The sequence below is a fragment of the Streptomyces sp. NPDC048416 genome (assembly GCF_043200435.1).
Taxonomy (GTDB): domain Bacteria; phylum Actinomycetota; class Actinomycetes; order Streptomycetales; family Streptomycetaceae; genus Streptomyces.
In genome coordinates, this window is the sequence record NZ_JBICXU010000016.1 from 115,343 (window position 1) to 156,650 (window position 41,308).

General features: G+C 71.6%; 34 protein-coding genes (1 of these 34 only partly in view). 10 read left to right on the forward strand and 24 right to left on the reverse strand.

Annotated features, from left to right (window positions below):
- The 13 genes from ACGFW5_RS21095 to ACGFW5_RS21155 form a co-directional block, all read right to left on the reverse strand.
- Positions 1–1,418, reverse strand: partial view of an NHLP bacteriocin export ABC transporter permease/ATPase subunit gene (locus ACGFW5_RS21095; protein ID WP_393835791.1) — the start only. The gene continues 1,525 nt to the left of window position 1, outside the view; only the first 1,418 of its 2,943 coding nucleotides appear in the window; the start codon lies at positions 1,416–1,418; its stop codon lies off the left edge, out of view.
- A 40-nt stretch (positions 1,419–1,458) separates the two neighbouring features.
- Entirely contained in the window at positions 1,459–3,711 is a 2,253-nt protein-coding gene (locus ACGFW5_RS21100; protein WP_393835792.1) for an NHLP family bacteriocin export ABC transporter peptidase/permease/ATPase subunit, read from the reverse strand.
- 9 nt (positions 3,712–3,720) lie between these two features.
- On the reverse strand, positions 3,721–4,533 hold the full coding sequence (locus tag ACGFW5_RS21105) for an HlyD family efflux transporter periplasmic adaptor subunit (protein WP_393835793.1): 813 nt from the start codon (positions 4,531–4,533) through the stop codon (positions 3,721–3,723).
- Positions 4,530–6,104, reverse strand: a complete 1,575-nt coding sequence (locus tag ACGFW5_RS21110; protein ID WP_393835794.1) for a SagB family peptide dehydrogenase — start codon at positions 6,102–6,104, stop codon at positions 4,530–4,532. The genes ACGFW5_RS21105 and ACGFW5_RS21110 overlap by 4 nt, the downstream gene beginning before the upstream one ends.
- The gene (locus tag ACGFW5_RS21115; RefSeq protein WP_393835795.1) at positions 6,086–8,296 is read right to left on the reverse strand and encodes a TOMM precursor leader peptide-binding protein; all 2,211 of its coding nucleotides are present in this window, start codon (positions 8,294–8,296) and stop codon (positions 6,086–6,088) included. Before ACGFW5_RS21115 ends, ACGFW5_RS21110 begins: the two co-directional genes overlap by 19 nt.
- A 121-nt stretch (positions 8,297–8,417) precedes the next feature.
- Positions 8,418–9,167 (reverse strand): VOC family protein, encoded by a 750-nt coding sequence (locus tag ACGFW5_RS21120; protein ID WP_393835796.1) that lies wholly within the window; start codon positions 9,165–9,167, stop codon positions 8,418–8,420.
- Positions 9,168–9,291: 124 nt separating this feature from the next.
- Entirely contained in the window at positions 9,292–10,680 is a 1,389-nt protein-coding gene (locus ACGFW5_RS21125; RefSeq protein ID WP_393835797.1) for an NAD(P)/FAD-dependent oxidoreductase, read from the reverse strand.
- A 171-nt stretch (positions 10,681–10,851) separates the two neighbouring features.
- Complete coding sequence (locus tag ACGFW5_RS21130) at positions 10,852–12,264, reverse strand: alpha/beta fold hydrolase (RefSeq protein WP_393835798.1); 1,413 nt, start codon at positions 12,262–12,264, stop codon at positions 10,852–10,854.
- Positions 12,261–13,325, reverse strand: a complete 1,065-nt coding sequence (locus tag ACGFW5_RS21135) for a Rieske 2Fe-2S domain-containing protein (RefSeq protein ID WP_393835799.1) — start codon at positions 13,323–13,325, stop codon at positions 12,261–12,263. The genes ACGFW5_RS21130 and ACGFW5_RS21135 overlap by 4 nt, the downstream gene beginning before the upstream one ends.
- Complete coding sequence (locus ACGFW5_RS21140) at positions 13,322–14,590, reverse strand: flavin monoamine oxidase family protein (protein ID WP_393835800.1); 1,269 nt, start codon at positions 14,588–14,590, stop codon at positions 13,322–13,324. The genes ACGFW5_RS21135 and ACGFW5_RS21140 overlap by 4 nt, the downstream gene beginning before the upstream one ends.
- Complete coding sequence (locus ACGFW5_RS21145; RefSeq protein WP_393835801.1) at positions 14,580–15,779, reverse strand: cytochrome P450; 1,200 nt, start codon at positions 15,777–15,779, stop codon at positions 14,580–14,582. Before ACGFW5_RS21145 ends, ACGFW5_RS21140 begins: the two co-directional genes overlap by 11 nt.
- A gap of 1 nt (position 15,780) precedes the next feature.
- Positions 15,781–16,650 carry an ABC transporter permease gene (locus ACGFW5_RS21150; protein ID WP_393835802.1) on the reverse strand — a complete coding sequence of 290 codons (870 nt, stop codon included), beginning with the start codon at positions 16,648–16,650 and terminating at the stop codon, positions 15,781–15,783.
- Positions 16,647–17,588 (reverse strand): ABC transporter ATP-binding protein, encoded by a 942-nt coding sequence (locus ACGFW5_RS21155; protein ID WP_393835803.1) that lies wholly within the window; start codon positions 17,586–17,588, stop codon positions 16,647–16,649. The genes ACGFW5_RS21150 and ACGFW5_RS21155 overlap by 4 nt, the downstream gene beginning before the upstream one ends.
- Before the next feature lie 365 nt (positions 17,589–17,953).
- On the opposite strand from ACGFW5_RS21155, the gene ACGFW5_RS21160 reads away from it, so the two are divergent.
- Together ACGFW5_RS21160 and ACGFW5_RS21165 are read left to right on the forward strand one after the other, a co-directional pair.
- A complete protein-coding gene (locus ACGFW5_RS21160; RefSeq protein WP_393835804.1) occupies positions 17,954–19,279 on the forward strand; it encodes a cytochrome P450 in 1,326 nt (441 codons plus the stop codon).
- Positions 19,276–20,145: a class I SAM-dependent methyltransferase gene (locus ACGFW5_RS21165; protein WP_393835805.1), complete on the forward strand. Its 870-nt coding sequence runs from the start codon at positions 19,276–19,278 to the stop codon at positions 20,143–20,145. The genes ACGFW5_RS21160 and ACGFW5_RS21165 overlap by 4 nt, the downstream gene beginning before the upstream one ends.
- An 82-nt stretch (positions 20,146–20,227) precedes the next feature.
- Here ACGFW5_RS21165 and ACGFW5_RS21170 read toward each other — a convergent pair whose 3' ends face one another.
- Positions 20,228–20,413: a hypothetical protein gene (locus ACGFW5_RS21170; protein WP_350231087.1), complete on the reverse strand. Its 186-nt coding sequence runs from the start codon at positions 20,411–20,413 to the stop codon at positions 20,228–20,230.
- Positions 20,414–20,930: 517 nt separating this feature from the next.
- Between ACGFW5_RS21170 and ACGFW5_RS21175 the strand changes: the two genes are divergently transcribed.
- Complete coding sequence (locus tag ACGFW5_RS21175) at positions 20,931–21,299, forward strand: hypothetical protein (protein WP_358994576.1); 369 nt, start codon at positions 20,931–20,933, stop codon at positions 21,297–21,299.
- A gap of 79 nt (positions 21,300–21,378) precedes the next feature.
- Here ACGFW5_RS21175 and ACGFW5_RS21180 read toward each other — a convergent pair whose 3' ends face one another.
- Entirely contained in the window at positions 21,379–22,788 is a 1,410-nt protein-coding gene (locus ACGFW5_RS21180; protein ID WP_393835806.1) for a GH1 family beta-glucosidase, read from the reverse strand.
- 293 nt (positions 22,789–23,081) lie between these two features.
- Between ACGFW5_RS21180 and ACGFW5_RS21185 the strand changes: the two genes are divergently transcribed.
- Together ACGFW5_RS21185 and ACGFW5_RS21190 are read left to right on the forward strand one after the other, a co-directional pair.
- On the forward strand, positions 23,082–23,591 hold the full coding sequence (locus tag ACGFW5_RS21185) for a SigE family RNA polymerase sigma factor (protein ID WP_393835827.1): 510 nt from the start codon (positions 23,082–23,084) through the stop codon (positions 23,589–23,591).
- A 204-nt stretch (positions 23,592–23,795) separates the two neighbouring features.
- Positions 23,796–25,028, forward strand: a complete 1,233-nt coding sequence (locus ACGFW5_RS21190; RefSeq protein ID WP_393835807.1) for a hypothetical protein — start codon at positions 23,796–23,798, stop codon at positions 25,026–25,028.
- An 8-nt stretch (positions 25,029–25,036) separates the two neighbouring features.
- On the opposite strand, the gene ACGFW5_RS21195 is transcribed toward ACGFW5_RS21190, so the two are convergent.
- Together ACGFW5_RS21195 and ACGFW5_RS21200 are read right to left on the reverse strand one after the other, a co-directional pair.
- Positions 25,037–26,764 carry a bifunctional 3'-5' exonuclease/DNA polymerase gene (locus tag ACGFW5_RS21195; RefSeq protein WP_393835808.1) on the reverse strand — a complete coding sequence of 576 codons (1,728 nt, stop codon included), beginning with the start codon at positions 26,762–26,764 and terminating at the stop codon, positions 25,037–25,039.
- A 157-nt stretch (positions 26,765–26,921) separates the two neighbouring features.
- The gene (locus ACGFW5_RS21200; RefSeq protein ID WP_393835809.1) at positions 26,922–28,238 is read right to left on the reverse strand and encodes a LuxR C-terminal-related transcriptional regulator; all 1,317 of its coding nucleotides are present in this window, start codon (positions 28,236–28,238) and stop codon (positions 26,922–26,924) included.
- Positions 28,239–28,388: 150 nt separating this feature from the next.
- Here ACGFW5_RS21200 and ACGFW5_RS21205 point away from each other — a divergent pair, with 150 nt between their 5' ends.
- Positions 28,389–29,297: an NADP-dependent oxidoreductase gene (locus ACGFW5_RS21205; RefSeq protein WP_393835810.1), complete on the forward strand. Its 909-nt coding sequence runs from the start codon at positions 28,389–28,391 to the stop codon at positions 29,295–29,297.
- Here the strand turns inward: ACGFW5_RS21205 and ACGFW5_RS21210 are convergent.
- Positions 29,287–30,201: an AraC family transcriptional regulator gene (locus ACGFW5_RS21210; RefSeq protein WP_393835811.1), complete on the reverse strand. Its 915-nt coding sequence runs from the start codon at positions 30,199–30,201 to the stop codon at positions 29,287–29,289. The two genes, ACGFW5_RS21205 and ACGFW5_RS21210, sit on opposite strands and share 11 nt — an antisense overlap.
- Before the next feature lie 172 nt (positions 30,202–30,373).
- On the opposite strand from ACGFW5_RS21210, the gene ACGFW5_RS21215 reads away from it, so the two are divergent.
- The gene (locus tag ACGFW5_RS21215; RefSeq protein WP_393835828.1) at positions 30,374–31,225 is read left to right on the forward strand and encodes an MBL fold metallo-hydrolase; all 852 of its coding nucleotides are present in this window, start codon (positions 30,374–30,376) and stop codon (positions 31,223–31,225) included.
- Here ACGFW5_RS21215 and ACGFW5_RS21220 read toward each other — a convergent pair.
- Positions 31,213–31,893: a GDSL-type esterase/lipase family protein gene (locus ACGFW5_RS21220; protein ID WP_393835812.1), complete on the reverse strand. Its 681-nt coding sequence runs from the start codon at positions 31,891–31,893 to the stop codon at positions 31,213–31,215. The two genes, ACGFW5_RS21215 and ACGFW5_RS21220, sit on opposite strands and share 13 nt — an antisense overlap.
- Before the next feature lie 524 nt (positions 31,894–32,417).
- Between ACGFW5_RS21220 and ACGFW5_RS21225 the strand changes: the two genes are divergently transcribed.
- Positions 32,418–33,086 carry a pentapeptide repeat-containing protein gene (locus ACGFW5_RS21225; protein ID WP_393835813.1) on the forward strand — a complete coding sequence of 223 codons (669 nt, stop codon included), beginning with the start codon at positions 32,418–32,420 and terminating at the stop codon, positions 33,084–33,086.
- A gap of 3 nt (positions 33,087–33,089) precedes the next feature.
- Here ACGFW5_RS21225 and ACGFW5_RS21230 read toward each other — a convergent pair whose 3' ends face one another.
- Both ACGFW5_RS21230 and ACGFW5_RS21235 read right to left on the reverse strand, forming a co-directional pair.
- Positions 33,090–33,962 (reverse strand): aKG-HExxH-type peptide beta-hydroxylase, encoded by an 873-nt coding sequence (locus ACGFW5_RS21230; RefSeq protein ID WP_393835814.1) that lies wholly within the window; start codon positions 33,960–33,962, stop codon positions 33,090–33,092.
- Between the two features lie 87 nt (positions 33,963–34,049).
- Positions 34,050–34,205 carry a hypothetical protein gene (locus tag ACGFW5_RS21235; protein ID WP_393835815.1) on the reverse strand — a complete coding sequence of 52 codons (156 nt, stop codon included), beginning with the start codon at positions 34,203–34,205 and terminating at the stop codon, positions 34,050–34,052.
- 777 nt (positions 34,206–34,982) lie between these two features.
- Between ACGFW5_RS21235 and ACGFW5_RS21240 the strand changes: the two genes are divergently transcribed.
- Positions 34,983–36,332: a hypothetical protein gene (locus ACGFW5_RS21240; RefSeq protein WP_393835816.1), complete on the forward strand. Its 1,350-nt coding sequence runs from the start codon at positions 34,983–34,985 to the stop codon at positions 36,330–36,332.
- On the opposite strand, the gene ACGFW5_RS21245 is transcribed toward ACGFW5_RS21240, so the two are convergent.
- The gene (locus ACGFW5_RS21245; protein ID WP_393835817.1) at positions 36,329–37,342 is read right to left on the reverse strand and encodes an NAD-dependent epimerase/dehydratase family protein; all 1,014 of its coding nucleotides are present in this window, start codon (positions 37,340–37,342) and stop codon (positions 36,329–36,331) included. The genes ACGFW5_RS21240 and ACGFW5_RS21245 overlap by 4 nt on opposite strands.
- Positions 37,343–37,685: 343 nt before the next feature.
- Here ACGFW5_RS21245 and ACGFW5_RS21250 point away from each other — a divergent pair, with 343 nt between their 5' ends.
- Positions 37,686–38,693: a WD40 repeat domain-containing protein gene (locus ACGFW5_RS21250; protein WP_393835818.1), complete on the forward strand. Its 1,008-nt coding sequence runs from the start codon at positions 37,686–37,688 to the stop codon at positions 38,691–38,693.
- Positions 38,694–38,906: 213 nt separating this feature from the next.
- Here ACGFW5_RS21250 and ACGFW5_RS21255 read toward each other — a convergent pair whose 3' ends face one another.
- Together ACGFW5_RS21255 and serC are read right to left on the reverse strand one after the other, a co-directional pair.
- Positions 38,907–39,566: a DUF4360 domain-containing protein gene (locus ACGFW5_RS21255; RefSeq protein ID WP_393835819.1), complete on the reverse strand. Its 660-nt coding sequence runs from the start codon at positions 39,564–39,566 to the stop codon at positions 38,907–38,909.
- 256 nt (positions 39,567–39,822) lie between these two features.
- Complete coding sequence (serC, locus tag ACGFW5_RS21260; protein ID WP_393835820.1) at positions 39,823–40,941, reverse strand: phosphoserine transaminase; 1,119 nt, start codon at positions 40,939–40,941, stop codon at positions 39,823–39,825.
- Between the last annotated feature and the right edge of the window lie 367 nt (positions 40,942–41,308).

The window sequence follows — 41,308 nt, forward strand, 5'->3', positions numbered from 1 at the left end:
CAGGCGCCCTGGACGATCAGGTCGCGCCGGGCCTCGGCGACGAAGGTGCCGAGCACCGCGCCCGTCATGATCGGCACGAGCAGGCCGATCACGGAGACGGCGACGCCCATCACGGCGAAGGTCCACAGGTCACGGCGGTTGTTGCGGAAGCCGAAGCGCAGCAGGCCGCCGATCGACTTCACCGTCGCCGGCAGCGGCCGGTACAGCACGGTGCCCTGGTTGGTGAGTTCGTCGGCGAGCTCCCGGGTCAGCGGGGTGACCCGGCCGCCTTCGGCGACGACGTACCCCCGGCCGATCGGGAGCAGCGCCACCGGCACGTTGCCGATCTTGCGGAAGCCGATCATCGGGCCGAGGTCCTGTTTCCACCAGGTCCCGTCGAGGCGGACCGTGCGGGTGCGCACGCCCGAGGCGAGCGCGATGGCCTGGAGCTCGGTGGTGTCCCGGCCGTGGCCGCTGCCCGCGACGGGCGCCCTGACGGTGAACCCCTGGTGCGATGCGACGAGCCGGGCGGCGGCCAACGTGTCGGGGTCGGCGGCCACTTCGACCAGTTTGATACGGGCCTCGGTGTCCCGGATGACGGACTCGAAGCCCCGCGCGGCCGTCGCCATGGTGGCCCGGTCCCGGTCCCGTCGGCGGCCCAGCGCCTCGCGTTCGGCGAGTCGGCGGCGCTCCACCCTGCGGTCGATCACATAGAGCAGCCGGGCCGCGTGGGTCACCCAGCGGCCCCACAGCTCCCCGTTGGACAGCAGCTCCTGCACGGAGCGGGAGCGGAGCCGGGTGGCGCCGTGGGCGATCAGCCAGTCGCGTTCGGTGACGCAGATGTCGGTGCCGGGCCCGATCTGCCCGGCCACTCCCTCCACCATCTCCACATGGCCCTCCTCGATGAGGACCCAGCGCACCCCGTCGACCGACCGGATGGCCTCGCCGTCGGCGGCCTCGGTGGCGCCTTCGGTCGCCATCGGCACGAACTCGCGGGGCGGCAGCACTTTGCGCAGTGCTTCGGCGAGCGCCACGATGCCCTGTTCGACGCCGGTCACGAACTGCTCGACGGTGGCGCGGAACTCGGCTTCGGGCAGTGCCTGCCCGGCCGGTCCCGACAGCGACTCGACGTGCGAGAACGGCAGGTGCGAGAGGCGGGAGCCGAGCACCGGGCGGCCCACGATGCGGTGGTGCGGGCCGTAGGGCGTGCCGATCAGGATGGTGCCGTGCTCGACCCGGTTGAGGAAGGTCCAGCGGCCCTGCGGTACGCCGTCGCGCATCTCGACCGCGAACAGGTCGACGGCGCCGGATTCCACCACCAGCACCCGGCGGATGTCGTCGAACCGCAGGAAGCGGTCGGCGGTGAGCTCGACGGGGGTGGCCTCCTGGGTGAGGAACGGCATGAGCGCGGGGCCGGCCGGCGGCGGGGCGATGGTCATGCTGCCTCCTGGGGGCGGCGGCCGGCCCGGGACGTGCCCCTCATGCGGCGTCCTCCGTCCGGCGGCTGGACTCGATGAGGGCCGCGTACTGGCCGGCGACGGCCAACAGCTCCTCGTGGGTGCCCCGTTCGGCGATGCTGCCGTTGTCGAGCACGATGATCTCGTCGGCGTCGCGGACCGTGGAGAGGCGGTGCGCGATGGTCAGGCAGGCGCAGCCGCGGCGGCGCAGGTTGTCCATGATCAGCCGTTCGGTCTCCGGGTCGAGTGCGCTGGTGGCCTCGTCCAGGATCAAAAGGGTGGGTTGCAGGGCGAGCGCGCGGGCCAGTTCGAGGCGCTGGCGCTGGCCGCCGCTGTAGTTGCGGCCGTCCTCGGCGACGAGGCTGTTGATGCCGCCGGGCCGGGCCGCGACGGTGTCGAAGAGCGCGGCGTCGTGCAGGGCCGCGATCACGTCGTCGTCGGGGATGTCGGTGTTCCACAGCGTCAGGTTGTCCCTGACCGTGCCCTCGAACAGGGCGATGTCCTGGTCGACGTAGGCCAGCGATGAGGCGAGCCGGCTGCGCGAGACCTCCTCGCGCGGTCGCCCGTCGAGCAGGATCTGCCCGGACCAGGGCTGGTGGAGCCCGGTGACCAGACGGCCGAGCGTGGACTTCCCGCTGCCCGAGCTCCCCACGACCGCCACCCGCCGCCCGGGGACCAGGCTGAGGCTGAGGTCCTTGATGACGGGCTCGGCCAGCGGGTTGTAGCCGAACCGCACGTCCTTGAACTCCAGATACCCGTCGAGCCTGCTGACCTCCCCGTCGTCGGGCAGCTCGAACACGGTGGCCACCGGGTAGCGCTCCACGTCGTACAGCCGCTTGATGTCGGCGGTGACTTCCTGAAGTCGGCTGCCCAGATTGGTGAGTTGGGTGACGGGACGGCTGAGCGCGGCGAGCAGGGTCTGGAAGGAGACCAGGATGCCGACGCTGATCACGCCGTCCACCACCCGTTCGCCGCCGACGAGCAGGATGAGCCCGCTGTTGAGGGCCGCGAGCATCGCGGGCACCACGGTCAGTACGGCGGTCGGCGGCCCGAGGCGCTGCTTGGCGGTGATCACCTTGGCGAGGAAGCCCGCCCAGCGGGTGAACGCGTCCGGCTCGGAGCCCGTCGCCTTGACCGTCTCGATCAGGCTGAGTGTGGTGAACGTGGTCGCGGTCAGATTGCCCCGGTCGGCGCGCAGCGCGACCACCGCGTCGGTGCGGGCCCGCGACACCCAGCGCAGCACGGCGATGTTGAGCAGCGCCATGCCGATCCCGATCACGCCGAGCAGCACGTCGTACCGGATGAGGACGGCTGCGTAGAAGATGACGAGGACGAGGTTGATCACGGAAAGCGCGAGGTCGCGGGAGAGGATTTCGGCGACCACGTCGTTGCCGGAGACGCGCTTGGCGACCTCGGCGGGCCTGCGTTGCAGGAAGAAGTCGACGGGCAGCCGCAGCAGGTGCCGGAAGAACCGGGCCGAGCTGGAGAGCCCGAGCCGTATCTCCAGGCGCAGCAGGTAGTGCCGCTGTACGGAGGTGAGGATCAGGATGCCGAGTGCGGTCGCCGTCATGGCGATGACCAGGGGCAGCAGATAGCTCTGCTGGCCGCCGGCGAGCACCCGGTCGATGAAGACCCGGCTGAAGGCGGGCGCCGCGATGCCCGGCAGCACGAGCAGCGTGCTGGCCAGCAGGACCAGGGGGAGCGCCCGGCCGGACGGCAGCCGGCGTTGCAGGAGCGCCGCGCCGACCTTCGCCTCCTTGCCGCCGGGGCGGAAGTCGGGCCCCTTCTCGAAGGACAGGACGATCCCGGTGAACCCGGAGTCGAACTCCTCCCAGTCCATCAACCGGGGCCCTGCGGCCGGGTCGTTGACGGCCACGACGGTCCTGCCGAGGCGGGTCCGTACGCCTTCCACCACCATGAAGTGCTGGAAGGCCCAGAAGATGATGACCGGCGCCGAAAGGTCCTTCAGGGTCTCGGCCTCGGCCTGGTACCCCTTGGCGATCAGCCCGTGGGCGCGGGCCGCGGCGAGCACCGTGGAGGCCTTCGCGCCGTCGCGGGAGACCCCGCACAGGCCGCGCAGCTCCTCCAGGGGCACGAACCGGCCGTGGTGGCCGAGGATCATGGCGAGGCTCGCGGCCCCGCACTCCACCGACTCCATCTGGATGACGGTGGGCACCTTGTGGCGCCAGCGCACCGAGCGCCTGCCGGGGGTGAGCGCGGCGGGCGGTGCGCCGGTGTCGGGTGCGGGACGCGGGGTGTCGACTGTCTGTGTCATCGGGGCACCTCAGCGTCCGAGAATCAGGCTGAACGGTGTCTGGCTGCCCAGGTTGATCGTCGCCTGGACGGAGACCTGGGTGCCCAGCGCGTTCGGCGGCCCGTTCGTGGTCGACCAGGCGTAGCCCGACCGGGTGGCGGTGTCGCGGACCAGGTCCACGATCACCAGGCGGGGCGCGCTGGCCGACGCGTAGGTCTTCGCGGCGAGGTCGCCGCCGACGAGCCCGGTCAGTTCGCCGGAGGTCAGCGGGTAGGGGCTCACCGAGGTGATCCGGCCGCGCAGCAGCCCGAAGGAGCTGGCCGGCGCGGTCGACACCGACAGGTCGACGGGGCGTCCGGGGGTGAGCCCGACCGCGCGGGCGGCGGGCACGAAGACCATGGCCACCATCCGGTCGTCGGGGGCGTCGGTGCGCTCCACGGTGGCCAGGGTCTGACCGGTGGGGATCACCTGCCCCTCGTTCACTCCGAGCCCCACGACATGTCCGGCGAAGGGGCTGGTGATCTGCGCGGACGTGCCGTCGAGGGATTCGACGCGGGCGATCGGCTGGTTGGCCGCGACGCTGTCCGTGGGGCGTACGAGCAGCTGCCGTACGGTGCCGGGCACCGGGCTCTGCACCTGGGCGCTGCCCAGCGGCCGGGTCAGCAGGCCCGGCGCGGAGACGCTGATGGGCAGGCTGCCGCGGAACGCCCAGAGCGACGCCCCGGCCATGATGATCATGACGACGAAGACGGCGATCCAGCCGCGCGGGGCGGCCAGCAGGGTGGGGGAGTCCAACTCGTCGGGCTCCCGCATCCGTTGCAGGGCCTTGAACCGGAAGTTCATGGTCTGTCCTCGGCGGAAGAGGCTCCGGGGCGCGGTGCGCCGGACGGGCGGGCGGCGGGGGCCGGGGCCAGGAGCTCCGGCACCTTGAAGGGGTGGCTCAGCCGCTCGGGCCGGCTGCCGACGACGAGTTCGCCGACGCCGCCCTCGGCCAGCGGGTCGAGTCCGGTGGCCGCCGCGAAGTCCGCCGCGTCGCCGCCGCCGAGCCCGCACACCGCGAGCCCCATGGCGGCGCCGACCAGATACATGGTCTGGTAGAGCACCCCGACGTGCTTGAGCAGCAGGGGGTAGGCGACCGTCTCGTACTTCCACATCACCCGGCCGAACCGCGCCGACACCAGCAGGACGACCTGGGGGTCGGCCTCCATCAGGGCGGATTCGCGGGCGCCCCGGACGAGCGCCGCGGTGGCCGGGCCGGGCTCCGCGACCCGTTCGAGCTCGTGCCGGTCGGTGCGGTAGTGCCACAGGCCGGGCTCGATGCCACAGCAGGCGCTGATGAGCGGATAGATCTCCAGCTCGTGCACCGCGCCGCCGCTGGGATAGGGCCGGTCGGCCAGCTCCTGACCGTCGTGCCCGGCGAACGTCTGCCGGCAGCGGACCGTGCGGTAGAGCAGTTCACCGAGCTGTACGTCCGTGAGCGGCGCGGAGCCGTCGTGCTCGCGGACCGAGCGCCTGCGCTCCAGCACCTCGGTCAGCGAGGGGTCCGTGCGGGCGAGGGCCGCCAGGTCGGGGACGGGGAGCGCGATGCGCCGGGTGCCGCGCGCGGGCGGTACGGCGGGCGGGGGCGCGAACCGGTCGCGGCCCGGGTAGGTGCCGCCGTATCCGGCGACGGTACGGGGGTTGCGGCTGCGCGCGTGCAGCCACAGCTCGGCCGGTGACCACTGGGCGCCCGGCAGCGCCGTGACCTCCAGGTCCTTTTCCGGTGTGCCGGGGGCCAGCAGACCGGCGGCGTCAAGGAGCCGCAGCGCCGCGCCGGCTCCCGGCCGCGCGAGCCGCTGCCCGGCCTCGCGCGGCGTCGTCCAGTCGGCGAGTGCGCCGAGCAGCACGGCCGCTTCGGGGGCGAGTTCGACGCCGAGGTGGCTGCCCGGCTGGGAGAGGGTGAGCCGTCCCTCGCGCGCCTGGGCCAGGGCGAAGCGGGACAGTTTGACGGGCAGGTCCTGGGCGGGTTCGGCGCCGAGCACCGTCCGCCCCCGGCCGACCGGGACCAGCCGTGCCAGCTCCGACTCGCCTACGAACACGGCGTGTTCGAGCAGGCCTTCGTCGTCCAGGCGCCGGACGGCGAGCTGGAGCCGCAGCAGCGCCCGCATGCCGTCGGCGGCGACGACCCGCACCCCGAGGGCGTCCAGGCTGTGCTGTTCGCAGGACAGGGAGACGAGCGCCGACCGTACGCCCAACGGCAGTTGACGCAGCGTCAGGGACGACTGGGGTCCGGTGATCCGTACCGTGTCGTCGTCGGGTGTGGCGACGAGCGCGTCGCGACGCAGCCGCACCAGGGTGGTGGCAGAGTCCGCGGCAGGTGGCGGGGCGGGCGCGGCGGGGGCCGGCGCCGGGGCGGTCAGAAGAACACGTTCCATGGATTCACCTGCTCCTCGCGCGTCGGCTCGTCCAGCAGGCCGAGTCGTACGGGTACGTCGTAGAGGCGTCCGGGGCCGAGCCGCCGCCAGAAGTGGCGCATCCCGGGCGCGATCACCTTGACCACGTTCAGGTCGAGGTCGGGCTGGGTCTGGTCGAGCACGATCACCTCGATGCCCGCCCGGTCCGCGCGGGCCACGCACTCGCGGATGTGCCCGGCGAGGTCATGTCCTGCGAAGCCCTGGTGGTCGGCGAGGGTGGTGGCGGGCCGCGCCGGGTCGGGCAGCAGCCAGGGCTCGTCGGCGAGCTTGGCCGTGCGGCACCACTTCAGGGTCTCGACGTCGTCGGTGCGGTACTCGGTGTTGCCGTCGGCGTCCCGTCGCTCCACGAACGGCAGGAACTGGTTGACCTCGGTCAGCGCGCGCATCGCGGCGATCGCCGGATCGGGGTGGGCGCCGAAGCCGACCATGATGTCCTCGACGGCGTGGCGGCGGTGCGAGAGCGCGGCGAACGTCGGGATGCCGAGGTCGGACGTGATGTCCAGGACCCACAGATCGCGGCCCATGCCCGCGTAGAAGCGGCGCAGCGCGTCGATGTAGGGGTCTTCGAGCGAGTCCAGGTCGAAGGCGGGCCTGCGCAGCCGGTTGTACCACCACACGGCGACCGCGTCGCGCTCGACCACCTCGCAGAAGCCCTGGAGGACCGCCTCTTCGAGGGTGTTGCCGCTGGCCCCGCCGTTGGAGTCGCCCACGCAGTAGAAGTGCTGGGCCAGATCGGGGTGCCCGTAGTAGGCGTAGCCGGTCGGCACCAGACGCTCGGTGTCGTGCGTCAGGGACCAGGCGGTGGACCAGTCGAGGGGCAGCTCGGTGCAGAAACGTTCCGGCACAAGGTGGATGCGGTGTTCGGGATCCGCGTTCCAGGCGTCGCGCCCGGCGAACTGGGCGGGCGAGAAAAGCAGCAGCTGATCCATGTGCAGAGCGACCGAGGGATCGAGGTCCGCATACGCCGCCCGCTGCACCGGCTCGCCGCCGCGCCACACCGCCGAATAACGCTCGATGGCCTCGCAGAGCGCGCTGACTTTCGCCTGTATCTCCGACCTTCCTTTTCCTCCGCTCTGCCCGCGCATATTGCGGCGCAGCAGATCCATGTTGTCGTTGACCATGGCGAAGTTGTGGCCGGCCGTGAAGGCGTAGGTGATTCCGTTTCCGATGTCGTCGTGCGCCCCGAGTTTGGTGATCGCGCCCAGATGCGGACTCACATGGTGCTTCAGCCGCTCGTGGGTCAGCTGCGGGGGCAGCGTGCGGTAACCGCCGTCGGTGGTGTGCCGGGCGGCCCCCGGAGTCAGGACGATCTTGGGGCTGCGCTGCTCGGTGAGCGCCGCGTCCCCGCAGGAGGGGCACTGCGGGCGGCGCACCAGGGTGTGGTCGGCGGTGGCGAGCGCGGCCAGGTCGAGCGTGACCATGCGTCCCGTCAGGGCGGCGGAGGCGCCGGTGGCCAGGAAGCGGGCGGTCTCGGTGGCGAGCAGGCCGGCCAGTGCCCGGTGGCCGCCGGGGAGCGCGGCGATGGTGGTGCTGCGCGGGACCGTGTCCCCGCGCTTGCCGGACAGATAGCGCTCGACCTGGCGGTTCTCCGAAACCCGCTGGGCCAGGCAGGACCAGCAGCCGGTCTGCCCCGGCCGTATGAGGGGGCCGAGCCAGGCCGTCACGCCGGCGGGTCTCGCCAGCAGCCAGGGCCGGCCGTCGGCGAGACGTTCGCCGTTGATCCGCGCGAGCTCCGGGTCCAGATAGTCCTCGACGAGAACGATCTGGAGGCCGCCCTCCCCTTCCTCGACGACCCGTACCCCGCACGAGTCCAGCGCCTCGGTGACCGGCGCCGGGTCCGCGCCGCCGAGCACGGTCAGGCTCACCCCCCGGGCGCCCGCTTCCAGCACGGTGAAGGGGTCGATGCCCTGCGCGTCCCAGAACGCGAGCGCGGCATCGGGGAGTTCGGGCCGGCCCTCGGCGAGGTGGCCCGCGGCCTCGTAGTGCCGCAGCGCGGTCAGGGTCGCCGGTATCGAGAGCTCGCCGTGCAGGGCCTGGACGATCTCGCCGACCGTCCTGCGGCCGTCGAGATGGGGCAGTACCGCCACCGGGCCCCGGCCTTTGAGCATGTAATGCTGATCGTCGGCGACGAGAAATACCCGGTCACCGTTCACGATTTCCGCGCTGAAGTGCGCTTTAAGGCGAGGACGTTCCAATATTCTGCCCCCCTGGAGAATGACCTCGAATTCGAATGCGAGATCAGTCAATCACGCAGGGAATGCTGTCGAACATACTTCAGTTTTTGGCTGGGATGCGTATGTTCGCGGGCGGCCCGGCGTACGTATCCGGCCGGTCCGGACGCGACGCGGCGGCGGTGAGGCCGAACCGGGCGCCGTTCGCGTCACGCAGCAGCACCGAGTCCCCGGCGGCGGGCCCCGCCACCCGGGCCCCGGCCGCCAGCGCCGCGCCGACCGCGCCGAGCAGCGAGTCCACGCCGAAGTACACCAGCCAGTGCGGCGGCGCCGAGCGGTCCTCGACGATCCGCAGCGAGCCGCCGGGGCCGCCCCCGGCCCCCGGGTCCGCACCCAGCCCACGGTAGAAACCGGCCACCGCCGAGGGATCGGGCACCCGCAGCTCGTAACCGCACGCCGCGCCCGGCTCGTCGGCGAGGACCACACCGTCGGCCCTGGCCCCCTGCCAGCAGCCCACCAGCGTGCCCGCCGGGTCGGTGGCCAGCAGCAGCCTGCCGTTGGGCCCGGCGTCCAGCGGCCCGAGGACCAAGCGCCCGCCGAGCTCCACGACACGCGCCGCGGTGGCGTCCAGGTCCTTCGCGGCCAGGTACACCGTCCACGCCTCCAGCGGCCCGGGCGCCGAGCCGAACCCCGCCACCAGGTCCCCGGCCAGCCGGGCCGTGCGGTAGCCGCCCTCCTCGGCGTACGTCCAGCCGAACACGGCCGCGTAGAACGCCTCCGCCGCGTCGGGCCGGGCCGAGATCCGGTCGATCCAGCACGGATCACCGACCCCATAGGTGGTACGCACAGGCATGATGTCCCCCTGTCATGACGTGAGTTGATGTGCCGCCGTGCGCGGCCACGGCCGGGCCCCGGCGGCACGGGTCCCGGCCCACGGGTTCCGGCGCACGGCTTCCGGGTTGCGCCGCGGCGCCGGGTCAGCCGCGGCGGATCCCGAGCCGGCCCTCCGTCATCAGATGGAGCCCGGACGCGGGGTCGTACAGGTCGTTCGGGTCGAACTTCATCGGCGCGGTCGTCACGCCCGATGGCCGCCGCCCTTCGGCGACGCGGCCCCTGGCAAGACCCGCCGCCTCGATCAGCCCGAGCGCGGGGGCCACACCGCCCGTCGTGGTGGCGTCCTCCAGATCGGTGAGCCCGGCCACGATCGCGCCGAACGCGCTGTCCGGCTCCTCCGCCGCGCCCTCGCGCAGCAGGTTCTGGGCCAGCCAGAAGTAGTGCTTGCGGCCCTGGTACTTGCGGTACATCCCGGAGACCAGGGCGAGCATCCGCGCGTAGGAGTCGCGGTACAGCGTCTCGTAGAAGCCGAGCGCTTCCTGTTCGCTCACGTCACCGTGCTCGATCGCGTTGATGGAGGCCGCCGACAGCATGCCGCTGTACATGGCGAGATGGACGCCGGTGGACAGCAGAGGGTCGAGGAAGCAGGCCGCGTCGCCCGCCATGAAGTAGCCGGGGCCGCAGAACCGGTCGGCGACGTAACTGAAGTCCTGCTCGACCCGGACCTGCCCCTCGAAGGTCCCGCCCGCCACCAGCTCGCGCACCGTCGACGACTCGGCGACCAGCGCGTGGAACATCTCCTCCAACGAGGCGAACTTCGGGCGCCGCTGCTGGAACTGGGTCTGGTGGGTGACGAATCCGACGCTGTACTCGTCGTCCTTCAGCGGGATCACCCAGTACCAGCCCTGCGGCGAGGAGATCACGTCGATGCCGCCCGAGGGGGTGTCCGGCAGCAGTTTCGCGCCCCGGTAGTAGCCCCAGACGGCGACGTTGCGGAAGATGTCGTGGCGCTCGCGGTTCTTGAACTGCCGGGCCGCGAGCAGTCCGGCGCGCCCCGACGCGTCCACCACGTGGTCGAACTCCGCACGCCGCGCGCGCCCCTGGTGCTCCCAGTCGGCCGCGACCGCGCGCTCGCCGTCGAAGTGGATCTGTTTGGCGGACGCCTCCTGCACCACCTCGACGCCCTGGTCGGCGGCGTGGTCGAGCAGGACCTGGTCGAAGTCGGCGCGGTCCACCTGCCAGGAGCGGATGTCCTCGCCGAACATGTCGCGCCAGTCGACCGCCCAGTCCTTCTCCGCGCCCCAGCGCAGCAGCACGCCCCGCTTCACGGTGTAGCCGCGCGCCGCGACCTTCTCGGCCACCCCGGAGTACTCCATGATGGCGCGGCAGGACGGGGCGATGGATTCGCCGATGTGGTAGCGCGGGAACCGGTCACGCTCCAGGAGCGTGACGCGGTGCCCGGCCCTGGCGAGCAGGGCCGCGCTGGTCGAGCCGGCCGGCCCGCCTCCGATGACGAGCACCGTGCCTGTCATGTTGTCTCCTCGGGGTCCTTGATGGCTTGAAGTGCCCTTGGCGCTGCGGGTGTTGGGAAACGCTGGGCGTGTGAAGGGGGTGTTGGTGAGCTGATGGATCGGGTCGTACGCGGCGTACGCGGCGTACGCGGCCCGGGGTGGCCCCGGCGGACCGGCCGGGGGCCCGGTGGTTCAGGCCAGGTGGGCGGCGAGGGCGCCGGCGACCGCGTCGGGGCGTTCGAGCAGCGGCAGGTGGCCGGCCGCCGCGACCGTGCGCACGGAGCAGTCCGGGACGGTGGCACCGAGCAGGCGGGCGTTGGCGGTGAACGTCGGCATGTCCTCGTCCCCGACGACGACCAGCGTGCGGGCCCTGATCCGGGCGAGGTCGGCGGGGGAGTGGGTCCGGGTGGTGAGGTGGCTCATGGCGCCGTCGTCGAGTTCCCGCCAGGAGTGGCGGGTGATCACGTCGTGCAGCCGCGCGTGGAGCTCGGGGTGTTTCGCGGCGCCCCGGAAGATGTCGGGGGGCGAGCTCATCCACAGATCGGCCAGCGGCGCGGCAGCCCCGGCGAGCCGTCTGAGCATGACCAGCTCCTGATAGCGCCGCTTGGCGTGCGGCTCGGCGGGCGCACCGCCCAGCGTGGGCGCGGCCAGCACCAGCCGTTCGAGCAGCCCCGGTTCGTCGATGGCCAGCTGCGTGGCGGCGAGCGACCCGAAGGAGAGCGCGACCATCCGTACCGCGTCCTCGCGACGGGCCAACTCGCCCAGCTCGGCGGCGAGTTCGGGCAGCGTGAGCCCGTCGCGTATGGGCCCCGAGCGGCCGTGGCCCGGCAGGTCGACACCGACATGCCGCCAGCCGGGAAGCAGCCGCCACAGCGGGCCCCAGGTGCTGGAGTCCATGGTGTAACCGTGGATCCACATGACGGTGGGGCCACTGCCGTGCACGGTGGTGGCCAGCGCGGGATGCCTGCGGCGCGGCACCGGATCGACGTGGCGCGCGGCGTCGGCGGCGACCAGGCGGGTGCCGGTGCCGGTGCCGGTGCTCGTGCTCGGGCCCGGGCCCAGGCCGGTGTCGGGGTGCGTGCCGAGGCCCGTACTCGTGCCGGTGCTGGTGTTCGTACCGAGGCCGGTGTCGGGGTGCGTGAGGCCCGTACTCGTGCCGGTGTTCGTGCTCGGGCCCGGGCCCGGGCCCAGGCCGGTGTCGGGGTGCGTGCCGAGGCCCGTACTCGTGCCGAGGCCGGTGTCCGTACCCGTGCCGGTGTTCGTGCTCGGGCCGAGGCCCGTACCCGTGCCGGTGTTCGTGCTCGGGCCCAGGCCCGTACCCGTGCCGGTGCCGGTGCCGGTGCCGGTGCCGGTGTTCGGGCCCAGGCCCGTACCCGTACCCGTACCCGTGCCGTTGTTCGGGCCCAGGCCCGTACCCGTGCCGGTGTTCGTACCCGTACCCGTACCCGTACCCGTGCCCGTGCCCGTGCCCGTGCCCGTGCCCGTGCCCGTGCCCGTGCCCGTGCCCGTGCCGGTGTTCGTGCTTGGGCCCAGGCCCGCGTCCAGGCTGGTGTCGGTGCCCTTCTCCATTGCCGCGCTCGCGTCGGCGCCCGGGCGCGCGTTCACGCGAGCCGTCCGAAGCCTGCGCAGAACGCCTTGAACGCGAGTACCGGGCGGTCCCCCGCGTCGTAGTGGGGCTCGGCGGTCAGGTCCAGGTTCTCCCAGATGGAGATGTCCTCGCCGATCGCCTTGTGGCTGCCCGCGATCAGCATCGGCAGCTCCGCCTCGTGGCCCGCCGACACACCGATCGCGACCCGCGCGGTGCAGCCCGTCGCGGTCGGCACGGCGGCGGTGACGATGACATGGGTGCGGCCGGGCGGCCCGAACTCCGTGACCACCACGCCGGGGCTGAAGGCCCGCGCCAGGAACCGGGGCCGGTAGTCCCACCGGACCACCCCGGTGCGGACCGCCTCCCAGCGCACCGCCTCCTTGGCCCGGTCGTCCTGCCAGGGCGAGGTCTGCATGAAGAACTCGCCCTCAATCACCAGCTCGCCCGCCTCGCCGGGCCGCGTCTGCATCCCGCCGACCTTGGGCACCTTGTGCAGCGCGGTGAAGTGGTCGCCGTCGAAGGCGTTCTCGACGATCAGCTCGGCGGGCGCGGCGATGTCCCGGGTGAGCGCGGCCACCAGCGGATGCGTGGCGTCGAAGGCGGCGAGCGCCGCGGGGAGCCCCCGGTCGTCGGCGTCGTCCTGTCCCAGCCGGGTGAACAGCGCCTGACCCCAGCGCAGTACGGGGTGCTCCCGCACCGCCCAGCGTCTGCCCGTGGTGTCGCCCAGCGTGATGCGCTTGCCGTGGAAGGGGCAGATGACGCAGTCCCCGTCCACGGTGCCGCCGATCCCCAAGTGGGCGCCCCGGTGCGGGCAGTTGGCGTCGAAGAGCCGCACCTCGTCGTGCTGACGTACCGCCATCAGCCGGCGCGGGCCGATGGCCAGCGGGGTGAGGTTGCCGGTCAGCTCGGAGAGGAAGGCGAACAGATGCCAGCCGGTGTGCACGGCCGACGACGCCGACCCCGCCGCCGCCGCTGCCAACGGCGTTTCGTTCGCGGGCGCGGTGGCCGTGCGGGCCGGGGACGTCGTGGCCGCGGTGGCCGTGCGGGCCGGGGGTGTCGTGGCCGGTGGTGTCGTCATGGGCGCACCGCCGCGAGGACGTCGTGCGCCGCGCGCAGCCCGCTGTCCAGCGCGCTGTGCATCCAGGGCAGCCGGTGTCCCGCGGCCGTGGCCTCGCCCGCGAAGAAGAGGGTGCCGTCCAGCGGCCGGGCCCAGGCGTCGGCGGCGGAGGCCGCTTCGGGGCCCGCGTGGGTGAACCCGCCGAGGCTCCATGGCGAGGCGCCCCAGTCCGCCACCGTCACCCCGGTGACCCGGGCCCGTGCGGTCCAGGGCAGCGCGGCGACGAGCAGCCGGCCCACGCTCTCGTGGGAGTCGGACGCTGCGGTGCGTACCGCTTCGGCAGCCGCCGCCTTGGCCACCACGAGCACCTGGTGGCGCCCGGCGTGGCTGGTCACGAAGCCCCGTACGCCGTCGGCGTCGAAGACCACGGTGGGCGTGAGGGGTGCGGCGGGCGCGGGCCGGGAGTAGGTGACCACGAGGCAGCAGGCGTCGCCCGCGGGCAGTCGGGCCGCGGCGTCGCTCTTGGCGGCGGGCAGTGCGGCGATCTTCAGTCGGCCGGTGGCCACGACGGCCGGCGGCACCGTCACGACGAGGGCGCGCGCCGTCGGCCCGTCGTCGTCCGTGACCGCGTGCGCACGGCCGGGGCTCCACTCCACGGAGCGCACGGGCACCCCGCACCGCACGTCGAGTCCGGCGGCGAGGCGGTCCGTGAGCGAGTCGAGGCCGCCGGGCACCGCGTACTCACCGTCCCCGACGCCGTCGCCCAGGTGGGCGGCCGCGACCGCGTGCGTGTCGAGCCGGGCCGGGTCAACCGCCCAGTGCTGGGCGAACCATTCGTGGGCGGCGCGTGTCTCGGCGGGGCTCAGATGCTGTGCGGCGAGCCAGTCGGCGACCGAGCCGCCGACGGCGCCGGGCGCCCCGTTGAGCCGGTGTTGCAGCGCCCAGGGGGCCCGCCCGCCGTGGGCCAGTACGGCCAGAGCGGCCGCCTTCCCGTCGACGACGGCGCGGGCGTCGACGGTGCGCGGCACGAGGTCCAGGGGCCCGGCCAGTGCGTGCACCCGGCTCTCGGCGCCGTGCACGACCTGCGCGCCGAGTTCCAGCGGCGGGCCTCCGTCGGCGGGGCGGAACGTCCGGATCCGGCCGCCGATGCGGGTGCGGGCCTCCAGGACAAGCACCCCCACCCCGGCGTCGGCCAGGGTCCTCGCGCACATCAGCCCGGCCGCGCCGGCGCCCACCACGATCACCTCGTGCGGTATCGGCCCGGCCGCGTTCTCCTTACCGGACATCGGTGCTCCTTGTCTGGACCGGACAGCTCAGCAGCCGCCGGGGTATGGGGCGTGGGTCCCAGCCGGGTGCGCCGGGCGGCTGTGCGAACGTGAGGCCGCGGTGGCGGCGCACGAGCCGGGTGAGCAGCAACTCCAGTGATGTACGCACCAGTTGGGCCGCGAGGCAGAAGTGGGTTCCGGCGCCGAAGGCGAGCTGGGGGTTGGGGCCGCGGCCGGGCATCAGGTCGTCGGGGTGCTCGAAGACGGCCGGGTCGCGATTGGCCGCCGCGATGACGATCAGCACCCGCCCGTCGCGCGGTACGGTCCCGCCGGGCAGTGCCACGTCCTCGACGGCGACCCGGGCCGTGAACGGGATCGGCGCCTCAAGGCGCAGCAGTTCCTGGACGAGCAGCCGTGCCTGGTCGGCGTCCCCCTCGCGCAGCAGGGCGACCGCGTCGGGCCGTGGCAGCAGCCAGTACAGGGCGTTGCCGACGGCCTCGGCCAGCGGCTGCCAGCCGCCGACGACGGCCAGGCCGAGTATCCCGGTCCGTTCGCGCTCGGTCAGCCGGGTGTCGGCGGCAAGCCGGGCCAGCGGCCCTTCGGTGACCGTGCGGGCGTGGGCGGTGAGGAAGCGGCTCAGCTCGCCCATCGCCGCCCGCCCCACTGCGGCCACCGCGGGCCCGGCCAGCGGGTCGAGGTTCACCGATGCCGCGCGGGCCAGCGCCTCGAAGGCCGGCCGGTCGGCGCCGGGCAGTCCGAAGAGCCGCGCGAACACGGCGGTGGCGAAGGGTGCCCCCAGGGCGTCGACCCCGTCGGCCTCGCGGGGCAGCGCGTCGACCAGCGCGTCCACGTCCGTGCCCAGCGGGTCCTGGAGCTCGCGGATCGCGGCGGGCCCAAGAAGCAACTGGCCCGGCGCACGCAGGCGTTGGTGCTCGGGCGGGTCGGTGGTCAGCATGGACGGCGGCAGCGCGTCGTCCCTGGCCCGCTCGCGCTGTCCGCGCGCCGCCGACAGCCGGTCCTCGCGCAGTGCGGCCGCGCACGCGGCATGGCTGGTGAGCCACCACATCCGCGAGTACGGGTCGTAGTGCACCGGGTCGTTGGCGCGCAGCCAGCGGTAGGCGGGCCCCGGGTCGGCGCGGCCCGCCGGGGAGAACGGGTGCGGCACGTCGGCGGGCAGCCGCACCCCCGCCGTCGCTCGGCTGGTGGTCATCTCAGTTCACCCGGGGCCCGCGCCACCGGAACGTCAGCGCGGACAGCACCGCGCCACCCAGCGCCCACAGCGCCAGCAGCAGGGCGATGCGGCCGAGTTCCCAGCTGCCCGCGGGTTCCACCGCCGCGAACGAGTCCGGAAGGAACACCGAACGGAAGCCCTGCGCCATCCACTTGACCGGGAACAGCGCCGCGACGCCCTGCATCCAGGACGGCAGCTGGTTGAACGGGAAGAAGACCCCGGAGATGAACTGAAGGACCATGAACACCGGTGTGACGATCGCCGCCGCCGAGCGGCTGTTGGGGATCAGCGCGCTGTACGCCACCGCGATGAGCGAGCACGCGACCGTGCCGAGCCCCAGGTCCCAGCCGAGCGTCGCCCAGCGCGTCGCGGTGCTGGGCAGCGGAAGCCCGAACAGCACGACCGCGATCCCGACGAGCAGCACCGTCTCCAGGACGGCGGTGACCACCGCGCGGACCAACTTGCCGACGAAGTAAGCCGACTTGGGCATGGGCGCGATGCCGAGCCGGCGAATGGTGCCGGTGTCGCGCTCGATCGCGATGCTGATGGCGAGGCCGGAGAACGCCGTGCTCATCACGCCGGCCGCGATGATCCCGGCCATGAACACCTGCTTGACGTCGGTCTGGGTGCCCTTGACGGTGCCGGAGAAGATCGAGCCGAACACCAGGAGCAGCAGGACCGGGAAGAGCAGCGTGAAGATCAGCGACTGCTTGTTGCGGAAGAAGGCCTTCAGCTCGACGCCGGACCTGGCGAGCCCCGCGCGCCACATGCCGGGCATCGAACGGCCCTGTGCCGCGTCCTTGCGGGCTGTCATGGCGGCCCGGCCCGACGGCTGGGTGGTGGTGGTCATGAGGTCCCCAGTTCGCTGTTGCGTCGGATCAGATCGAGATAGATCTCTTCGAGGCTGGGCCGGTGCACGCGCAGGTCGGGCAGTTCCGGCAGGTTCGCGGAGTCGGCCCAGGCGAGCAGGATCCGCAGCACCTGGCTCGGCTGCTCGGTCAGCACGCTCACCGCGCTGCCGTGCTCCTCGGCCCGCGCGCCCGGCGGCAGGCCCGGCAGGGCGAGCCGGTCGAGGGCGGCCGGGCGCTGGAAGGACACGGTGGCCGGTGTCCGCGCGCGGTCACCGAGCTGGTCCAGCGCGCCGACCTCGACGACCCGGCCCTCCACGATGACGGCGGCCCGCTGCGCGAGCGCCTCCGCCTCGTCGAGGTAGTGGGTGGTGAGCACGGTCGTGGTGCCCCGGTCGGCGAAGAACCGCACCAGGTCCCAGGCCTCTCTGCGGGCGACCGGGTCGAGGCCCGTGGTCGGCTCGTCCAGGAAGATCAGCTCGGGGTCGCCGACGATCCCGACGGCCACATCGAGGCGCCGCTGCTGCCCGCCGGAGAGCGCGAGGCTCTGCTTGCGCTGGTGCTTGGCGAGCCCGACCATGTCGATGACCTGGTCCACGGGGAGCGGCGCAGGGTAGAACGCGGCGAAGTGCGCGATGACCTCACGGACCGTCAGGTCGGGGTAGTTGCCGGTGGTCTGCGGCACCACGCCGATCCGGGCCCGCCAGTCGCGCCGGTCGCGGTTCGGGTCCTCACCCAGCACCGTCACCTCGCCCGCGCTGCGGCGGCGAATTCCCTCAAGGATTTCGACCGTGGTGCTTTTTCCCGCGCCATTCGGACCGAGCAGCGAAAAGATCTCACCGGGATACACATCAAGGTCCACGCCGCGCACCGCTTCGTGGTCTCCGTATTGTTTTCGAAGTCCTCGTACGGTGATGGGGTTGCCCTCGTCGACGATCACCAGGCTGCTCCTCTTCCACTGAATCCTGATCCCTCCGGCAGCCTGCCACGGGGCTCGTACCAGGCCAATACTTCACTTCTGGGCGCCAGTACCGAAGTATTGAACCCCGCGGCCCGGGCGCGCTAGATTGCGGCGGTCGGCCCCGCCGGACGCATATGCGCAGTACGTATCCGGGCCCGGGGCCTTACGTATGCGCGGGCCCCCGTACGTATCGGGGAATGTTTGTTCGTACGTATCGCAGGCCCCGCGCACCCCATTGGTCCCGGCCCGCGCACGCGGCCCGGGTGTCCCGGCGCAGGCGATTTCCCCCGCCGTCCGTCCCTACGTACGCACCGACCCCATATCCAGGACAGGTGGTCCGTCCCATGCCCAAGCAACTGACCCTGCCTCCCGGTCCCGCGGACGAGGTCGACCTGGAGCGGATGCGGCAGGCGCCGCTGGAGTTCGTCACCGAACTCGCCCGCACCTACGGCGATGTGACATGCCATCGGGCCGAGGGCGACACGGTGTATCTGCTCAACCGCCCCGACCTGGTCCGGCACGTCCTGAAGGACAACGGCGCCAACTACACCAAGGAGCGCACCCCGGACGACCGCATGCTGCGACCGCTGCTCGGCAACGGCCTTCTGACCAGCGACGGCGCGGAGTGGGCCCGTCAACGCCACCAGTGCGCACCGGCGTTCAGACCCGGCGCGGTGAAGGCCTTCGACACCGTGATCACCGACGCCACCCGGACCCTGCTCGACCAGTGGAAGCCGGCGGTCGCGGCGGGCACCCCGCTCGCCCTCGACCACCATCTGGCCGCGCTGACCCTGACCATCGTGACCCGGGCGATCCTCGGCGCCGACCTCAGCGGCATAGGCGAGGGGTTCGGCGAGGCGGTCGACGCCGTCAACCGGTGCATCGGCCACTACGTACCGCCCGAGGACCCCGACCCCGCCGACACCGCCCTGCGCCAACGCGACTTCGCCCGGGCCCGCGCCTTCCTCGGCCTGGTCACCAGCACCCTCATCGGCGCCCACCGGGCGGCGGGCGGCACCGGCGGCGCCACCCTGCTCGACGCGATGCTCACCGGACCGCACCCGCTGAGCGACCGGGAGCTGCGGGACGAGGTGCTGACCCTGATCATGGCCGGCCACGAAACCACCGCGAAGTCGCTGACCTGGACGCTGTACCTGCTCGACCAGAACCCCGCCGAAGCGGACCTGATCCGCGAGGAGGTCGACCGGGTGCTCGGCGGGCGCACCCCCACCGCCGCCGACCTTCCCCAACTGGCGCACTGCAAGCGGGCCGTGCAGGAAGCCATGCGGCTCTACCCGCCGGTCTGGCTCACCACCCGGCGGGCCCGCGAGGCCGATGTGGTCGACGGGTACGACGTGGCGCCCGGCACCCTGGTCTGCGTCAGCCAGTGGGTGCTGCACCGCGACCCCCGGTACTGGGACAGACCCGAGGAGTACCTGCCGGGACGGTTCGCCGCGACGTCCCGCCCCAGCCACCTCTATCTGCCGTTCGGCGGCGGCGACCGGGTGTGCATCGGGCAGCACTTCGCCCTGGTGGAAGCGGTCCTCGTGCTCGCGATGCTGGCCCAGCGGGTCCGCCTCGAACGCGTCGAAGGATTCCCGGTCGAGCCGGAGGCCCTGGTGACCCTGCGCCCCAAGCACGGCATGCGCATGATCGCGAGGCCGCGATGAGCGCCCCCGCCCGCCCCGACGGACTCGCCGGATCCTACGACCCCGCCCGCACCACCGGCGGCGGCCTCGACGGCGAACTCGCCCGCCTGGAGACCCAGGCCGCCCTCTCCTTCGCCGACGAGCTGCGCGTCCTCGCGGAGCTCGGGCTTCCGCGACGGGGGGTGCTGCTGGAACTGGGCGCGGGACCCGGCGCGGTCACCCGGCGGCTACGGACCGCGCTGCCCGGTCTGACCGTCCTGGCCATGGACATCGACGAGGCGCTGCTCGCACACAACACCGCCGACGGCGCGGCTCGCGTGGTCGGCGACGCGGTGCGCCTGCCCCTGCGGGACGGCTCCGTCGATGCCGTACTGCTGCGGTACGTCCTGCAACACCTGCCCGATGTGAAACCGGCACTCGCCGAGGCCGCACGGGTGCTGCGCCCCGGCGGACGGATCGTCACCATCGAGGTGGACAACGGCTGTTGGGGCATGGCCGAGCCCGTCTATCCCGAACTGGGCCCCATCCACGCCAAGGTGGCCGCCGCCCAGCGCGGCGCGGGCGGCGACCGCACCATCGGCCGGCGGCTGACCAGGATGCTGCGCGCGGCGGGCTTCGACGAGGTGGCCCTGCGCCTCTTCGCCACCAGCAGCGACGACCACCCGATGGCGGACTTCGCCCCGCACCTCGGGCCCCAGCGGCTGGAACCGCTGGTCGCCGCAGGCCGGCTCTCGCTCGCCGAACTCGCCCTGGCCGCCGACCGCTGGCGCCGCTTCAGCAACGACCCCGAGGCGTGGGTGATGCTGGTCGGGTTCGTCGCGTCGGGCGTCGTGAGCCCTGCCGGTGGGCCGGGAGACCGTCACGAGCAGCGGCCCGACACCCCCTGAAACGCCGAGGATCACGGTGCGGGGCAGCGCACCGTGATCCTTCGTACGGCCTCGGGGCCGGGGCGGGCCCCGGAGCCCGGGGTCAGTAGCGGGGCTTGCGGGTGAGGGCCACGCCGCCGAGCAGGAACACCACGCCGATCACGCCCGCCACGATCGCCGTGGTCGATTCCACGGGCTTGTGGATCGCCGCCGTCACCGCGCTGAACAGCCCTGCCACACCGCTGATGTAGCAGAAGATGGTGATGAAGATCTTGAGGTTGGGATTCACCGGAAACTCCTTTGCGGAAATGCGTACACCACCGGATCGACACGTATCCTCGCGCCGCTCGCCCGGCGGCACTACGTATGCAAAATGGCTCCGTTCCGAGAATGTACCGGAACCCCTGATGCCGCTCAATGCTTAACAACCGGGCCCGTAAGATCGCGCGTTGCCCGCCCGGCCCGACGCCGGACGCCCCGCCCGCCCCTGATCCCGTACGCATACGTACGCGTACGTACACCCGCCGCGGGCCACGGCGGGTGACGAGGGAGGGCGGAGACCTACTCACCGCCGATTCGAATACGCAACAAAGCCGCGCAGCACATTAAGTCTTGGCGCCGGGACGAACGCGTGTCAGATTTATGGATGTCGCCAGGAGGAACCCGCTCGACCGGTCGACGGAAATGCTTCGGCAATTGTCGCGACAATTGCCTCGGCCATTGCCTCCATGCGCCGCCGGCACCACGCATCGACAGTAATGGCCGATGCTCGTCAACTCTCTCACTGCTCTGCGAAGGAGAATCCCGTGGCTTTGGATCCCCGTGCACGTGCTGAATTCGTGAACGGTTACACCCGTGCACTGATCACCGCCTGGTCGAGTGAGACGTTCGCGGCGAAGCTGGGCAGCGACCCGCGGTCGGCGCTGGCCGAGGCCGGGCTCACCGTCCCGGAGGGCGCCGAGATCGTCGTCGTCCGTACGGTGCCCGAAGGGCAGGCCGACGGTGACCTGGAGGTTCAGGTCCAGCTGTGGGAGGCAGGCCTTGCCTCGGGCCGCTTCGAGTTCCACATCCCGCAGACGCCGCAGATCGACATGGCGGAGCTCTCCGAGGGCGACCTGGCGGACGTCGCCGCCGGTGGCACCTCCTGCTGCTGCCCCTGCTCCTGCTGCACCTGATCCCCTCGGCGGCAGCGAGGCGGACGCCCCGGACCCCGTGGTCCGGGGCGTCCGCCTGTGTGCGCCCAGGGCCGCGCCGTCAGCGCCCGGGCCCGCCTGCGCCCGACGCGATGCCGCGCACGACGTCCCGGTACCAGGCGTAGGAGTCCTTGGGCGTGCGCGCCAGGGTCTCGTAGTCGACGTGGACGAGACCGAAGCGCTGCCGATAGCCCTCCGCCCACTCGAAGTTGTCCAGGATCGACCAGATGAAGTAGCCGCGGACGTCGACACCGTCCGCGATCGCCCGGTGCAGCGCGCGCAGATGACCGTCGTGGTACGCGATCCGCCGGGCATCGGCCACCCGGCCCCCGGCCGCCGGGTCGGGGCCGTCCCCGTAGGAGCAGCCGTTCTCGGTGATGAACAGCGGCGGCAGCGCGTCGCCGTACCGGGCGCGGAAGGCGACCAGCAGCTCGTGGAGCCCGTCGGGCACCACCGGCCAGCCGAAGTCGGTCCGCTCGTAGCCCTCGATCTCGTGGAGTCCGAAGGGCAGACCGGGCGGGAGCGCGATCCCGGCGAGGCTGGTGGCGGCGTCCGGGGCGGGCGCGCCGACGAGCGCCGGGTTGTAGTAGTTGATCCCGTACCAGTCCAGCGGGGCACGGATCACCGACAGGTCCTCGGCCACCGGACCCGGCATCAGCGCGGCCAGGCCCTCGTCCGGGTAGGCGCCGGTGAGGATCGGATCGGCGAAGAGACGGTTCATGAGGGTGTCGTACAGACCGGCGGCCGCACGGTCCTCGTCGGTGTCGCCGGCCGTCCACACCGGACTGTGCGAGGCGGCGATCCCGATCTCACGTGCCCCGGCGGCCCTCAGCGCCTCAACTGCCCTGCCGTGGCCCAGCAGTTGGTGGTGGGCCGCGGGCAGGGCGTCGAAGACCAGACGCCTGCCGGGGGCGTGCTCGCCGATCCCGTACCCGAGCAGGGTGACCTCGGCGGGTTCGTTGAGGGTGATCCAGCGCGGCACCCGGTCGGCGAGCCGTTCCGCGACGAGCGAGGCGTACGCGGCGAACCGTTCGGCCGTGTCCCGGTTCAGCCAGCCGCCGCGCTCCTCAAGCGCCAGCGGGGTGTCCCAGTGGAACAGGGTGGGGACGGGCGCGATGCCGGCGGCGCACAGTGCGTCGACGAGCCGGTCGTAGAAGTCGAGGCCCCGCTCGTTCACCGGGCCCGCGCCGGTCGGCTGCACCCGGGACCAGGAGACGGAGAACCGGTAGGCGCCGACGCCGAGCCCGGCCATCAGCGCGACGTCCTCGCGGTAGCGGTGGTAGTGGCCGGTGGCCACGTCCGCGTGCGAACCGTCCTTGATCCGGCCGCCCTGCCTGGTGAACGCGTCCCACACCGAGGGCCCCCGCCCCTCGGCGTCCACCGCCCCCTCGATCTGGAACGCGGAGGCGGACACGCCCCACAGGAAGCCGGGCGGGAAAGCGGGCAGCGGCGGGAGCGGCGGCGGCGTCATGGGGGAACTTTTGGGCGCGGGGACGGGTCCTGTCAATGGAAAGTGAACAAGTATCAGGTTCTTTGGGGTGAGGCCGGAGGCCGGCGGCCCTCGGTGGCGGGCGGGCGGCCCCCCGAGGCGCAAGGAATGAGGTGAAACATTGTCGGGGGCCCGGCGCATTAGTGGGGTGTAGGGGCGGGACGAGTACGGGGTGGAGGCGGGGGCGGTCCGTGAGGCAGCCGTGGCGAAGAGAGCTGGAGTGGCAGGCGAGACGGGGGCAGGACGAGTGGGCGCGCAGGGAGCGGATCGAGCGGATGCCGCGCTCGACGCGCGCCGATGCGTTCATCGAGTTCGCCACGGGGCGTACGGGCCAGCTCTACCGTTCCGCCTGCCTGCTGACCAGCGGTGACACCCATCTCGCCGAGGACCTGGTGCAGGAGACGCTGGGGCGGATGTACGTGGTGTGGGGACGCGTCCACGGGATCGACAACCCGGCGGGTTATGCGCAGACCGTCCTCGTACGCACCTTCCTCGCCCATCGCCGGCGCCGCTCGGCCACGGAGCGGCCGCTCGGTGAGCTGCCCGAGCGCGCCACCGCCGGCGAGGACCCGGCGCTGCGGGTGGCCCTGCTCGACGCGCTCGCGGAGCTGTCGCCCAAGGACCGCGCCGTCATCGTGCTCCGCTACTGGGAGGACCGCAGCATCGAGGAGACGGCCGACGTGATGAACGTCAGCTCGGCCGCGGTCCGTACCCGCTCGGTACGCGCGCTGGTCAAACTCCGCGACCGCCTCGGCGGCTCGCTGGTCGAGTACGTCACGCTCTGACATCTGACATCTGACATCTGACATCCGACATCTGACATCCGACATCCGACATTTGACCTCTGACCCATGGCCCCGGCCTCTGACCTTCGGCCCCCTCCTCCCCCTCCCCCCCTCCTCCCCTCCTCCCCTCCTCCCCTCCTCCCCTCCTCCCCTCCCACCCCGACAGCCCATGTTCAGCGAGAGAACAGAAAGGTGTGGTTCGCCATGCCCTTTGAGGACCGACTCGGCGAAGCCATGCGCCACACCGCGGACGGTTTCGAACTCGGCGACCGCGCCGACCTGGTGGAGTCCGGCGTGACCCTGGGCCGGCGGCGGATCGCCCGGCGCCGCACGGCCGTCGTCACCGGCAGCGTGCTCGCGCTCGGCCTGGTCGGGTTCGGCGGCGCGTACATCGCGGGGGCCGTCGGCGAGGGCGGTGGCGCCGACAGTGGCGGCTCGGTGGCTGCACCACCGAAACCGGGCGGGTCGCCGGACGCGGGCGGCGTCCACCAGCGGATGGTCGCGCTGTTGAAGTCGCTGGTGCCCCCGGGCACCCTCGACCAGTCGCAGGGGAGCAACCCGGAGGGCGGCGGCTCGGACGCTCCCGTGGTGTCCGGGGTCTTCGACGACGGGAAGGGCGCCGGGCTCCTCTCGCTCGGCCTGAGCAGGGCCGATCCCACCGGCTCTTCCGGTACGGAGCGGACGACCTGCCCCGCACGGGCCTTCGTGGACTACGACGCATGCCTGACCGAGAAGCTGGCCGACGGCTCCCGCTACCTCCTGGTGCAGGGCTACGAGTACCCCGACCGGCGGGAGCCGACCAAGAACTGGCGGGCCGTCCTGCTCACCCCGAAGGGCATCCTGGTCGAGGCGAGCGAGTGGAACGCGGCCGCGGAGAAGGGCGCGGGGATCTCCCGCGCCACCCCGCCGCTCACCGCCGCGCAGCTCAGGGCGCTGGTCACCGACCCGCGGTGGATCTCCCTCGCGGACGGTCTGCCCGAGCAGGCGGACCCCTCGCACGGCAGCTCGTCGCACGACAGCCAGCCCTCGGCCGGCGCCGTGCAGAAGGAGTTCGTCGCGCTGCTGCCGGGCAAGCGGCTGCACATCGGCGAGCAGGGCGCCCAGGACGGTTACGCGTTCGCCGTGGTCGACGACGGCAAGGGACGCAGCCTCGTACAGATCAATGTGCAGCCCCGGATGTCGGACGTCGTGCCGCAGGGCCAGACATCGACCCTGCCGGACGGCACCCGCGTCGGCATGGACAAGAAGGCCGCGGGGAAGGGCGCGGGGGTGGTCTGCTGGACGGCCGACACGGTGCGCCCGGACGGCCTCCGCGTGATCGTCTCCGCCTTCAACACCGGCAACCAGTCCGCGCCGGCGACCCGCGCCCAGCCCGCCCTCACCATGGACGAACTCAAGGCCATCGCCCTCGACCCGCACTGGCCCACCATCACGTAGCCGAAGGGTCACTTCGCGTCCGAGTAACGCTCCACCACCGCCGTCGTGAACGGGAACCGCACCGGTGTGTCCCCGAAGGCGATCCGCCCGGCCAGCTCGCCGGCCTCACGGATCGCCTTCGCCACGGTGGCGGCCTCATCGGCGGGGCAGTGCACGATCACCTCGTCGTGCTGGAAGAAGACCAGCTCGGCCCGGAGCCCGGCGGCCGTGATCGCCCGGCGCAGCGCGGCCAGCAGGAGCAGCGCCCAGTCGGCCGCGCTGCCCTGCACCACGAAGTTGCGCGTGAAGCGGCCGCGCGCACGGGCGTCACTCGATGCGTAGCCGTACGTGAACTCCCCACCGGTACTGGGCAGTTGGGCCTCCTGGTCCTGCGGGATGCCCGCCTCGTCGGCGTCCTCGGTGCCGGCCGCGGGCGGGCTGGTGCGGCCGAGCCAGGTGCGCACGAGCCGCCCTTCCTGGCCGGCCTTCGCCGCGTCGTCCACGTACGCCACCGCCAGCGGGAAGCGCCTGCGCAGCGCCGCCAGGTTCTTCAGGCCGTCACCCGATGTCTGGCCGTAGATGGCGCCGAGCAGCGCCAGCTTGGCGTGGGTGCGGTCACCGGAGAACGCCCGGTCGGACAGCGCGGTGTACAGGTCGCCGTCATGGCCGGCCACCTCCATCAGGCCGGGGTCGCGGGAGATCGCGGCCAGCACCCTCGGCTCCATCTGGTCGGCGTCGGCGACCACCAGGCGCCAGCCGGGGTCGGCGACGACCGCCTGCCGTATCACCTTGGGGATCTGAAGGGCGCCCCCGCCGTTGGTCGTCCAGCGGCCGCTGACCGTGCCGCCCGGGGTGTACTCGGGGCGGAAGCGGCCCTCGCGCACCCAGTCCTGCAACCAGCTCCAGCCGTGTGCGGTCCAGATCCGGTACAGCTTCTTGTACTCGATCAACGGCTCGACCGCGGGATGGTCGAGCTCGGCGAGCTCCCAGCGCCGCGTCGACTTGATGCGGATCCCGGCCTCGCCGAACGCCTTCACCACGTCGGTCGGCAGGTCCGGTCTGACCCGGCGCCCGAACGCCGCCGACACCTGGTCGGTGAGCTCGGCGAGGCGGCGCGGCTCGCCGCCGCCCCCGGTGCGCGGCGAACCGCTCGCGTAACGCTCGCCCAGCAGCCCGTCCAGGAGGTCGCGGTGCACATCGGCCCGCCACGGCAGCCCCGCCCGGTGCATCTCGGCGGCCACCAGCATCCCGGCCGACTGGGACGCGGTGAGCAGCCGCATCCGGTCGGGGTGCTCGGCCGCGCCGTGGCGGCGCTGCTGGTCCGCGTACACCTCAAGGAGCGCGGCGAAGGGCAGGCCCGCGGTGCCGCGTGGCTCGAAGGACTCGAAGAGCGAGGACTGCGAGCCCGGCTCGGCGGCACGCGGCGGCGGGTCGGGCGGCACGGGTCTGTTGTGCAGCCGGGCCCATGCGGCGGCCGCCGAGCGGGGTGCGCCGTGCCGGCCCTCGTGGCCGAGCAGCAGCAGCTCGGCGTCCTCGATGTCGTAACACCGCTCGATGCGGACGCCCGCGGCGAGCAGCCGCGGGTACAGCTCGGTGGTGGACCGCCACACCCAGCGGGCGACGCCGGGGCGCGCGCGGACGGCCGACACCAGGTCCGCCTCCGTGCGGATCTCGCCGACGGGCAGCCCGTCGTCCCCGAGGGGGGCGAGCCGTGCCCCGCCGTCCTCGGTCGCCTCGATCGCCCACCGCTCGTTCACGCGATCGAGTCTGGCACCCGCCACTGACAACGGCCGTCCGCCGCGACGGGGCACCCGGCCGCACCCCGCGGCGCTGCGGCCTCGCGGCGACCGGGGCCGCGCCCGCCGCCCCGGCCCGCGCCGCCGCGCAACCCCTCGCGCCGGTCCGCCCCTGACCTCACGCCACCGCGTGCAGCATCGCCGCCGCCTCGCCCCGCGAGCTCACCCCCAGTTTCGCCAGGATGTTCGCGACGTGGAACTTCACCGTCGACTCGCTGATGTGCAGCTCCTGGGCGATCGTCCGGTTGCGGTGCCCCTGGGCGAGGTGGCCGAGCACTTCCGCCTCGCGCGGGTGCAGTCCGGCCAGCGGGTCGACGCGCGGGCCCGGCGCGGTGCCCAGCGGCAGGGTCGTGGTGACGGTGGTGCCCCAGCCGGGCAGCGCGTCCACGGTGAGGGTGCCGCCGAGCGCGGCCAGGCGCTGGGCCACCTGGTGCGTGCCGAGCGCCGCGGGCGGCAGCTCGCCGGACCCGTCGTCCCGTACGGCCGCGACCAGGTGGCTGTCGTCGAGCCGCCAGCGGATGTGGATGCGGTGCACGCCCTGCTGTCCGGACATGGCGAGCGCCAGGGTGCGTACCGCGGCGCGTGCCAGGTGCGCGATCTCCGCGGGCAGGGACACCTCGGCGGTCTCGGCCTCCGGCGGCGTGAACTCGACGCGCAGCTCGCAGTGGCGGAACAGCGGTGCCAGGGAGTCGGTGAGCCGGGTGAAGGCCTCGGCGGCCGGCTCCTGCGTGAGTTCCTGGTCGCGGTCGGCCACGGCGCGCAGCGCGACCAGGGCGGAGCCCGCGATGTCGACGGCGCGGGTCCGCGCGGCGCGGTCCTCCAGGCTCTTGCCGCGCAGCACACCCAACAGCGCGGTGAGCACGGCTTCGTGGGCCTCGCCCAGTTCGGCGATCACCCGGGCCCGCTCGGCGGCGGTGGAGCGCGACTGGGCGAGGGCGCCCGGCACCGCCTCGATCGAGATGCGCGCCCGGTGGCCGGTCACCAGGTCCCACAGGTCCTGGACGATCCTCGCGTCCTGCTCCGTCAGCACCTCTCCCGGCGCGGCGCGGACGAGCACCAGGAGCGGCGGCCGCACGGCCATCGGGGCGGCCTCGCTCGCGACCGCGACGACGGCGTGCTCCTCGCCGCCGACCACGGCCGTGCCCTGCCACGGGTGGCCCGGCACGACGAGCGGGCCGAGCGCCTGGAGGTCGGTGACGGCGACCCGCGGGGCCGCCCCCGCGACGCCGTGCACCTTGAACGGCGAGTGCGCACACTGCCCCGACAACTCGGCGGCCACCGTGTGCGCGACCAGCGGGGCGACGGCTTCGCTCAGGATCGGCAGGATCCGGTCCATGGGGGCGCTCACCAGCTCGGCGGCGCGCGCGAGCGCGAAGCCGGCGGGTGTCGTGGCGGCGTCGGTAAGGGGTGTGCTGCGGCTCGTGCGGGGCTCCATCGCGCCAGCGTACGGCCGGCGCGCCCGGCGGTGCCCCTCCTTGTGGCCAGGTCGAACCGGCCGTAAGGCGGGCCGCGTTGCGCACGCGGCCGACGGACGCTTGAGCCACGGCGCCGAGGACGGCGGACGAGCGATGCGAGGAGCGCGGCGATGGAAGCGATTGTGTACGAGCGGTTCGGCGGACCCGAGGTGCTGACGCTCGGCGAGGCGGACAAGCCCCGGCCGGGACCGGGCCAGGTGCGGGTGAAGGTGGTCGTCGCGGGCGTCAACCCGGTCGACCACAAGATCCGCAGCGGCTCGATGGAGCACTTCTTCCCGGTGGCCTTCCCTGCGATACCGGGCCTCGAACTGGCGGGCGTGATCGACGAGTTGGGCGAGGGCGTCACCGGGTTGGCGGTCGGCGACGAGGTGTTCGGGCAGGCAGACACCGGCGCGTACGCCCAGTACGCCCTCGCCACCCACGTCGTGCCCAAGCCGGCCGAGCTGACCTGGGAGCAGGCCGTCGCGCTGCCCATCGCGGGCGAGACGTCCGAGCGGGTCCTCGACCTGCTCCAACTCGGCGCGGGGGAGACCCTGTTGCTGCACGGCGCGGCGGGTGTGACCGGCTCGGTCGGTGTGCAGCTGGCGGTGGCACGGGGCGCCACCGTGATCGGTACGGCGTCCCCGGACAACCACGCCTTCCTGCGCGAGCTGGGCGCGACACCGGTGGCCTACGGTGCGGGGCTCACCGAGCGGGTGCGCGCGCTGGCCCCGCAGGGCATCGACGCGGTGTACGACGCGGCCGGCCACGGCGCACTGCCCGACTCGATCGCGCTGCGCGGCGGCGCCACCCCCCGCATCGTCACCATCGCCGACCCGGGGGCCGCCGAGTTCGGCGTCGTCTTCAGCGGCGAGGCCACCCCCGACCCCCGGCCCGTCTTCACCGCCCACGCCCGGCTGGCCGCCGCCGGCCGGCTGCGGGTCCGGCACGCCGGGACGTTCCCGCTCGCCGACGCCGCCAAGGCCCAGGAGCTCAGCGAGGGCGGCCACACCCGGGGCAAGCTCGCCCTCACGCCGTGACGGCCGCCGCCCGATAGCGCCCCGGCGTCGTGCCGTACTGCCGGCTGAAGGCGTGCGACAGGGCGTACGGCGTGCTGTACCCGACGCGCTGGGCAATGCTGTCGAGCGCGTCCGGGGTGGTGCGCAGCAGCGCCGCGGCCCGGGTCAGCCGCCACCACGTGAGGTACGTCATGGGGGCGCGCCCCACGAGGGCGGTGAAGCGGCGCGCCAACGTGGCGCGGGACACGCCGACTTGGGCGGCGAGGCTGTCGTTGCTCCAGCGCCGCGCCGGGTCCTGGTGCAGGGCGTGCAGGGCCGCGGCCACCGCCGGGTCGTGGAGCGCGGCCGGCCACGGCGAGGTGGTGCTGTCCGCCATCCAGGCCCGTACGAGATGGACCAGCAGCAGATCGAGCAGGCTCGGCACGGCGATCGCAGAGCCCAGGTGCCCGCCGCGGACCTCGTGCTCCAGCAGGCCGACGGCGGCGCACAGACCGGAGTCGCGGCCGGGACCGCTCGGGATGTGCACCACGTCGGGGAGTTCCGCGATCAGCGGGTGGGTGTGACGTCGGTCGAGCCGGTACTTGCCGCACAACAGCTCGGTCTCGGGCGGGGAGCCGGCCAGGGCCGCGGGCGACCACCGCTCGAAGTCGACGGCCCGCTCGACGGTGGCCCGGTCGGCGGGGCGGTCCGCGATCACATGGCCGCTGCCGTGCGCGAGCAGCACCACGTCCCCCCTGTTCAGATGGATCCCGGGGCCGGTGTACGGCAGATCCGGCAGCATCCAGCAGCTGCCGCTCAGCACGACGTGGAAGCCCGCGCCCTCGTACGGGGCGATCCGTGCGCACCAACGGCCGTTCACCCGCAGCCTGGTGGAGGAGGGGCGGCCCAGGCGTACCGCGGAGATCGCATCACTCACCACGTCCATCGGTGCAGCGTAACCAGGCCGCCCCGGTGAGTCGATCACGTATGCGCGTGAGGCGAGGGAGCATTGAACAGCTCATGCGCGCCTCCATAGGGTCGGCTCAGGGCAATCGGACAGAAGGCGGTAGGCGGCAGTGCACAGCATCGGTCTGGGTGACGTGGAGATCGTTCGGGTCATGGAGTGGCAGGGCGTGTTCGGACCCGCCCGCGACATCGTGCCGGGCGCCGGCATCGAGGTGTGGAAGGAGCACGAGGACTGGCTCGCGCCGGACTTCTGGGAGCCGGACACCGACCGGTGGGTCCTCGCGCTCCAGACGTGGGTGCTGCGCAGCGGCGGACGGACCGTACTCGTGGACACCGGTGTCGGCAACGGCCGCGAACGGCCCGGCAGGCCGGTGTTCGACCACATGGACACCGACTTCCTGGGACGGCTCGCGGCGGCCGGCGTCCACCCCGAGGACGTCGACGTGGTGGTCAACACCCACCTCCACTCCGACCACATCGGCTGGAACACGGTGGGCCGGGGCCCCGGGGAGTGGGTGCCCGCGTTCCCCAACGCCACCTACCTCATGCCCGCCGCCGACCACGCCCACTTCGCAGCGGCGGCCCGGCGCAACCCGGGGACCACCCCGGCCCTCGCCTTCCGGGACAGCGTCGAGCCGGTCGTCAGGGCCGGACAGGCCGTGCTGTGGGAGGGTGAACACCGCATCGACGACAACCTGGTCCTGGAGGCCGCACCCGGACACACCCCGGGCTCCTCGGTGCTGAGGCTCACCTCCGGCGGTGAGCGCGCCGTGTTCGTCGGTGACCTGGTGCACAGCCCGGTGCAGCTCGTCGAGCCGTCCTGCAACAGCTGCTTCTGCGAGGACGAGACGCAGGCCGCCGCCACCCGGCAGCGCATCCTGGGCCGCGCCGCCGACACGCGCGAACTCGTCCTGCCCGCCCACATCGCGGGCGCCGGTGCCTTCGAAGTGCGGCGCGAGGGCGGCGGGTTCGCGGTCCGGGACTGGGCCTCCTACAGCGCGTAGCGGGCGCCCAGTTCCCAGGCGCCGTGCAGCGCGTCGGCGAACGCGGCCGCCAGCTTGTGCTCGCCACTGGGCCCGGGGTGCGTGCCGTCGTAGGTGTCCACGCGGATGTCGTACGTGTCCGGGACCGTGGCGAGCAGCAGGGGTGAGGCGGCCGTGTCGAGGTCGGCGACCGCTTTGGCGAGCAGTTCGTTGAAGCGGTCCACCTCGGCGGCGAACGCCGCGTCGCCCTCGGCCCGGATGTTCGGTATGACCGGCAGACAGACCACCCGCACACGCGGGTTGGCGTCGCGGGCGCCCTCGACGAAGGCGCGCACGTTCGCGGCGGTCTGGCCGGCGTCGGTGTAGAACCCGAGGTCTATCAGGCCGAGCGAGACGAGCAGCACGTCCGCCCGGCTCTCCGCGACCGCGGAACCGATCAGCGGCGCCATGTGCAGCCAGCCCTCGCCCCACCCCGCGAGGTGACGTCGGGCGGGCGCCGGAAAGCCGTCGTCGGCGTAGTCGTGCGACACGGGCGCCCCGGCCGCCGGGTCGTACAGCGCGGTGCGCGGCCCGACGATCTCGTACGGGCCGCCGAGGGACGTGTCGAGGTGACGCCACATGCGGTAGCGCCAGGTGAAGTCGCCGGGGCATCCGATGGTCATGGAGTCACCGACGAAGAGAAAACGCATGGGGGTCATCATTACCGATCGGTACGCCGGGGGGCGACGTGACGGTGGACACCTCGGGGGGTGGGCCATCGGGGCGGGGTGACCGCGTGGGGACGGCCGGGCGGCCGGCACGAGCATCCGGAATCAGCGCGGCTGCGCTGGAGAGTCGAACATCGCTCGACGCCGGCGGATCAAGGTGCACCCGTTCGAACTCCGCCCTGCCCAGGCCGCGGGACAGGCTGCCAGGCGTAGGACGCGTGGGCCCGCTCCGCCTCGACCGCGTATGCCGTTCACTCGCCGGTTATTGCCCTGGACGAAGACGTAGTCGCCCACGAGCATGTCGCTGGGAGAGCAGAGCCCCATGCGTGTGTCCGCCGGGGCCGGCGGACGCCTGTTGTCCTCGGAGTCGGCCCTACTGCGGTCGTTCTCTCATAACGAGGCGCCATGAAATCATTCGTCCTTCCGGGTGGCGGGTGGTGGTAACTGGCAGATGATTTGTGGCTAGACTCCGTGTTGTCGCGCCCCCCAAAAAATGGAGATCTCTCATGTCGCAGATCACCCGCCAGGGAGGAAAGATCAAGGGGCCGGATGCTCCCAGAATTCCTACAGTGCTGCGACCGGCAGGTGATGTAAAGCTGGAGGACGATGCGATCCTCAAGCGCCTCGCCTTCGATGGCCAGGCGTTCGTGGGACTGGAGGCCGAGGCCGTCGAAGCTGACGGATGCACGTTCGCCAACGTCCGGTTCACGGGTACCGGCCTGCGTCAAACCCAGTTCAGTGACAGTAAGTTGACGACATGCGACTTCTCGCAGATGTCCGCAGGGGACGTGTCGTTGATCCGATGCCTGGTCGAGGGGAGCAGGCTCACCGGCTCCTCTTGGAAGGCCGGTACCTTCCGAGACGCCCAATTTGTCAACTGTGTTGCAACCCCCGGAATGTTTCGGAACATGAAGGTGTACGCGACCGTTTTTGAGGACTGCCGGTTCACGGGTATCGACTTTCAATTCACGGAGTTTCACAACGTCAGGTTCGTGAATTGCGACCTGACCGGTGCGCAATTCGGAAACGCGAAAGTCGGCTCCATGCGCATCGAAAATTGCACGCTTCTCGATGTCGGCGGCGGTGCAAACTTGAAGGGCACCTCCGTGGCAGGCCCAGGTTCGATGGAGCTGGCCCTGAGCCTGGCACGCGAGGCCGGCATCACCTTCGAGTAGGTGTCAGGCGGCAGGCCGGTAGCCCGAAAACTCCTCGCTCGTGATGCCCTCGCCGATCTGGAAGAAATTCAGAGGCTCGTCCTGGACCCAGACCGTCATCTCGTCCAGGAGGAGCCGGCCGTACGGCGTGAACAGGTCGCGTTTGGTCTGCATGTCCTCGCAGGCGTCGCGCAGGGACGCGGTGTACTGATCCACGAGTACGCGCTCGCCCTGGCTGTACTCCATGAACATCAAGGGCACAGCCACGGCCGCCGCGTGAAGTGCCGCATGCAGCGGCCTCCTCTCCCCGATCTTGACCGCCGACAGGGCGCGATGCTCGTCCTTCTCCAGCTCCGAAGGCGGCAGAACGAACATCGGGTACACCGAGTCGAGGACGAACAGACCGGTGTGCAGAGCTTCGTGCACGATGCACATGGCGCAGTCGAGCGTCTGCCATGTCGAACCGGGGCTCATCATCACCACGCCCGGCATCTGGTTGGCGGAGCCGCCGCCATCCGCTCCCGAGTTGAGCACCACGATGTCCGTGACCAACTGATCCACCAACTGACGCAGGCCGGGGTGGATTTCCTCGATCAGACCCAGGGCTGCGAGGACTTCGCGGTCCCACTCCTCACGCGTTGGCCCATCTGACGGGGAGGCGGGACCGACGATGTGCGGGAAGATGTCGTTCTGCTTGCAGTGATCGACCCATTCGCTGTCCTCGTAGCCGATCGTGATGCGGTCCAACGCGGCGGGGAGGTAGGCAGGACGCAGGGTGTTGACCGCCTTGATGTACGCGGGACGCAGCTCGGCATACGTCTCGACGTGCTCACCGTTGATCGCGTAGGTGAAGCGGGCCAGGGTCTCCACCAGGTGCCCGATGTTCAGCATGTGCATGGCGTTTCCTTCCAGAAGGACGGATGCGCGCCCGGGGTGGGGACTGACCCCTCCCCGGACGCTCTGTGCAAGGGACGACGGCGAGGACTAGTTGGTCCAGCCGCCCATCATCACGACGTGCGCGTCGGCCCGGGCCGCGGAGACCCGCGCCTTGATGCCGGCCGCGACCTGCTCCGGGTCGTCCTTGACGCCGGCGAGCAGACCGGTGAACTGGTCGTTGCTGCACTCGATCTTGACGGGCATATCTGCTCCTTCATTCGAACGTGATGGCACTTGCGACCCACCCCGTGTAGGGCGGGGGCTTAGGGGTCAGCCGGAAGCGATCCGGGTGACGCAGAGCGCGACGACGCTTGCCCAAAGGAAGCCGAGAGCGACATCGCTGCGGGTGGGACGCCGCCACCTCACGCCGCGCGCCTCCTCGGGGCGTTGCCGGCGCGATGACGAGGGCACTGACAGGGCGGGTAAGCGAAGCTCAACGGGGGGTCGGGGGGCTTCGTCCTGTCGAAGTCGTATGTGGTCTTCGCTTCGAAGCTCTGGCCGTTGTCCCGGGAGACGCGGACAGTCATGCTCCCTGGCACTGCGCCGCCCTACCGAGACGGTTCTTGTGCGGGTGGCGCAGCATCGCTCGATTGCACTCGCCTACCCTCCGCAAGTCGTTCTCGATGTACGCGTCCACGCGCTCCTCCATGAGCCGCAGGCACGGCATGCACCGAGGGTGTGGCGGGGGGTCTGACGACGGAGGCGCAGGCTCCGGTGACAGCCGATGCTTGGGATCCGTGAACGTCGCCACCATCTGCACCTCCGTAGTCACTCACCGTGTTGGCGTGACGTAAAGCATCGGGGTGCGCGATTGACTTCGCCACGACTTGCAGACGACATCTGAGACGACGCCATTGACGCTGTACTCGTCGGTAGGACTTCGTGCCGACTTCACGCCGTCTCATGCCTGAACAACACGCGAACTGGCCTGAGTTGGGGATACTTCTCAAGGGAAGCTCGACACGAAACGGGAGAGCCGACATGGCGGAAGAACAGGAAACGCTCTTGCGGAAGCTCGCACGAGATGAGCGCATCGAGTCGTACGCCCTGTTCCACCCGAGATACGAGCAGACAGCACGCCGACTGGGAGAGCGGAACCAAGATCCCAGACTGAGCCGAGAAAGTGTCGGGTCGCGACAGTGGACCCGGTGGCTCAGAGGGGGCATCACCCCACAGCCGTACGCGTGTCTCATCCTGGAGGAGATCTTCGGTCAGCCGTTGGAACGGCTGATGGCTCCGACGGGTACGCGGCAGGAGGAAAGAACATCCTCCCTGTCGGTAGTGCAGCACCCCCACATAACGGAAGAAGACCTGCTCATGACTGCACACGACGCCGCCTCGCATGCTGGCGACGCCGCCTCCATGTCCCTGACCGCCGAGGCAATCCAGCTCCTCCGCACTCAACTCCGCGGCTTGGCCCGCTGCTATCACCAGCGGCCGGCCGCCGAAGTGTTCGTCGGAGCCAGGACGATCCGGGACACGATCGAACGGCGAATGCCACTGACTCACCGACCAAGCCAGTCTGCGGAGCTGTACCTTCTTGCGGGTCAGGCATGTGCGCTTCTCGCGTCCGCAGCATTCGACCTGGGTTCGCAGGAAGCCGCAGAGACCTTGACGATTGCTGCCCTCGCTTACGTGAGGCCCATTGATCACGCCCCGCTGACCGCCTGGTGCGGTGGCAACCTGGCCCTCCTTGCGTACTGGGACGGTCGGCCGGCCGAAGCCCTGGAGCACGTCAAGGCAGCCCAGGCAATCGCTACCTCTGGCACAGCGAAACGCCGGCTCCACGGCGTGGCCGCACGCACCTACGCGCACCTTGGGATGCCCGAACAGGTCCGCTATGAGCTGGAGGCAGCTCAGGAGGTAGACCCAAGCATCCGAGACGACCATCACGACGACATGGGCGGGGAGTTCGGTTTCTCCTTGGAGCGCGCCGCGATGTCCGCCGGAAGTTCATGGCTTCTTGTGTCCGATGGGGGCAGGGCTGTCGATGCGTCTTCTCAGGCTTTGAACCTCGTTCGGTCCAGGCCAGAGACAGAGAAGTCGGTAAAGGTGGAGATGGAGGCGACTGCGGACCTCGCCTTGGCGCAGCTCCTGAACAGCGACATCGAATCTGCGGTCACGACGCTGGGGCCCGTGTTTCAACTTCCGCCAGAACAGCGCGTGGACGGCCTCCTGGCGCGTCTCAGGTGCGTTCGTACCCAGCTCACCGTTCCGGCCCTTCAGAGGCGCCGAGAAGCGTCAGAACTGGGCCACTACATCGAGGGCTTCAGCCGGGACTCCGCCAGGTCGACACTGCCCGGAGTCCCGCGCTCCGCAATCGGGAACTAGCGAGCGTCCCAGGCGGAGAGCAGGTCGGCTTCCTTCTCGGGGGCTAGACCAATGTGAGCTGCCCGTTCACTGTCGACGGCGTCCTCCCCGGAAGTAAACCAACCCCAGGTGTCGGCAACGGTCTCCGACAGCGGACGGCACACGAGCCCCGCGTCCTGCGCGCGCACACCTGATACTGCCCATGTACCTGGGTAAGTCCGCCACAGCGGAAGCTCAGTCCATTGCTTCGCACCGTGGTCGAGGAGGAAGTCTCCCTCCACCCACTCCAAGCTGGCGTCGGAACCAGTGACCTTGATGCACTCCTGGAGGAAACTCCCCATGGTCGCGTGATTCTTCGGGGCAGTGACGTTGAAGATCTCAGCGTCGCAACCTTCCTGCGCTCGATCGCAGGCGAACGTGGCGACATCCCGGGCATCCACGGGGGCAATCGTTTGCCCGGCCTTCCCAGGGGCCAGCACCCGGCCACCCCGCTCCACCCGCCGCAACCACCACGGCAGGCGGCCCACATACTCCTCCGGGCCCAAAATCACACCAGGGCGCAGAATAGTCAGTGCACGCCCCAGGTTCGCCTGGGCAGCCTTTTCCGCAGCGGCCTTGTCCACTCCGTACGACACGACCACGTCACCCGGCATGCCTGCGACGGGTTCAGCCTCCGCCAGAGTTGGAAGATCTTCTGTGAGAGGCAACAGCGGCCATCCCGCGTAGACCGAGACCGTGGACACGTAGACGTACCTACGTGTCGCCTCGGACAAGGCCTGAGTCGCCAGGTCTACGACGTCTGCGGACATGCCAGAGGTGTCGAGAACCGCGTCCCAAGGCCCGATGCCGGCCAGCCGACCCAAGTCCTTCCGGTTGGTGCGGTCGCCCTGGACGGCGTGAACCCCGTCAGGGTTTCTTCCTGTCTTGCCCCGGTTGAACACGGTTACGGACCACCCGCGACACAGAGCCTCAACCGCCACGGCGCGTCCGAGGAAGTGTGAGCCACCCATGACCAGAACGGAAGTCGTCATGGGGTGTGATCCTGCCCTGGTCGCAAGCGCGAGCGCCAGTAGCCGCCGCCACAGCACCCGCCTACGGGGGTACACCCTCTGTAAGACCGGGGCTTTTGGTTTGCCCGGAGAGACGGGGGGTTGATTCGTATGCATCGAAGTCCCGCGAGCCGTGATCCTGTTGGCAGCGGGGCGAGATGGACGACTACGGGGGCGCGCCTTCGCGGCGGCCAATGGACTTCCACGAGTCCAAGGTCTCTCGGATCGAGCATGCCGAGCAGAAGCCCAGCGAGGACGACCTCCGCGCCTGGTGTGCGGTTACTGGGCAGCAGGATCAGTTCCCACACCCGGGGAGACTGGGGGCATGCGTTCGTTTTTGAGAGTGTGCGGGGCGGCCGGGCTCGTCCTGATGTGTGCGGCGGGTCCCGCGGCGGCCGATGACGGGGGCTTCACCATCAAGGACCCCAGGATCAAGGAGTCCAGCGGGCTCGCCGCAAGCCGTGTCCACCCGGGCGTCTACTGGACGCACAACGACAGCGGTGACGGCCCCTATGTGTACGCCGTCGACGCGAAGACGGGCCGGACCGTCGCGCGGGTCACCATGACGGGCGTGGGCCGGCCGCGTGACGTGGAGGCGATCTCGATCGGGCCCGACGGAGACCTCTATGTCGGGGACATCGGCGACAACCTGGACGGCTCCTGGAACCGCGTGTGGATCTACCGCTTCCACGAGCCGGCCGAGCTGAAGGACCAGACGGTCGAGGCGACGCAGTACACCGTCCAGTACGCCGACGGGCCGCGCAACGCCGAGGCGTTGATGGTCCACCCCAGGACCGGCCGCGTCTACATCGCCTCCAAGCGTGAGAGCGGCGGCGGCCTCTACGAGGGGCCGGCCAAGCTGTCGGCGTCCGGCACGAACGTCTTCCGCAGGGTCGGCGATGTGCCGTGGGTGACCGACGGCGCGTTCTCGCCGGACGGTACGAGGCTGGCGTTGCGGGGCTACTTCTCGCTGGCCGAATACGTCTGGAAGGGCGGGGCGGGCGGCAGCGGCGGTGCGGGCGGTGCGGGCGGTCCGCTCGGCGACTGGCACGCGGTGCCGGGCACGCCGGTGCAGGCCCAGTCCGAGTCGGTGACGTACACCCCGGACGGCACCGCCCTGATGGTCGGCTCGGAAGGCGCGGACAGCGGCGTCGTGCGGGTCCCTCTGAAAGGTGAGGGTGCCAAGTCGCCTGCGGCGGGCGGGAGTTCCGCCGGTTCGGGTGGCGGCGCGGGCAACGGCGAGTTCGTGCTGGGCGCGATGGTCCTGGCGGGCGCCACCGTGCTCGGCGTGGGAGCGAAGCGTCTGCTGCGGCGGCGCGGTGGCGGCGACTGAGGGGTCGAGACGAGGGCCTGGCTTGCTTACGGTTGTGGGTGTGGGTGTGGGTGTGGGTGTGGGTGTGGGTGTGGGTGCGGGTGTGGCTGGCGGCGGCTGTGGTGGTGGTTGCGGCTGTGATGGAACGGCCCGCACCTGGTGGCGCGGGCCGCTGTGGTGCGGGCCACCGTGGTGCGGGGCTGCTTGGGGTGGGGGCCCTGCTGTGCTTGTGGGTCAGCGCGGGTTCGGGCACTCCTTCCAGGCCAGGTGGTAGATGGTCTGGATGTCGCCGTCGGTGGAGTCCATGGCGATGAAGCTGTTGGCGTGGGGGTCGGAGGTGCCGACGTTCGCGCGCAGCTCGGTGTTGATGTTGAAGTTGCGCTGGACACCGCAGGGGGCCCACACCAGCTGGCCCCAGTCGGTGGAGTCGGTGGCCTGCCAGTCGTCGTCGTAGGGGCCGGTGAAGGGGTGCGATCTGCTCGCCGTGTCGGACGAGCCCTGGAAGTAGTACGAGGCCTTCTGCGTCGCGCTCGCGCCGCTCTCCAGGTGGGCGTAGCCGCGGTAGTCGGCGCTCGCGACGGCGTAGGTGAAGCCCGAGGGGACGTGCACGATCAGGTTGAGTTGGCAGTTCTTGCGGAAGTCGGTCGGTTTGGCGCCGGCGCCGACCTGGGCCAGGTACTGGCTGTAGGTGACGGTGAAGGCGGTGTTGTCCGGCGCGACGGCGACCGCGGCGGTGCCGATCGGGCAGCCGGAGCCGTTGACGGTCGCGACCTCGATGACGATCTTGTCGGGCGGCGCGGTGATGCCGGACGCCGCGGCGGGCGCGGCCTGGGTGAAGAGCGAGGTCGCGAGGAAGGCCGCGGTCGCGGCGCCTGCGAGAAGTGCACCGGGCATGATGCTCCGATCGGTTGTCGGTGGCCTTGCGGGATGTGGGGGGTCCAGCCGCATGCCCATGCCGCCACGAGAACGTAGTTGAGGCATGAACATGTCAAACCTGCGATCGGTCCGGCCGTGGTGCGCAGCGCCGGATCGCTTTGGATGGTAGGGACCAAGTCCCTTGCGGCATAGGGCGGTTATCGGCCGTGACCGCGCGCGCACGCACAGGGGCCCGGCGCCAGAACGGCGCCGGGCCCCCGCGGGTGCTGTTTGCTCAGAGCTGCTCGATCACGTAGTCGACACAGGCCGTCAGGGCCTCGACGTCCGCCGGGTCGATCGCCGGGAACATCGCGATGCGCAGCTGGTTGCGGCCCAGCTTGCGGTACGGCTCGGTGTCCACGATGCCGTTGGCGCGCAGCACCTTGGCGATCGCCGCCGCGTCGATGCCGTCCGCGAAGTCGATCGTGCCGATGACCTGCGAGCGCTTCGCCGGGTCGGTGACGAACGGGGTGGCGTGCTTGGAGTCCTCGGCCCAGCCGTACAGGGCGCCCGCCGACGCAGCCGTGCGCGCCGTCGACCACGCGAGGCCGCCCTGGCCGTTGATCCACTTCAGCTGCTCGTTGAGCAGGAACAGGGTGGACAGGGAGGGGGTGTTGTACGTCTGGTTCTTCAGCGAGTTGTCGATCGCGGTCGGCAGCGAGAAGAACTCCGGCACGTGACGCCCGCTCGCGTGGACGCGCTGGGCGCGCTCAAGGGCGGCCGGCGAGAACGCCGCGAGCCACAGGCCGCCGTCCGAGGCGAACGACTTCTGCGGGGCGAAGTAGTAGACGTCGCTCTCGGTAATGTCGACGGGCAGGCCGCCGGCGCCGGACGTCGCGTCCACCAGGACGAGGGCGCCCTCGTCGGCGCCGGTCACGCGCTTGATGGGGGCGGCGACACCGGTGGAGGTCTCGTTGTGCGTGAGCGCGTACACGTCCACGCCCGCTTCGGCCTTCGGGTCCGGGTGGGTGCCCGGGTCGCTGCTGATGACGGTCGGCTCGGCCAGCCACGGTGCGAGCTTGGCGGCCTTGGCGAACTTGGAGGAGAACTCGCCGAAGTTCAGGTGCTGCGACTTGTTCTCGATCAGGCCGTGCGTCGCGACGTCCCAGAACGCGGTGGAGCCACCGTTGCCCAGGATCACCTCGTAGCCCTCGGGCAGGGAGAACAGGTCGGCCACGCCCTGGCGCACCTCGCCGACCAGGTTCTTGACCGGGGCCTGGCGGTGGGAGGTGCCGAGGAGGGAGGTGCCGGTGGCGGCCAGGGCGTCCAGCGCCTCCGTACGCACCTTGGAGGGGCCCGCGCCGAAACGGCCGTCGGCGGGCTTCATGTCAGCGGGAATCTGGATTTCAGCCACGGGGCGAGCGTAGCCGGTTCTGGGTGCCTCGGTTTGGCGGGTCCGCTCGGTGAGACGGGCTGCGCCGCGGGTTAGCGAGGGGTGTTTTCCCACCCTCCCGCCCGTGCGGCTACTTGAGGGTGCAGCGCCCTGGGGCTGCGCCCCAGACCCCGGGGACGTTTTCCCACCCGCCCGCCCGTACAGCGCATCGAATGAGCCGACCCCTGGGGCTCCGCCCCAGACCCCGGGGGTTTTCCCGCCCTCCCGCCCGTGCGGCTACTTGAAGGTGCAGCCCCCTGGGGCTGCGCCCCAGACCCCCTGCGGGGGCTCCGCCCCCTGCACCCCCGTTCGCGCCTGAACGGCGCTCGTCCTCAATCGCCGGACAGGC

Excerpts from the sequence above, each read along its gene's own strand:
- ACGFW5_RS21190 (WP_393835807.1), top strand. The coding sequence starts at position 23,796 with ATGCCCTTTGAGGACCGACTCGGCGAAGCCATGCGCCACACCGCGGAC.
- ACGFW5_RS21105 (WP_393835793.1), bottom strand. The coding sequence starts at position 4,533 with ATGAACTTCCGGTTCAAGGCCCTGCAACGGATGCGGGAGCCCGACGAG.
- ACGFW5_RS21180 (WP_393835806.1), bottom strand. The coding sequence starts at position 22,788 with ATGACGCCGCCGCCGCTCCCGCCGCTGCCCGCTTTCCCGCCCGGCTTC.
- ACGFW5_RS21200 (WP_393835809.1), bottom strand. The coding sequence starts at position 28,238 with ATGGAGCCCCGCACGAGCCGCAGCACACCCCTTACCGACGCCGCCACG.
- ACGFW5_RS21135 (WP_393835799.1), bottom strand. The coding sequence starts at position 13,325 with ATGACGACACCACCGGCCACGACACCCCCGGCCCGCACGGCCACCGCG.
- ACGFW5_RS21245 (WP_393835817.1), bottom strand. The coding sequence starts at position 37,342 with ATGACGACTTCCGTTCTGGTCATGGGTGGCTCACACTTCCTCGGACGC.
- ACGFW5_RS21250 (WP_393835818.1), top strand. The coding sequence starts at position 37,686 with ATGCGTTCGTTTTTGAGAGTGTGCGGGGCGGCCGGGCTCGTCCTGATG.
- ACGFW5_RS21240 (WP_393835816.1), top strand. The coding sequence starts at position 34,983 with ATGGCGGAAGAACAGGAAACGCTCTTGCGGAAGCTCGCACGAGATGAG.
- ACGFW5_RS21205 (WP_393835810.1), top strand. The coding sequence starts at position 28,389 with ATGGAAGCGATTGTGTACGAGCGGTTCGGCGGACCCGAGGTGCTGACG.
- ACGFW5_RS21150 (WP_393835802.1), bottom strand. The coding sequence starts at position 16,650 with ATGACCACCACCACCCAGCCGTCGGGCCGGGCCGCCATGACAGCCCGC.
- ACGFW5_RS21110 (WP_393835794.1), bottom strand. The coding sequence starts at position 6,104 with ATGGAACGTGTTCTTCTGACCGCCCCGGCGCCGGCCCCCGCCGCGCCC.
- ACGFW5_RS21145 (WP_393835801.1), bottom strand. The coding sequence starts at position 15,779 with ATGACCACCAGCCGAGCGACGGCGGGGGTGCGGCTGCCCGCCGACGTG.
- ACGFW5_RS21235 (WP_393835815.1), bottom strand. The coding sequence starts at position 34,205 with ATGCCCGTCAAGATCGAGTGCAGCAACGACCAGTTCACCGGTCTGCTC.
- ACGFW5_RS21140 (WP_393835800.1), bottom strand. The coding sequence starts at position 14,590 with ATGTCCGGTAAGGAGAACGCGGCCGGGCCGATACCGCACGAGGTGATC.
- ACGFW5_RS21225 (WP_393835813.1), top strand. The coding sequence starts at position 32,418 with ATGTCGCAGATCACCCGCCAGGGAGGAAAGATCAAGGGGCCGGATGCT.
- ACGFW5_RS21230 (WP_393835814.1), bottom strand. The coding sequence starts at position 33,962 with ATGCACATGCTGAACATCGGGCACCTGGTGGAGACCCTGGCCCGCTTC.
- ACGFW5_RS21185 (WP_393835827.1), top strand. The coding sequence starts at position 23,082 with ATGCCGCGCTCGACGCGCGCCGATGCGTTCATCGAGTTCGCCACGGGG.
- ACGFW5_RS21220 (WP_393835812.1), bottom strand. The coding sequence starts at position 31,893 with ATGCGTTTTCTCTTCGTCGGTGACTCCATGACCATCGGATGCCCCGGC.
- ACGFW5_RS21165 (WP_393835805.1), top strand. The coding sequence starts at position 19,276 with ATGAGCGCCCCCGCCCGCCCCGACGGACTCGCCGGATCCTACGACCCC.
- ACGFW5_RS21210 (WP_393835811.1), bottom strand. The coding sequence starts at position 30,201 with ATGGACGTGGTGAGTGATGCGATCTCCGCGGTACGCCTGGGCCGCCCC.
- ACGFW5_RS21120 (WP_393835796.1), bottom strand. The coding sequence starts at position 9,167 with ATGCCTGTGCGTACCACCTATGGGGTCGGTGATCCGTGCTGGATCGAC.
- ACGFW5_RS21255 (WP_393835819.1), bottom strand. The coding sequence starts at position 39,566 with ATGCCCGGTGCACTTCTCGCAGGCGCCGCGACCGCGGCCTTCCTCGCG.
- ACGFW5_RS21100 (WP_393835792.1), bottom strand. The coding sequence starts at position 3,711 with ATGACACAGACAGTCGACACCCCGCGTCCCGCACCCGACACCGGCGCA.
- ACGFW5_RS21215 (WP_393835828.1), top strand. The coding sequence starts at position 30,374 with ATGGAGTGGCAGGGCGTGTTCGGACCCGCCCGCGACATCGTGCCGGGC.
- ACGFW5_RS21125 (WP_393835797.1), bottom strand. The coding sequence starts at position 10,680 with ATGACAGGCACGGTGCTCGTCATCGGAGGCGGGCCGGCCGGCTCGACC.
- ACGFW5_RS21160 (WP_393835804.1), top strand. The coding sequence starts at position 17,954 with ATGCCCAAGCAACTGACCCTGCCTCCCGGTCCCGCGGACGAGGTCGAC.